General features: G+C 36.9%; 53 protein-coding genes (2 of these 53 cut by a window edge). 21 read left to right on the forward strand and 32 right to left on the reverse strand.

Annotated elements, in window-relative coordinates:
• From DZ858_RS08500 to DZ858_RS08620, 25 genes are all read right to left on the reverse strand, one after another.
• On the reverse strand, nucleotides 1-1,825 hold the 5' portion of the coding sequence (locus DZ858_RS08500; protein WP_117159132.1) for a GAF domain-containing sensor histidine kinase. The gene continues 1,124 nt to the left of window position 1, outside the view; 1,825 of the gene's 2,949 nt are visible here — the first part of the coding sequence; the start codon lies at nucleotides 1,823-1,825; its stop codon lies beyond the left edge, outside the window.
• Nucleotides 1,809-5,501, reverse strand: coding sequence for a sensor histidine kinase (locus DZ858_RS08505; protein ID WP_117159133.1), 3,693 nt, complete (start codon nucleotides 5,499-5,501; stop codon nucleotides 1,809-1,811). The genes DZ858_RS08500 and DZ858_RS08505 overlap by 17 nt, the downstream gene beginning before the upstream one ends.
• A gap of 2 nt (nucleotides 5,502-5,503) precedes the next feature.
• Nucleotides 5,504-7,045: a sensor histidine kinase gene (locus tag DZ858_RS15315; protein ID WP_239990745.1), complete on the reverse strand. Its 1,542-nt coding sequence runs from the start codon at nucleotides 7,043-7,045 to the stop codon at nucleotides 5,504-5,506.
• A gap of 301 nt (nucleotides 7,046-7,346) precedes the next feature.
• Nucleotides 7,347-8,648 carry an APC family permease gene (locus DZ858_RS08515; RefSeq protein ID WP_117159134.1) on the reverse strand — a complete coding sequence of 434 codons (1,302 nt, stop codon included), beginning with the start codon at nucleotides 8,646-8,648 and terminating at the stop codon, nucleotides 7,347-7,349.
• A gap of 114 nt (nucleotides 8,649-8,762) precedes the next feature.
• Nucleotides 8,763-9,944 (reverse strand): dipeptidase, encoded by a 1,182-nt coding sequence (locus tag DZ858_RS08520; RefSeq protein ID WP_117159135.1) that lies wholly within the window; start codon nucleotides 9,942-9,944, stop codon nucleotides 8,763-8,765.
• A 24-nt stretch (nucleotides 9,945-9,968) separates the two neighbouring features.
• The gene (locus tag DZ858_RS08525) at nucleotides 9,969-10,745 is read right to left on the reverse strand and encodes a hypothetical protein (protein WP_147309580.1); all 777 of its coding nucleotides are present in this window, start codon (nucleotides 10,743-10,745) and stop codon (nucleotides 9,969-9,971) included.
• A gap of 12 nt (nucleotides 10,746-10,757) precedes the next feature.
• On the reverse strand, nucleotides 10,758-11,507 hold the full coding sequence (locus DZ858_RS08530) for a DUF6090 family protein (RefSeq protein WP_117159137.1): 750 nt from the start codon (nucleotides 11,505-11,507) through the stop codon (nucleotides 10,758-10,760).
• Entirely contained in the window at nucleotides 11,500-12,312 is an 813-nt protein-coding gene (locus DZ858_RS08535) for a DUF6090 family protein (protein WP_117159138.1), read from the reverse strand. Before DZ858_RS08535 ends, DZ858_RS08530 begins: the two co-directional genes overlap by 8 nt.
• 135 nt (nucleotides 12,313-12,447) lie before the next feature.
• Entirely contained in the window at nucleotides 12,448-12,573 is a 126-nt protein-coding gene (locus DZ858_RS15240; RefSeq protein WP_205120350.1) for an SDR family NAD(P)-dependent oxidoreductase, read from the reverse strand.
• 37 nt (nucleotides 12,574-12,610) lie between these two features.
• Entirely contained in the window at nucleotides 12,611-12,916 is a 306-nt protein-coding gene (locus tag DZ858_RS08545) for an EthD family reductase (protein ID WP_117159566.1), read from the reverse strand.
• Between the two features lie 98 nt (nucleotides 12,917-13,014).
• On the reverse strand, nucleotides 13,015-14,568 hold the full coding sequence (locus DZ858_RS08550) for a M20/M25/M40 family metallo-hydrolase (RefSeq protein WP_117159139.1): 1,554 nt from the start codon (nucleotides 14,566-14,568) through the stop codon (nucleotides 13,015-13,017).
• A 71-nt stretch (nucleotides 14,569-14,639) separates the two neighbouring features.
• Complete coding sequence (locus tag DZ858_RS08555; protein WP_117159140.1) at nucleotides 14,640-15,164, reverse strand: RidA family protein; 525 nt, start codon at nucleotides 15,162-15,164, stop codon at nucleotides 14,640-14,642.
• Nucleotides 15,165-15,193: 29 nt separating this feature from the next.
• The gene (locus DZ858_RS08560; RefSeq protein WP_117159141.1) at nucleotides 15,194-15,709 is read right to left on the reverse strand and encodes a hypothetical protein; all 516 of its coding nucleotides are present in this window, start codon (nucleotides 15,707-15,709) and stop codon (nucleotides 15,194-15,196) included.
• 72 nt (nucleotides 15,710-15,781) lie between these two features.
• Nucleotides 15,782-16,117, reverse strand: coding sequence for a hypothetical protein (locus DZ858_RS08565; RefSeq protein WP_117159142.1), 336 nt, complete (start codon nucleotides 16,115-16,117; stop codon nucleotides 15,782-15,784).
• Nucleotides 16,118-16,212: 95 nt separating this feature from the next.
• Nucleotides 16,213-16,983 (reverse strand): hypothetical protein, encoded by a 771-nt coding sequence (locus tag DZ858_RS08570; RefSeq protein WP_117159143.1) that lies wholly within the window; start codon nucleotides 16,981-16,983, stop codon nucleotides 16,213-16,215.
• Nucleotides 16,984-17,045: 62 nt separating this feature from the next.
• Nucleotides 17,046-17,990, reverse strand: coding sequence for an NAD-dependent epimerase/dehydratase family protein (locus tag DZ858_RS08575; protein ID WP_117159144.1), 945 nt, complete (start codon nucleotides 17,988-17,990; stop codon nucleotides 17,046-17,048).
• A 54-nt stretch (nucleotides 17,991-18,044) separates the two neighbouring features.
• A complete protein-coding gene (locus DZ858_RS08580) occupies nucleotides 18,045-18,587 on the reverse strand; it encodes a nuclear transport factor 2 family protein (RefSeq protein ID WP_117159145.1) in 543 nt (180 codons plus the stop codon).
• Nucleotides 18,588-18,655: 68 nt separating this feature from the next.
• Entirely contained in the window at nucleotides 18,656-19,090 is a 435-nt protein-coding gene (locus DZ858_RS08585) for a hypothetical protein (RefSeq protein ID WP_117159146.1), read from the reverse strand.
• 197 nt (nucleotides 19,091-19,287) lie between these two features.
• On the reverse strand, nucleotides 19,288-20,037 hold the full coding sequence (locus DZ858_RS08590) for a LytR/AlgR family response regulator transcription factor (RefSeq protein WP_117159147.1): 750 nt from the start codon (nucleotides 20,035-20,037) through the stop codon (nucleotides 19,288-19,290).
• Nucleotides 20,037-21,923: a tetratricopeptide repeat protein gene (locus DZ858_RS08595; protein WP_117159148.1), complete on the reverse strand. Its 1,887-nt coding sequence runs from the start codon at nucleotides 21,921-21,923 to the stop codon at nucleotides 20,037-20,039. Before DZ858_RS08595 ends, DZ858_RS08590 begins: the two co-directional genes overlap by 1 nt.
• 105 nt (nucleotides 21,924-22,028) lie before the next feature.
• Nucleotides 22,029-22,706 (reverse strand): tRNA (guanosine(37)-N1)-methyltransferase TrmD, encoded by a 678-nt coding sequence (trmD, locus tag DZ858_RS08600; protein ID WP_117159149.1) that lies wholly within the window; start codon nucleotides 22,704-22,706, stop codon nucleotides 22,029-22,031.
• Nucleotides 22,707-22,758: 52 nt separating this feature from the next.
• Complete coding sequence (locus tag DZ858_RS08605; protein ID WP_117159150.1) at nucleotides 22,759-23,199, reverse strand: GNAT family N-acetyltransferase; 441 nt, start codon at nucleotides 23,197-23,199, stop codon at nucleotides 22,759-22,761.
• A 9-nt stretch (nucleotides 23,200-23,208) separates the two neighbouring features.
• Complete coding sequence (locus DZ858_RS08610) at nucleotides 23,209-24,432, reverse strand: DUF748 domain-containing protein (RefSeq protein WP_117159567.1); 1,224 nt, start codon at nucleotides 24,430-24,432, stop codon at nucleotides 23,209-23,211.
• Nucleotides 24,433-24,546: 114 nt separating this feature from the next.
• The gene (locus tag DZ858_RS08615; RefSeq protein ID WP_117159151.1) at nucleotides 24,547-25,995 is read right to left on the reverse strand and encodes a glyceraldehyde-3-phosphate dehydrogenase; all 1,449 of its coding nucleotides are present in this window, start codon (nucleotides 25,993-25,995) and stop codon (nucleotides 24,547-24,549) included.
• Nucleotides 25,996-26,137: 142 nt separating this feature from the next.
• Nucleotides 26,138-27,538: a trypsin-like peptidase domain-containing protein gene (locus DZ858_RS08620; RefSeq protein ID WP_117159152.1), complete on the reverse strand. Its 1,401-nt coding sequence runs from the start codon at nucleotides 27,536-27,538 to the stop codon at nucleotides 26,138-26,140.
• 131 nt (nucleotides 27,539-27,669) lie between these two features.
• Between DZ858_RS08620 and dapF the strand changes: the two genes are divergently transcribed.
• From dapF to DZ858_RS08645, 5 genes are all read left to right on the forward strand, one after another.
• Entirely contained in the window at nucleotides 27,670-28,443 is a 774-nt protein-coding gene (gene dapF / locus DZ858_RS08625) for a diaminopimelate epimerase (RefSeq protein WP_117159153.1), read from the forward strand.
• Nucleotides 28,440-28,973, forward strand: a complete 534-nt coding sequence (locus DZ858_RS08630) for a GNAT family N-acetyltransferase (RefSeq protein ID WP_117159568.1) — start codon at nucleotides 28,440-28,442, stop codon at nucleotides 28,971-28,973. Before dapF ends, DZ858_RS08630 begins: the two co-directional genes overlap by 4 nt.
• Complete coding sequence (gene mltG / locus DZ858_RS08635; RefSeq protein WP_117159154.1) at nucleotides 28,963-30,006, forward strand: endolytic transglycosylase MltG; 1,044 nt, start codon at nucleotides 28,963-28,965, stop codon at nucleotides 30,004-30,006. Before DZ858_RS08630 ends, mltG begins: the two co-directional genes overlap by 11 nt.
• Nucleotides 30,007-30,310: 304 nt before the next feature.
• On the forward strand, nucleotides 30,311-30,955 hold the full coding sequence (locus DZ858_RS08640) for a hypothetical protein (protein WP_147309581.1): 645 nt from the start codon (nucleotides 30,311-30,313) through the stop codon (nucleotides 30,953-30,955).
• Nucleotides 30,956-31,094: 139 nt separating this feature from the next.
• Nucleotides 31,095-31,745 carry a peptidoglycan-binding protein LysM gene (locus tag DZ858_RS08645; protein ID WP_117159156.1) on the forward strand — a complete coding sequence of 217 codons (651 nt, stop codon included), beginning with the start codon at nucleotides 31,095-31,097 and terminating at the stop codon, nucleotides 31,743-31,745.
• Between the two features lie 8 nt (nucleotides 31,746-31,753).
• Here the strand turns inward: DZ858_RS08645 and DZ858_RS08650 are convergent, their stop codons facing one another.
• From DZ858_RS08650 to dnaA, 4 genes are all read right to left on the reverse strand, one after another.
• Entirely contained in the window at nucleotides 31,754-32,467 is a 714-nt protein-coding gene (locus DZ858_RS08650; RefSeq protein ID WP_117159157.1) for an SAM-dependent methyltransferase, read from the reverse strand.
• 7 nt (nucleotides 32,468-32,474) lie between these two features.
• Nucleotides 32,475-33,860, reverse strand: a complete 1,386-nt coding sequence (locus tag DZ858_RS08655) for a PQQ-dependent sugar dehydrogenase (RefSeq protein ID WP_239990746.1) — start codon at nucleotides 33,858-33,860, stop codon at nucleotides 32,475-32,477.
• Nucleotides 33,861-33,907: 47 nt separating this feature from the next.
• On the reverse strand, nucleotides 33,908-34,360 hold the full coding sequence (locus DZ858_RS08660) for a low molecular weight protein-tyrosine-phosphatase (protein WP_117159159.1): 453 nt from the start codon (nucleotides 34,358-34,360) through the stop codon (nucleotides 33,908-33,910).
• A 113-nt stretch (nucleotides 34,361-34,473) separates the two neighbouring features.
• Nucleotides 34,474-35,901, reverse strand: coding sequence for a chromosomal replication initiator protein DnaA (dnaA, locus tag DZ858_RS08665; protein ID WP_117159160.1), 1,428 nt, complete (start codon nucleotides 35,899-35,901; stop codon nucleotides 34,474-34,476).
• 211 nt (nucleotides 35,902-36,112) lie between these two features.
• Here dnaA and DZ858_RS08670 point away from each other — a divergent pair, with 211 nt between their 5' ends.
• Entirely contained in the window at nucleotides 36,113-36,517 is a 405-nt protein-coding gene (locus DZ858_RS08670) for an acyl-CoA thioesterase (protein WP_117159161.1), read from the forward strand.
• Here DZ858_RS08670 and DZ858_RS08675 read toward each other — a convergent pair.
• The 3 genes from DZ858_RS08675 to ribD form a co-directional block, all read right to left on the reverse strand.
• Nucleotides 36,514-37,077, reverse strand: coding sequence for an IMPACT family protein (locus DZ858_RS08675; RefSeq protein WP_394340447.1), 564 nt, complete (start codon nucleotides 37,075-37,077; stop codon nucleotides 36,514-36,516). The genes DZ858_RS08670 and DZ858_RS08675 overlap by 4 nt on opposite strands.
• A 103-nt stretch (nucleotides 37,078-37,180) precedes the next feature.
• Nucleotides 37,181-38,053: a DMT family transporter gene (locus tag DZ858_RS08680; RefSeq protein WP_117159163.1), complete on the reverse strand. Its 873-nt coding sequence runs from the start codon at nucleotides 38,051-38,053 to the stop codon at nucleotides 37,181-37,183.
• On the reverse strand, nucleotides 38,050-39,132 hold the full coding sequence (ribD, locus tag DZ858_RS08685) for a bifunctional diaminohydroxyphosphoribosylaminopyrimidine deaminase/5-amino-6-(5-phosphoribosylamino)uracil reductase RibD (RefSeq protein ID WP_117159164.1): 1,083 nt from the start codon (nucleotides 39,130-39,132) through the stop codon (nucleotides 38,050-38,052). Before ribD ends, DZ858_RS08680 begins: the two co-directional genes overlap by 4 nt.
• 27 nt (nucleotides 39,133-39,159) lie before the next feature.
• On the opposite strand from ribD, the gene DZ858_RS08690 reads away from it, so the two are divergent.
• From DZ858_RS08690 to DZ858_RS08760, 15 genes are all read left to right on the forward strand, one after another.
• On the forward strand, nucleotides 39,160-39,645 hold the full coding sequence (locus DZ858_RS08690) for a GNAT family N-acetyltransferase (protein ID WP_117159569.1): 486 nt from the start codon (nucleotides 39,160-39,162) through the stop codon (nucleotides 39,643-39,645).
• 10 nt (nucleotides 39,646-39,655) lie between these two features.
• Nucleotides 39,656-40,513 carry a peptide chain release factor N(5)-glutamine methyltransferase gene (gene prmC / locus DZ858_RS08695; RefSeq protein ID WP_117159165.1) on the forward strand — a complete coding sequence of 286 codons (858 nt, stop codon included), beginning with the start codon at nucleotides 39,656-39,658 and terminating at the stop codon, nucleotides 40,511-40,513.
• 26 nt (nucleotides 40,514-40,539) lie between these two features.
• Nucleotides 40,540-41,130 carry an LOG family protein gene (locus tag DZ858_RS08700; protein WP_117159166.1) on the forward strand — a complete coding sequence of 197 codons (591 nt, stop codon included), beginning with the start codon at nucleotides 40,540-40,542 and terminating at the stop codon, nucleotides 41,128-41,130.
• Between the two features lie 77 nt (nucleotides 41,131-41,207).
• Nucleotides 41,208-41,909: an aquaporin Z gene (aqpZ, locus tag DZ858_RS08705; protein WP_117159167.1), complete on the forward strand. Its 702-nt coding sequence runs from the start codon at nucleotides 41,208-41,210 to the stop codon at nucleotides 41,907-41,909.
• A gap of 55 nt (nucleotides 41,910-41,964) precedes the next feature.
• Nucleotides 41,965-43,959 (forward strand): NAD-dependent DNA ligase LigA, encoded by a 1,995-nt coding sequence (gene ligA, locus DZ858_RS08710; protein ID WP_117159168.1) that lies wholly within the window; start codon nucleotides 41,965-41,967, stop codon nucleotides 43,957-43,959.
• 59 nt (nucleotides 43,960-44,018) lie between these two features.
• Complete coding sequence (locus DZ858_RS08715; protein ID WP_117159169.1) at nucleotides 44,019-44,537, forward strand: DUF6913 domain-containing protein; 519 nt, start codon at nucleotides 44,019-44,021, stop codon at nucleotides 44,535-44,537.
• Complete coding sequence (gene dapA, locus DZ858_RS08720) at nucleotides 44,534-45,409, forward strand: 4-hydroxy-tetrahydrodipicolinate synthase (RefSeq protein ID WP_117159170.1); 876 nt, start codon at nucleotides 44,534-44,536, stop codon at nucleotides 45,407-45,409. Before DZ858_RS08715 ends, dapA begins: the two co-directional genes overlap by 4 nt.
• A 136-nt stretch (nucleotides 45,410-45,545) precedes the next feature.
• Nucleotides 45,546-46,358: an outer membrane protein assembly factor BamD gene (locus tag DZ858_RS08725; protein WP_239990748.1), complete on the forward strand. Its 813-nt coding sequence runs from the start codon at nucleotides 45,546-45,548 to the stop codon at nucleotides 46,356-46,358.
• 10 nt (nucleotides 46,359-46,368) lie between these two features.
• Complete coding sequence (locus tag DZ858_RS08730; RefSeq protein WP_117159570.1) at nucleotides 46,369-46,704, forward strand: DNA-directed RNA polymerase subunit omega; 336 nt, start codon at nucleotides 46,369-46,371, stop codon at nucleotides 46,702-46,704.
• Between the two features lie 4 nt (nucleotides 46,705-46,708).
• Nucleotides 46,709-47,920, forward strand: a complete 1,212-nt coding sequence (coaBC, locus tag DZ858_RS08735) for a bifunctional phosphopantothenoylcysteine decarboxylase/phosphopantothenate--cysteine ligase CoaBC (protein ID WP_117159172.1) — start codon at nucleotides 46,709-46,711, stop codon at nucleotides 47,918-47,920.
• On the forward strand, nucleotides 47,913-48,803 hold the full coding sequence (porD, locus tag DZ858_RS08740) for a type IX secretion system protein PorD (protein WP_117159173.1): 891 nt from the start codon (nucleotides 47,913-47,915) through the stop codon (nucleotides 48,801-48,803). The genes coaBC and porD overlap by 8 nt, the downstream gene beginning before the upstream one ends.
• Nucleotides 48,804-48,904: 101 nt before the next feature.
• Nucleotides 48,905-50,557 carry a DNA repair protein RecN gene (gene recN / locus DZ858_RS08745; protein WP_117159174.1) on the forward strand — a complete coding sequence of 551 codons (1,653 nt, stop codon included), beginning with the start codon at nucleotides 48,905-48,907 and terminating at the stop codon, nucleotides 50,555-50,557.
• 117 nt (nucleotides 50,558-50,674) lie between these two features.
• On the forward strand, nucleotides 50,675-51,490 hold the full coding sequence (locus DZ858_RS08750) for an enoyl-ACP reductase FabI (protein ID WP_117159175.1): 816 nt from the start codon (nucleotides 50,675-50,677) through the stop codon (nucleotides 51,488-51,490).
• 172 nt (nucleotides 51,491-51,662) lie between these two features.
• On the forward strand, nucleotides 51,663-55,883 hold the full coding sequence (locus tag DZ858_RS08755; protein ID WP_147309582.1) for a T9SS type A sorting domain-containing protein: 4,221 nt from the start codon (nucleotides 51,663-51,665) through the stop codon (nucleotides 55,881-55,883).
• Between the two features lie 195 nt (nucleotides 55,884-56,078).
• Nucleotides 56,079-57,671: the 5' portion of a T9SS-dependent choice-of-anchor J family protein gene (locus DZ858_RS08760; protein ID WP_117159177.1), read on the forward strand. The gene runs 1,869 nt beyond the window's last position; 1,593 of the gene's 3,462 nt are visible here — the first part of the coding sequence; its start codon is at nucleotides 56,079-56,081; its stop codon lies beyond the right edge, outside the window.

Below are 57,671 nucleotides of genomic sequence, written 5' to 3' on the forward strand. Positions count from 1 at the left end.
CATCTTCGCCATACATATATGGAAAGTGAAGCATATTGGCCTTTCGGTCGTGGATTGCCAAATACACAATATCTGCATTAAACGTTTGAAGCATCTGATCACCAATCAGTTTTATAAGCGATTTAAGGTCGAGTTGGGAAACCAAGGCATGACTTATCTTGTTAACGGTGTGTAATTCGGTGGCACGCTGTTTTGTTTCTTCTAGAAGGCGAGCCGTTTCGTTAAAGAGTCGAGCGTTTTCTAAGGCTACCGTCATACTATTTGCAAGCGTACTTAATAGTCTTATATCAGATTCAGAAAAGGCATTTTCACTTTCCACATTCTGTAAACTAACGTAACCCCTTACTTCCTTTCCTGTAATCATAGGGACGTAGAGTGCAGATTTAGTAAATTGGGTGCCAGGAAGAACTGTTGGGACTTCACCCGTAATCGCTGTCCACATTTCATCTACATTTTCATTTAAATAGAGCAGCTTTTTCGATATGATAATTTTTTTTCGAAGCGTGTCAATGGGGCGTGGCTCTAGCGTAAACCTCTGGCCGTCTTCAAAAATATAGTTGAATTCTTCTAGACCTTCTTTGTGATTAAAGGTTGAAACGGCAACTACTTGAGCATTAAATAAAGATCGTATTCGTTCGCCCACCAATTCATAAATACCCTGCATATCCATCTCAGCAACCAAACCTTGCTGTACGCCGTTAATTACTGCTAGTTCTGCATTTCGTTGCTCCGCTTCATTAAAAAGTCTTGCGTTTTCTAAGGCGACGCTCATACTGTTTGCTAGTGTACTCAATAACCGAACATCTGAAGAGTTAAAAGCCTGTTCTTTATCAAGGTTTTGAAGACTAACACACCCCTTAACAACTTCTCCTACCATTAATGGAACAAAAAGCATGGATTGTGGCAATCGTGTGCCGGGAACAGCTACATTCTTTTTACCGGTAATTTTAAAGATTTGCTGATCCACATTTTCATTTACCAGAAGCAAGGAACGGTTTGTTATAATCCAGTTTCGTAAATGATTCAACGGCCTGGGCTCAGGGTAGATTCGTTCGCCATCCTCAAACAAATAATGAAAGTGTTCCATATTTGTATCATGGTCAAAAGAATAAATGCCGGTTACTTGTGCATCAAACAGATTTCGGATTCGCTCACCGACCAAATCGTAAATTCCCTGCATATTCATTTCGGCAACCAAACCTTGCTGCACACTATTGATTACAGACAATTCGGCATTTCGTTGTTCTGCTTCATTGAAAAGTCTAGCATTTTCCAGTCCAACACTCATACTATTGGCTATGGTCTCCAGTAATTTCACATCATTAGTTGAAAAAGCAAGTTCCCGATCCAAATTCTGAATGCTCACATAGCCAGACACATTGTTTCTAACTACCATTGGGACTAATAAAATTGATTTTGGCAACTTCGTGCCTGGAACAGCTGTTGCTGGCATTCCAGAAATTTTTGCAACCTTTTTAGGAAGATCTTTATCTATTAAAATAAGTTCTTTTTTATCGATCAAGAGTTTTCTTACGGCATCTAACTTTCGAGGTTTGGGGCTAATAAGTTCGCCATCTTCATATAAGAAATTAAAAATTTCCATTTGCTTGTCGTGATCTATGGTGTAAATACCTACAACCTGGGCATCAAACAAATCCCTAATTTTATCTCCAACCATATTATAAATTCCTTGCATACCAATCTCTTTGTTGATGGCTTCCTGTATGCTGTTCAACAAGGATAGTTCGGCCTCACGCTGTTTTAATTGATGCGTTAGGGAGTTCAAGTTGGTCTCCTCTGCTATATTCTTATTTGGTCGATTCATATAGAACTTTTAAAGGTTTGGATGCTTTTTTTGGGTCGGGTAATAAGACGGAAAATATAGTTCCTTCATGCTCTTCAGTTTCAACAGTAATCTCACCTCCATGCGCTTTTACAATATCGTAACTCATACTTAAACCCAACCCAGTTCCTTGCCCCGTAGGCTTGGTGGTAAAAAAGGGCTGATATATTTTATCTAAAACATATTTTGGGATTCCGTTGCCGTTGTCTTTTACTGAAATTTCAATTTTATTTTTCAATTTTTTTGTTGAAACCGAAACAGTTGGTCGATACTCTTTTATGTCTGAATTTTTTCCTCTTTCATCTTCAGTACTTCTGTTCAATCCTACTTTATTCTCTACAAGCCGCTCAGCACATGCATAAAAGGCATTGGTCAATAAATTTAGGACTACACGGCCCAGGTCTTGCGGAATTATTTCAATTTTTCCGATGGAATCGTCATAATTGGTTTCTAAAGTAGCATTGAAATTTTTATCCTTGGCTCGAAGTCCATGATATGCCAATCTTAAATACTCATCAACTAGTTTGTTAATGTCTGTTGGTTCTTGGATACCGCTACTAGTACGACTGTGTTGGAGCATTCCCTTTACTATTTCTTCGGCTCGCTTGCCGTGATGGGTGACTTTTTCAATGGTTTTTTTAATTTCTGAAGAAATGCTTTTAGCTTCTTCTATATTCCCTTTGTTGACTTCTTCGTTCATTTCGGCTAAAAGCTCATTACTCACTTCAGAAAAATTGTTAACGAAATTCAATGGATTTTGTATTTCGTGTGCAATTCCGGCGGTGAGCTCGCCCAATGATGCCATTTTTTCTGAATGAATAAGCTGTACCTGTGTGGACTTAAGCTCGGTATACGCTTTTTCAATTTCCTTCGCATGTTTAAGTTCACGTTGTATTCCTTTTTGATGCTCATTGAATAAAACACGCTTTCGCTGAAACCTATCCAAATAGAACAAACCGATAAAAAATAATAAAGCATAAAACAGATAAGCATACCAAGTGCGGTACCAAGGCGGGAGTATTGTAAAGTGGTACTCCAGTGGTTCGCTCCAGAGCCCATTTGGACTTTTGGCTTTTACCAAAAACGTGTACTTGCCTTCGTGAATATTACCAAAGCTGGCCGAACTGTTTTCGGTTATAGGATTCCAGTGTTCATCGTACCCTCGTAATATATATTGGTAGCGCAACAATTGCGGTCGTGTGGTTTCCACTCCTAAAAAATCAAAACTAATGTTGTTATTGGAGTAGGGGAGTTCCAAATTTTTGGGAATTGCGTAAAACGATTGAATGCTATCAAAACGGACGTTCCGGTATCTATGTACCATACTATCCAGAGTGCTTGTGGAGAGTTTTCTTTTAAAAGTGAGCAGCTCATCGGTAATATACGAAGGAGTAGTGTTGTTTTTTTCTGTTAAAAGCGAATTATTTTTTCGGCCCCATTCAAGACTGTGCCAGCTTATAAGCTCGTTGTTTATTTTAATGTTTTCAAGGAAAACTTTTGGAGGGGTGGAGCTTCTTTGGACGCTTCCGTAATCAAAACGCACCAATTTATCCCCGGTTCCTGCCCAGATTATGCCTTTTTCTTCTTCAAGCATACTCTCGTTGTTGCTAATGTCTTTAATGGAATACCCTGTGTTTTCATTATAATTTTCTATTCCATCTTTAGCTATTTTTCCCTTTTCTGAAGCAATACCTCCTTTAAATACAGTAAAACCTACATTGGTACCTATTACTATGTTGCCGTTGTAATCTTCTATAATGTGGTACACCACATCATTGGCCAAGCCTTGTGTCGTGCTAAAGTTTTCGAAAATGTTTTCGGTTTGATTGGCATCTATATTTTCCAATTTTTCAAGCCGTTCTTTTTTAATGACGGAAATACCGCCACCCCAACTGCCTATGATTATGTTCCCGTTTTTATCTTGTATTACCGATGAAAGTTTATTGTCTGGCAAACCTTGATCTTTAGTAAAGTTCATAAAGTTTTTACCATCATATCGGCTCAAACCACCTCTTGTGGCAATCCATAGATTGTCTTGGTTGTCTTCCCAAAACCCCCAAATCGTTTTGTGTACAAGGCCCTGTTCTGTATTGAAATTTCGAGACGATTTACCGTCAAATACGCCTATTCCGTTATTATAGGTTCCAATCCAGAGGCGGTTTTTAGTATCGTTATAAAGAGTGGTAATTTCATTAGCTGGCAAACCATTATTTACGGTGTAATTTATAAACGAGTTCCCAGTAAATTTACTTAGACCTGCATACCCTCCAAAATACAAGTTGCCCTCTTGGTCTTTTGCTGCAGCATATTGGGTATGCCCCAAAAGTCCATGAGTAGGAGTATAGTTTATGTAGGTACCTTCATAAGGGGTCTCATTTTTTTTCGTGTATTTTACAATACCTGCATTGGATGGAGCAAACCACATATTCCCGTCATCGTCCTGTGTGGTGGCATAAATGGCTTCGCCTGGAAGGCCTTGCTTATTTGTGTATTCCAAAACGGTCTGCCCATCGTACCTATCCAGTCCGCCACCATAGGTTCCAAACCAAAGGCTACCTGCTTCATCTTCTGTAATGCTATTTACTCTGTTAAATGCGAGAGCTTGTTCCTTGGTAAAGTTTATAAAGTTGTTGTTTTGTTTTTCATATTTTGAAACGCCTTCCATTGTGCCCACCCAAACGCTACCTTGGCTGTCTATAGTAACGCACGTAATATCGTTGTCCACCAAACCATCTGCAAGGGTGAGGGGTTTGAAGCTTTCTTCAAGTGAACCAGATTTTGCGGGTTTATATCTGCAAAGAGCCTGTTGGGTGCCTAGCCATATTGTTCCATTAGTATCTTCGGCGATGGCTATTGCCGTTTTGTTTTTTAAATTAAATTTTTCTGAAAAATTTAGCAGTTTACCGTTAGTAGCAAGTTTCCAAATCCCTTCGCTACCTGCAAACCATAATTGGCTTTGGCTGTCTTCCATAATATCATTTACGGGACTTTTCAAAACTTCATATCTTTTAAAAGGCTTTTGATTAATAATTTTATGGTTTGGATTGAAGCTACAAATACCTTTGTCGGTTCCTGCCCAAATAACCCCTTTGCTATCTTCTATTATTTTAAAAACATCATTGTCTGGAAGACCATCTTCAACTGTAAAATTTTCAAATGTTTTGCCGTTATACTTGCTTACACCGCCGTATGTGCCAAACCAAATGTTTCCTTTACTATCCTCAGTTATAGAGTTGATGAGATTATGAATAAGACCGTGTGCGGATGTGAAGTTGATAAATGCCTTCCCGTTATATTTGCTCACCCCGTTGCCAGAAGTACCAAACCATAGGTTACCTACACTATCTTTATAACCACAAAGAATACTGCTCATTGCCAGCCCTTGCTGGGTGTTGAAGTTTTGCATATCCACATAGAATCCTGCGGAAGTCTTTATGGGTTCGGGCCTTTGGGATAATAGAATAGTTTTGGGAGCTTGTAAATCGGAAAGTTTATTCACAACGGGTTTTCCAGCAGGAATAACTACTGGTGGTAAAATGGTATCGTGTTTTTCAAAAATGCTTTGTCCCTTTTGTGGTTGGTTTGAATTACAAGAAACGATTAACAATACCGCAAGGCTGAAGAAAATAATCTGAAATATGTATTTATTTGTTTTCATCGTTACTTTGGTGTATCGCTCTTTTGGTTTTGGTCTTTTTTTTGATGCAAGGGGAGCTCGATAATAAATGTAGTGCCTTTCTCTTTTTTAGTTTGTACTTTCAACTCTCCACTTTGCGCTTTTACAATATCATAACTCAGGCTCAAGCCCAACCCTGTTCCCTCTCCTGTAGGTTTAGTTGTAAAAAAGGGTTGAAATATTTTATCCAAAATATTTTGTGGAATGCCATTCCCATTGTCCGAAATTTTTATTTCAATTTTCTCTTTGTTTTTTTTGGTGCTGATGGAAACGGTAGGTTGATAGTATTTAAGATTTTGTTGTTTTTTATCATTTACCGCATAGAATGCATTGTTTAATAAATTCAAAATCACACGTCCCATATCCTGCGGAATTAAATATACTTTCCCAATAGATTCATCAAAATCTGTTTCTAATGTTGCGTTGAATGATTTATCCTTCGCTCGTAAACCATGATACGCTAGCCTTAAATATTCATCGGCCAATGCATTTATATCTGCATATTTTTTTTCATCCGTATTTTTCCGGCTGTGTTGTAACATTCCTTTCACAATACCATCGGCGCGTTTACCGTGGTACAGTGTTTTTTCTAAATTCTGAATAACATCTTTTGTTATAAATTTGACCTCTTCGATATTGCCACTGTTTAATTCTTCGAGCATTTCCTCGAGCAGTTCCATACTTATTTCAGAAAAATTATTGACAAAGTTGAGTGGGTTTTGGATTTCGTGGGCAATACCAGCGGTCAGTTCCCCAAGGCTTGCCATTTTTTCAGAATGGATGAGTTGCGATTGTGTAGCTTTAAGTTCAATAAGGGTTTTTTCCAATGTCTCTTTTTCCAGTTTAAGATTCTCAGCTTGCTCTTCTGCTTTAGCAACATCCATAAACCGCCGATAGGCTAGTTCAAAAACATTTCTAAATCTTTTTAGTATTTCAAGCTGTTGTTTTGTGATGGAATTGTAAGTGGAAATACCCAAATGTCCTTCTCCAATAGAATATAGATAGAAACAAACCGAACGGGCTTCAAGTAATTTTTTATCGAATGTTGAGGTTGTATTTTTTCTCCATGTAAGCCAGTCTTCAAATTCCTTATCCTTAATTTCTTTTTGGTATAAGGCATTGTGCGAGGTGTCCAGCTCATCGTATAGGTTTTGTATTATGGGCGAGGTTTCATACCGAGATTCCTTAAATATTTCGGCGGTGCCTTCTGTGTAAATGCAAACCAGGTAATTTTGATTGTCACCAAGGTTAATGACCACTTGGGCGTTGCGGATGTTAGTAAAATCTAAAAGACGTAGTTCGTTATATAAAGACTCTGCAACCTTGATAAGGTCATTCGATTTTTGAATGGTCAATGCCACCGCTCTCATTCGTTCCAGCGATGCTTCAATGTCTAGTTCAAATTCTGATTTAGTTAATGCCCGAGCTGTATCTTGAGCCGCTTTGGTGAGAACGTTTTTTTCTTCAGTAGAAACGTGTTCTATTGATTCAAAAAAATCTACTATTTTTTGAAGATTATCGTTCATTACTATACTATTTATTTACCAAAGTGACCTTTGGGTATTTTTTGTTAAGTATAATGAGGGACTTATGTTGTGGGGGATAGTGTTAAAGTTACTAAAAATATCCCTATAAATACTCCTTGATATACGTGACATTTTTAGTGAAGCTAACCAATAGTAACATAAAAAGGAAGTGGTTTTGGACAAAGACGTTTTAAAACTTTCCGAAGGGGTAGAAATGGTTACCGAAACAATAGAATATGGGGTATTTAAGAGGTTAAACCTAGGTGTAGACCTGACAATGTCATTTTTATAAAGAGCTTTATTATACGGGTTTCTTTTTCAAGAATTTAATAAACCCAAAAATCAAAGTTAGAATTCCGATGAAAGCAACTGTTCCAATCATTTCATGTGCCGAAAGACTTGATAAAAAGTATAGGATTATAGCAATAGCTAAAACGGGTACAGCCCAACCTCCTGGAATTTTAAATCCGCCAGTGTAATCTTTTTGAGATTTGCGCAGTTTCATTACTGATAGTGCGACGCCTAAATAAAGAATTAGCATCGAACTACTAGCGATGACTGCTAATTGTTCAAAACTGCCGGAAACAGCTAGAATAAAACCGATAGTTGCATATATAATGATGGCTATATGTGGCGTAGCAAATGATTTGTGAATTTTGGAAAGTGCCTTTATAGGGATTACCTTATCCCTTGAAAGTGCATAAACTATTCTTGGACTATTAAGAATAGTACCACTCATATATCCAAACATAGAGACGACAGCGCCAACAATTAAAAGCATATATCCAAAATGACCAAAAACCACTTTGGCAGTTTCAGCAAGTGGCGCCGCTTTAAAATTGGGTAAACTATCCCCTAATACACCTTGAGAAACGGTTTGAATTAACACGTAAACAACTACAACTGCTGTAATACTTATTAAAATAGCTCTCGGAATTGTGCGTTTTGGGTTAACAACCTCCCCACCAACAATAATTCCCGTTTCACAACCCTGAAAAGCAAAAAATAAAATAAGTGATGTTTCGCCTAATGTTTTGAGACTTGGCATATTTTGAAAATACAAATTACTTACGGAAACATCTTTAAAGCCAATAGTAATTAATAAAAGCAATGGTATTAGCTTAACAATTGTATTGAACTTTACCAAACCCATCCCTTGTTTTAAGCCAATCACATTGATGTAAACCAAGCCATAAAAAAGAATAAATAAAAATAAAAAGCGAGGCCATCCGTTTTCAAATATGGGGTATGCCGAAGCAATAACATTTACCAAAGCGTTAGAAACTGCGGCATCTGCAAACAGATTACTTCCAACAGCAAAAAAGCCCGCTACAAAGCCAGCATAATCTCCAAAAGCTGTTTCAATATAGGTATAGGGTCCGCCGGTGTTTGTTACTTTACTTCCCGCTTCGGCAAAGCAAAGCATAACCATTGCCATTAACAAGCCACAAAAAAGATAAGCAATGATGCTGGATGCTCCCAAATAGCTGGCTACAATGGCAGGTAATACAAAAATACCTGAGCCAATAATGATGTTGATAATGTTGGCCGAAAGGCCGAATACTCCAACCCTTCTTTTTAAACCTTCGTCTTTTTTAATCATAATTTCTCTTTATTTAAAAGAACCATTATCCACATCTTTTATAAACTTAATTAATCTTGCGAAATAAGTTTTTTAAAAGAGTAATGTTAAGTATGGTTTTCATACTGATTGATATTATTTAGTTTCATTCGCTTTTAAAACCCGCAACAGATTTCCGCCAAGAATTTTATCAATAGCTTTTTCGCTATAGCCTTTTTCAATCAAAGCTTTTGTAATCAATGGGTAATCGGTAACGTCATCCAATTGTTTTGGTGGTAGAAAAATTCCATCAAAATCTGAACCGATGCCCACATAATCCACGCCTACCAAATTGATGACGTATTCTATATGTTGAATTACCATATCAAAAGGTGCACGAAGAGCTTCTGACTCGTCAGTATATTTTTTGTATATACTTTCTTGAGCGATAAATGGATTCATCCCAGCTTGCATTAGGGAATCTATTTCAGCTTTGTGTTTTTCAAGAAAGGCGCTTTCCCTTTTATCAACAGTTGGATCAATAAACCCTGAATTAAAGTTTATTTGAATTACGCCGCCATTTTTTGCAATCGCTTTTATTTGGTCGTCTTTCAGATTTCGAGGATGTGGACAAAGTGTATAAACCGAACTGTGGGAAGCAATAATGGGTTTTTTGGTGGTAGCGATAACATCGTAAAACGTTTGTTCACCAACGTGCGAAATATCTACTAGCATCCCCAAACTGTTCATCTTTTGGACTACTTGTTTGCCAAAAGCTGTAAGCCCATTTTTACCTTCGGAATTTTTAGCACCTTCTGGATTGGTTTCATCGGTAGCACTTGTTGCCCAATCGGTGGAGTTGTTCCACGTCAGCGTGATATAGCGTGTGCCACGATTGTAAAGAGCCTCCAATTTTGATAAATCGTTTTCAAATTGATGACCGCCTTCCAAGCCAACTAAGGCCGCGATTTTACCTTTTTTCACCGCTTTTAAAAGCTCTTTGGAATTGGTGACTTTTACAATTTTATCAGGATTCCGTTTGATGACGGCATCCAAACTATCTATTTGTCGGTTGGCAAAGGCATACGGATTTACCTGTTCACCATCGCTAAAAACAGAAAAAAACTGAACATCTAAGCCGCCTTCTTTCATCCTATTGAGGTCGCTGTGGGTTCTACCTTTTAAATCGGTGTCAAAAATCAGATTCCGCTCCATTGTTTGGCTTAGAAAATCATTGTGAGTGTCAACCAAAATGGCTTTGTTATGAATTTTTTGATACTTCTGGGCGCTTAGTTGAAACGTTGCGAGTAAACAGAAGAGAAGTAATTTGGCTTTCATGTTTTGGTTTTTTGTATTGTTGTTTTATTTTTCACCTTTCAATGCTTGGTTTATCAACTTGATAAGTGATTGCATTTCCTTTTCAAATTTAGGATATGCGTCTAATTGTAGCGGATTACCACCAGCAACAAATCGAAACATATAATTTTCAAATTCTTTTGACCGCAACAAGTTTTTATTGCCTTGTTTACACTTAGCTAGATCTATTCCAATCGCTTTTGAAAATCCCATATCATCAATGAAGCTTCTAAAATCGCCGTATTGAATTAAGTAATTCTTGAGGTAATCAGTAGCTTCAGCTACCTGTTCTTCCTGTGACCGTACTCGATTAACTTTTCCCTCCCAAGAAGCAAGTAAACCGCTAATGCTGTCATTCCTTATTTCTTTTAATCCTCCAGAATAGATAATTTGGTTCAAGGCCCCATTTTCATTAAAGAAAATAATATCCTCACTAAGAACGGCATAAATTAATCGTGATAAATCAGGTTCTGTAAGATTATCTATCAGGCTATCATTATTCATTATATTAATAATTTTATAAGCATTGTCCAATGTGCCGGACAACTCCTCTTTTTCTGCCGAGAGTGATTTGAGGTTATTTGCCATCTCTCCTTTAATCTGTATCAAATAGTTTTCTTGTTGCTTTTGAATGGTGTGATCTTGCTGTTTTTTATTCAAATAAAGGGCAATTAAAATACCGATAACAACAAGGATTATTTCGCCAAAAGCGTAAAGCATATATTTCGAAAAACGATTCTCTTTTATCATGCGTTGTCTTATATGTCTGAAAAATTTAATCATGTAACAGCCATTTTATTGAGCTAAATAACCTTTAATGTTTCTTCTTAATCCTTGAGCTATTTCAAGGTACTTCCTATGATTTTTAATCACAATCTCATGTGAATTGCACTCTAACCGGATATGATTTCTTCCGCGTGGGCTCATAATGCCAGCTATTGCATTGTTTCTTCTTTCAACAGAGTCCTGCAAGTAGGGGATTGGAAAAGATATGTTGAACTCGAACTCAAGTCCTTCCAACTCTTTCACCCAATAAGCATTCAACGATGTCATCTCGTCATATTGAACTTTGTACAAGAGCGTACTCCAATCCAAGGTATGGGTGTAGTACTTATTAATCCGAAATGCCAATGAATCATTCGAACACAATTCGGAGATACCTAGATTCTTAGCTTTCTCATAACTAAGAACGGTCATGGTAAATGGACGTGCTGTACCATCGAATAGCTTGAACAAGGTGTCTGTGGCAGTGGTAGAGAAGTCTGATTTCCGCATATGACGTTCTAAAAAGTCCAACCTTGACACCGTAAAATCGATGGATCGGTTGAGGCCCGCAATATCTTGATCAAGATCTTTGACAATGCCTCTCAACAGCTCATTGCTTTGAGCCCTATTGACCCGTTCTTGATTCCAGTTGTTGATGCTCAAGGCAATTAAAATTCCAATAACAACAAGGATAATCTCGCCGATTGCGTATTTGAGATAGCGACTGGTTTTGCCTTCTTTTAGCATGTTTTTACGGATGTTTCTAAATAATTTAATCATCTTCTTTAAGTTTGGTCAACAATTCTTGGGTCTTTATTTTCTGTTTGTTCAGTAATCTATAATGAATAATTGCCAATTGGTATCTGTAATTTATCGCATTGATCATAAAAAGCTGTTTCTCGGGAATTTGCAAATTCGACCTTGTAATGGCTTCTAAATTAGCTTCATTTAGGCTCACAATATCAGTTGATATTTCGGCAGGAATATCTGATAAAATACCTTGAAACATGTTTCTTTCATAAAGGTCGGTCGATTGAATCTCAGTCAATTTGAGCATTTCGGGAACAAATACAGCATCGGTAAAAAGATTGTTATTTTTATTGATGACTTTTTCAATACGTTCCATTTCTTGGTAATACTTTATCAACTCGTTTTTTAAGCCATCATTACTGATAATATCGATATTTCCCGACGACAGCAATTCAATGTAAGTTGGATTGTTTTTCACAAAAGTCATCCGTGCCATTAGTTTGCCAATGGTGGCTGTAAAGGTACTGTCCACCTTAAATTCGTGATTTGCTTTGTAATAAATGATAATCGGTTTCGCAGCTTTTAGAATTTCAAATTCGAAAGCCATTTGTTGCTCTATGGATATGAGCTGCTCTTCCAAATCTCTTTGAATATTAGATAAATACACAGATTCCTTATGATGCTTAATCCGATTGGAATTCCAGTTATTGATACTCAAGGCAATTAAAATTCCAATAACCACAAGTATTATTTCGCCAATAGCGTATTTTAAATACTTTGAAGTCTTTCCTTCATTGAGAAGGTTTCGGCGGACATTTCGGAAGAGTTTTATCATAACTTGTTTCCTTTTGTACTAATAGCTTTTAGCATATTCCTTTTATGATTTACTTAATAGCCCGATACCGAAGCATCAAAATCGACATCCATTTTAGATATCGTGATGTCCAAAGATTCATTTTTGATTTTTTGCTTAAAAATCCGAAGCTGTTTCGGGATTATGCATGGTTGCAAATACTTTGTGTCCTGCACGACCAAATGTTAATGCTGTTTCAAGGCCAATGCCTTTGCTTGTTCCTGTAATGAGTACTGTTTTCATATTATTTTATTTTAATATTTTGGTTAGAATTAGTTTATTATTTCTCCACAGTTCCAACCAACAGCGTTGTACCCCCAGTTGCAAAATTGGTCAGGTCTGCAGCCATGGCCTGTCCTTCAGGAGAACCCATGGTCGTTTGCATAGCTTCTGGACTGGAGAACCAAAATTCCGCCATTCTGTAATAGGCAGCTTTTGAACCATCTGGAGCACTTAAAAATTTAGTGAGTTCAAGCTTTGTATGCCCTTTCATTTTTGCTGCTTTGGGCAAGTGGGTGTTGGCATAATAATCTTCAAATGCTGTAATGTCTGTTGGGGGTCCATACAAGACTGTTAGTTTAATCATGATTTTTTTTGCTTTAATTAATCTTTTATTTCGATTTAGTTTTTTAGTATTTATACTTCCATTTGTGTGACTCATTTAAATGAAACGAGTATTATTCTTTACTCTTCTCTCGGCAAACGTAAATCCTCTTGTGCAATTTGATAAACCAGTGCTGCAATTACAGTAGCATTGACCATTATATCACGCTCTGGAACATATTCTAAAACATCTAAATTGGTATGATGTGTTATTGTATTATAGTTTAGCGGATCTTGAATGATTTGAAATCCAGGTATTTTATAATAATCAAAAACATCGTGGTCGGTAAAATTTGTGTTTTCGATTGTAAGATTGTTGACGTCTAAATGTGCATACGGTGCCAACATTTGTTGAAAGATGGGTCTTGCCGCTTCATTGCCTTGTAAAAAGATTCCCCGCATTTGGCCAGCACCGTTATCCATATTTATGTAAGCCGAAATTTTTTCAACCTCTTTTTTTCGTGTCGTTTGCTTTACTTTTCCATAGTGGTTTTCGGCATAAGCTAAAGACCCTACATAACCTTGCTCTTCGCCACCCCAAAGTGCGATTCGTATTGTGCGTTTTGGCTTTATTCCTGATGCTTTTATAATTCGCATCACTTCCATCATAACGGCAGAACCTGCGCCATTATCGGTTGCGCCAGATGCTGAATGCCAAGAATCAAAATGGGCACCTATCATCACCACTTCGTTTTTTAATTTAGGATCTGAACCTGTGATTTCTGCTAAAATATTTACATTGTTTTCAGGTTTTAAATACAATTCAGAATCCAAATTAAATTTAATTTTTGGAGTAATTTGCCTATCGGTCAAGCGTTTTAATTTTCCGAAATTTTCAGGCGAAATAGCAAAATAGGGAAGTGGTTTCGCATCTTTTTCCCTAAAATTATAAGTACCACCTGGATGGATAACACCTGGGAAAAACGGTGTAGTTCCTAACATACCTATTGCACCTTCTGCTTTTAAGAATGCAAAAAAGGCATCATCCTTTCTCATAAAATTCGCAAAAAGAACTTCTAAATCTTCAATTAAATCTACATCTCCAATCGATGAACCTAACGGATTATTTGGAGCAGGTTTAATAGATTTTTCAGCTTCCTTAATTTGTTCTTCCGTAAAGCGAGTAGCAAGAGCTTCAAATAACATATTCTGTTTTGGTGCTGAACCAATTAAAACTGTTTTTCCTTTTAATTTTCCGCTCCATTGCTTTTTTACTTTTTCTAAATCATCATGATTTTCAATCCAAATTAAATCGCCGGTTTGCACTCCATTGGAGCTTTCCGTCCAAGCATACGGATAGGCTTGTATTTTCATATAAGCAGGTGAGGTCATTTCTACGTTAAATGATTTTACTTCCCAACCCATACAATCGTCACAATATTTTTCGAAATACACCTTGTCCATTCCCCAATTTTCGAGGGTTTTTTTAGCCCATTCTGCAGCAGTATAATATTGATCTGTTCCCGTTAATCTTGGTCCGTAAACATCAGATAAATCTGTGATAAGATTCATAACCTGTGATTTCTGAAAACCCTCGGTATTAATTTTTGAAAGTGCTTGTGGTAGGTATTGGCTGGCTGCAGCGAATCCTAAAAAAAGGAACGATACAATAAGAATTTTGGATAATATTTTCATGTGGTTGTTTATTTCTGATTAAATTATTAAATAATGTGAATGCTAAATTTTGTTGTTTTAATTTTTGTTGATCACTCTGTTTTATATACTTCCAATTCTATTTCAATCAGAAATTCAGGTAAAGCCAATTCTTTAACACCCAGCCAAGATCCAGTTGGAAATTGCTTTTTGTAGATTTCTGCTCGATAACCAGCAAATTCAAGAAATTTAGGCATATCTGTAGTGAACACATTTTCCACAACAACATCATCGAAGGTGCAGCCATAATGTTTTAGGATTTTATCTAAATCAGCATAACAGTTTTTCATTTGTTGCTCAAAATCGCCAACAGCGGTTGGGTTGCCTTCATCGTTCATACTCACGGCACCAGATATTTTTATGTTATTACCATTTTTTACCGCGTGCGAATAGCCATAGGTTTTTTCTATTTCTGGGCGTAAAAGAAAGTAGTCTGGGGTTTCATCTACAATAACAGTTTCAGTGGGTTCCGATTTTTCTACTGTTGTTGTTTCTGCTTTGGTTTTTTCGTTGCAGCTGGAGATTGAAATTGCTGCTACTAAAGCAATTCCTAATGTTAAAAACTTAGTTGTCTTCATTTTTTTTTGAATTATTTGGTTTCTATTTTTTACTGCTTCATTTCAACGCGAATAAGCCTTATAGTTTTGGTATCGCTTAAGTTTACAACCGAATGTGGTGCTTCAGGCTCTTTGTACATGGTTAGTGGAAAAGTTAAAGGTCCCGGCAGTTTCCGTGAATCAAAAATGATGTTACCTTCTCTATCAGAATCTGTAAAATAACCGGCTTCCTGAATATAGAGTACGCTTGGCCAACGATGGTGGTGCAAGGGCTCTATTTCATTTGGCTTAAGTGTAACTTCTAAGACTCTTACCTTATCATTTTCCAATACTACTTTGTGGTTGCTGGGCGCGGCAAGAACGGCATCCAGTTCGGCAGGCCAATCGGCTGGATTTCCTGTTTTATAAATAATGTTATTGGGGACTAATTTTTCTTGACTCAATTGCAAAGAAACCATTCCCGTAATAGCAGATTCATCTGTTCCGTGTGGATCTGGGTTTTGGGCTGTTGCCGAAACAATGCCAATCCATAGAAAGAAAAGGAGAGTATGTATATTTGTTTTCATGATTTTGTTTGGCTATGTGAGCTATGAGCTATGAGCTATGAGTGTGATACTTGATTTTCTTCAACTTCAACTTTAGTAAAGAATATTATCCAAAATCCAGCCCATGTTACGTTCTTTTATTACCACTTTGTTGTCTGTGGAAAAAACCTGTTGGATTTCCATTTTTAGTGCTGCCAGTTCTTGGTTTGAATAATCTTGGTGTGCAATAGCATCTTGTATTTTCTCTAAACTTTTATCTTCGTCATCACGGCAGAATTCTTCATATATTATTTCAAAAGTAGTTTTTGCCGTTTTTGATTTTATAAAGTTTAGTTCCTCTTCATCCTCCACTTGGTCCGCTTTAGCACAGAGCAGTAGGATATAAGTTTTAAGTTCTGTTTTAGTCCAGTGTGTTTGTTCGGGTTTCATCGCTTTGTTTTTTGGTATTAAAGAATATTTTGAGACTTTTTAAAGAAAAAGTGTATGGCATAGCACTGCCAAACCATACACTTATCTTCTTTGGATTAATTCCTTTCAGCAACTTTTACATTACCACTAATACCACTTAATTCCGGAACATAAATCCAAATCTCGGTTTCGCCACCGTTGGTAACTTCCATCCAATCGTTTAAAAACTGGTCCCAACTTCCGGCTCCGTACATTTCATCATATTTATTTGAAATGTCGTGATCTTCGCCCAACCATGCCGATTTTTCAAAAAATGAAATAACCGCCAGGTCTCGTCCTTCTTTGGTGCTGGAAAATTCATTGGTGTAAATACCATAGGTGTCTTCAGGCGATTTTGAGGTGTACACGTCGTGGATTTTTTTTACTAAGGCCATAGCTTCTTTGTATTTGCCTCGCTTTATGTCCCAAGTGTCCACCTCCATATTTTTTATAGTGAAATTCTTCGAAAATCTAGACAATTCTGCGTTAAAACGCCAGTAGCTTTGCGCGCCGCTATCTGCTGTTGTATATGGGGCAACGTTTGTATTCCAGTCAGCATCATGGCCTTCTTTTTGAGCGGGCCTGTTGTCTAAAGAACTCCAAGGGAATGGTCCCATGACCCATACATAACTTCCCGTGTTCGGCCCATTGGAAACCCAATACACACGTGCGCCATAGGTGCCTTCTCCGTGATATTCCTTGTTATGTGCTGCCAATCCTTTTTCAAACTGGCTTACTTGCGCAGGGTTGGGGGTTAATAGTGCATTTTCAAATACACCGTATTCGTTGCTGTTTTGCGACAGTGCCAAAAAGGGCACTAAAAGCGCTAATAAAAATATTTTTTTCATAATGTTAGTGTTGTGCCAACATATGGTTGGCTGGTTAAAATTGATTTACTTGGTATTGTCTTCTATAGTTGTTCGGAATAACTATTCAATGTTTCTTGTACTGGTCTAAACTGAATTCCCAAATCGTTTCTTGCCATTGTGTTTTCATATACTACGCTTGCTTTGTTTTTTGGGGTTTGGTGGTTCAACATCAAGTTCAAATCACTAATGGGATAGGTTTCGCTGCTCAACAAATAGTTTTTGCCGTGCAATCCAGAAATTGTTGCAGCTTTAAAAATGGCTTCTGCAACATCGATAACATCTACTATGGCAAATTCTGCATTGGTGTCATAGAGCATTTGTACAAATGGATTGGGGGCAATGTTGTTTTTAAACAGAAATTGCAATCCAGTTGAAGTGGAATCCTCTCTATTTGATAAAGATTTACCCATAACACCCACAGGCGAAACCGAAGTGATTTCAAAATGCAAAGTAGGATGGTCTTTTGTAAATTTTTCAACCGTTTGGTTGGCCATAAACTTGGCCTGCGCATAGGGATGGCTTTCGGTGTTAATGTATTTTTTATCGTTTTCATTAAAAGTGTCTGTTGGGTTTTTTCCGTGGGATGGTAACGGGAAATTGGTGTTCCACGCTGCTACCGATGCGATAAAAACCACTTTTTCAATACTCGGGGTTTCGCTTATGGCTTCAAGAAAATTTTCGGTCCCTTTGATGGTGGGATTAAAAAGTTCTGTTTGTGGATCTTTAACGTCTAATTGAAAAGGGGTACCGCCATGGATAACAAGTTCACAATCGCTGATAAAATCTTTTAGAACTTCCAAGTTTTCCACTCGTAGTGAGCTTATGTTGAGGTTATCCGAATTTTCAAGATTAAAAAGGTGTTTGTACTTTTCACTCTTTTTAATATCGGTTACCGAAACCTTTACATTGAAACCTTTTTTCAAAAATTTCTTAGTAATGTAGCTTCCTATAAAGCCCGCCCCACCTATGATACCTACTGTTTTCATAATTTTTAAATTAAATGGTTTTACAAGTTTCTAAAACCAGTGAGACTTGAAATATTATTCATTTTCAGGATTGGACTCTTCATTGTTTGCCGTTTCTTCCATCTCCTTCATTTGAATTTCCTGCATATCCAACATGATTTTAGATGGGTCCCAATAGCCAAATTCTTTCACAATTTTACCATCCACAAAACGGGCGGTTATGTGGACGGGAATAGAATAGGTTCTATTGTTCGCTTTTAGGTTTCCTTCCCAAAGGCCCCAAAAATTCACCCATGTTTGGTTTTTGTCTGTTATTACCATTTCGTATTCAGATTCTTTGTCCACAAAATTCCAACTTGCGAAAAGTGAGGCGTCTTCTTTATTACTAGCAACCAATTCTGACAGTGTTTGGCCTTCCGTTTCAACCACATTGTTCATTATTTTTACTGTATCTGCATAATGACTGGCCAAGGCTTTCCAGTCTTTTTTTTCGTAAGCATCGATCACTTTTTTGTAGGTGTCAATTTCTGGTGATTGTTGGGTGTAGCGTTGTTTTACATTACTTTCGCAGTTACTGAAGAGGACTATTGCAAGTCCTAAAAGGAATAATTTTTTCATAATTTTATTGGTTTTAAACCTCCCCGTTTGTTGTTTGATAAAACAGAGAGGCTAATGGGTTTTGTTAATTAATTCTTATTCATTTCAGGCATTCCCGTATAGATTTCATCGGAATGCATCAAGAAATATTTATTGAACTTTTTAAAGAATTCCTTTTGGCTGGCTTCATCTGGCCATGCTTTTTCCATAAGCTCTCCCTGAATGGTTGCAGCTTCATCAATATCGTTCCAGTTGGCATATTCGGTAATGAATGTAAGATCTCGTGAATCTGTACCAGACAGATGACGTAGCACACGTTCGCTCACAACCTTATTGTTTGGAATCACAACTTTTTGCTGAAATTCTTTTAGCAATGTGTTGAGTTCTGCATTGCTGCCATTTTCGGGAATCGTTACCTTCCAAGTGGTCACTGTGTAAACCGGACTTTCTTGAGCATAATTGGTTTGCCATGCAAAACAAGCAATGAATAAAAAGATTGCTACATGTAGTTTAGTTGTTTTCATAATTTTTGATTTATATGGTTTGTATTAAATCGTTCCCCGAAGTAACGACACAAATGCATTGAAAACAAGTGAGTTAGGATGAAGGGGCTACTTTTCTTTCCGAAGGGAAGCTTTTAGTTGCCGAAGCTAAATGAGGATTGAAGTAGAAAATGTAAATATTGTAGATAGAACACTATACAATAATGGTATATCTCTGTTTACAGGGTCTGTAAACGCTTCAATAGTTCCGTTCGCATGGCCTTGCTCATTGGGATGGCTTTTTTTGAAATGACTACGTGGGTGCCGGCAATTTCATCTACGCAGGTAAGGTTGATGATGTAGGATCTGTGAATACGCAAAAAGTGTTTTGCAGGAAGTTTTTCATCCACATCCTTTAGAGGCATTACCAAAAGATATTCTCGGTCTTTAGAAAAAATACGGCAGTAATTACGATCAGCTTCAATATAGTAAATATTTTTGGTGTCTATTTTTACCATTCGTTCTTGATGGCGCACAAAAATACGGTCGCTTAAAATAAAAGGATCAGGTTGTTTTTTTTCTGAAATTTGACTATTTTTTGAGAGGTTCCTATAATTAATACGTTCCACTGTCAATTCAATCACACGTTGTAGATCCAATTTTTTAAAAGGCTTTGAAACGAAGCCGTAAGGATGGGTTTCTTTGGCACGATTAAAATGGGCTTCGTCGGCATTTGCAGTAAGATAAATGATGGGTATATTGTGTTCTACCTGCATTAAAAGCGCAGTTTCAACTCCGTCTAATTCACCTTTTAGCTGTATGTCCATTAAAACAATATCGGGGACTGCTTCTTGGATGTGGTGCAGTGCTTCTTCTCCTCTGGGTAAAATACCTGTTACGTCATAGCCCAAATCACTCAATTGTAGCGAGATATTAGCGGCGATGACCATTTCATCTTCAACAATCAATATTTTAACAGGATCTGGCATTAGGCTATTTTATAATTTTTGAAGTTAAAAAAAACAGTAGTACCTTTTTTATGGTCTTCAGAGAGCGTTCCATTGAGCTGTTGTGTTAGTAATTGTATTAACTGGGTTCCAAATCCTGTTCCTTTAGGTGTGGAGCTTTCAGTTTTACCAATTCCATTGTCTGACACCTTTAACTGCAAATCGTTGTTTTCCTTTTTAAGACTAATGTTTATTTTTCCTTGGGTTCCTTCTGGGAAAGCATATTTTAATGCATTGGTTAATAATTCATTTACAATTAACCCAATAGGTACTGCGGTATCTACATCTAAGTTCAACTCCTCCATAGCACATTCTATTTTTACTTTATCATCTGCATTGAAAGTGTCTAAAACCCCTTCACTCAAATTGATAAAATAGTCTTTCATTTCAATAGAACCTAAGTTGGTGCCTTGATACAGTTTTTGATGAATTATCCCCATACTTTGCACTCTGTTTTGACTGGCGAGCATAGCTTCTTTACTGGCCTTGTCGGTAAGTTGAGCCGATTGTAACGCAATAAGACTTTTCACCATTTCTAGATTATTTTTTACGCGATGGTGTATTTCTTTTAGTAAGAGTTCATTTTGCTTGTTTTTTGCATCTAATTCGGTGTTTAACAGAGAAAGAGCTTTTCGTTTTTTACGTATATTTTTCATGGTGAAAAACATTCCGAAGAGAATAATAGCAAGAAGAACTGCAAGACTTACATAAAGGATTTGTGTTCTTTTCTGATTTTCAATTTTATTTTTTTGATTTTCAATTTCAATCCTATTTTGGGCTGTTCCATATTTAACGTGAAGTTCGCTTTCAATTCTGGATGTGATTGAAGTTAAATAATCTGCATGGCCTCGCTCATAGAGCTCATGATACTCCAAAGCATTTTTATAATCACCCAACTGTCGATATATATTTGAGACGTGCATGTAGTTTTCCCAAAGGTTTTTAGTATTGCCAGTACGTTTCATTATCTCTATGGCCTTTAAGTTGTAGGGTAAAGCTTCGGTGTACTTTCCTTGAAGTAAAAACACATGGCCAATATTTGCTGTAGGAGGCATGGTATATTGCTCCAATCCCATTTTTTTTGCGCCTTCATAACAAAGGTTGTAGTTTGCAATCGCCTTATCATATTCTTCTAGATACTTATAAATGTTTCCGCGTCCGTTATAGCAAGCTAAAAGAGGAGCACCAGTTTCACCAACCTTTTTATAGGTCTGTATAGCTTTGTTCATATTTTTTAAACTTTCTTCTAAGCTAGAAAGGAACAATTGATTTTCAGCCAACCTTCTGTAGGATAGCGCTATATCTTTTTCATAGCCGTATTTTTCTTGTATTGAAATGGCCTTCTTGCAATATTCTGCTCCTTCTGTGTACCTGTTTGAATAATAAAACAGATCTCCAATAGAAGTATAGCACCTTGCAATACCTTGTTGATCGTCCATTTTCTCATAAAGATCTAAAGCTTTATATACAGCTTCTGAAGCTTTTTCGTAAGCAGCAGTACTGCCGTAATTCGCTTTTAGTAAAAGATAGGTTTCGGCTAGCTCTTTATCTAATCCCTGTTTTTTATAAACCGAAATGGCTTTTTTAAGGTAGACTATGGAAGAATCCAGTACCGTATGGTTTTCGTGCCAAGTTGCCAAATCGATATAAGCACTTGCCAATTTTTTAGGGTTGTTGTTCTTTTTTGAAACCGCTATGGATTTCTGAAAAGATTCATATTCCAAAATGGAATCGCTGATAATGGGAACTTGAATGTCGCCATTGCCAATATTTAAGTTAATTGTATCCCCTTGTGTTTTGGAAGAATCCTGGGGGAGACTTCTCCACGAAACGCAAGCTAATACCGCGAACAGTAGTAGTGGTTTCATTGTATGGTGATTGTTAGTTACTTATAAAGATAGTTTCTTTTTTAAAAACTACCCTAGGTATAATCACGTAAATTTCAGAATACTATAAAAAAACTATGATTTTAATTACTCATCCAAAAGGTCTGGACGTAATTTTTGTGTGCGCTGCAGCGCCTGTTCTTCCCGCCATTGTTCAATTTTTGGGGTATTCCCGCTAGTTAGAATATCGGGGACTTTCCATCCTTTATATTCTGCAGGTCGAGTGTAAACAGGGGGTGCTAAAAGATTATCTTGAAAAGAATCAGTTAATGCTGAAGTTTCGTTTCCTAATACACCGGGGATAAGACGTATAACGGCATCGGCAACTAAAGCTGCACCTAACTCACCACCACTTAATACAAAATCACCTACTGAAATTTCCCGCGTTATAAATTGATCACGAACCCGCTGATCGACACCTTTGTAATGACCGCAAAGAATAATGATGTTTCCTTTCAAAGATAATTCATTTGCGATGCTTTGATTAAAAGTAGTGCCATCGGGTGTCATGTAAATTACTTCATCGTATTCTCGTTCGGCTTTTAATTTGGCAATGCACTTGTCAATAGGTTCAATCATCATGACCATTCCGGCACCGCCTCCATATTGGTAGTCATCTATTTGCTTGTAATTATTATTGGAGTAGTCTCGCAGATTATGTAAGTGTACAGAAACGATGTTTTTATCAATGGCACGTTGTAATATGGAAGCTTCAAAAGGGCTTCGTAATAAATCTGGAACTGCTGTGAGGATATCGATGCGCATTTATGAAAGGTTAGCTATTTATGGCTTCAAAAATACGGTAAATTATGAAGAATTAAACCTTCAATGAATAATGAAACTTATGTTCATCTTTTACCCAACCCATTTTTTCATATAAATGTTGTGCAGGATTATCTATTTCGGTTTCAAGAGAAAGTCCAATGCAGTTTTCTTGTTTAGCAAAAGCTACGGCTTGTTTTAATAATGCTTCGCCTGTTCCCATTCCTCTGCTTTTTTCTGAAACGAAAAGATCATTCAAAATATAAGCACGTTTTCCTTGAACTGATGAAAATATAGGGTACAATTGTGTAAAACCGATAGCTTGATCGTCTGAAGAAAAGGCCATAAAGATAACCGAATCGTTTTGCCGAAAGCGTTCTTTTAAAAATGCCTTGGCTTTTTCGGGATTGTCGGGTTGTTTATAAAATATTCGGTATCCATTAAATAATGGTACTAACTGATCTAGTTGTTGTTCGGTGGCTTTTAGAATTTTCATTTTACGAAATTAATTATCATCCTCTTCTTTTTCTTTTCCATCGAAAAGACGTTTAAAAAAACCATCGGTCGTATCATTTTTACGTTCTTCCCGGCGCTTTTCTCTTCTTTTTTTTCGAAGTTCTTTTTTCTCTTCTTTGGTAAGGTTGGGGTCGTTAAAAGCGTCTTCAAAATCAATATCATCATCCACTTCGCCTTTAAAGGCTTGTATCCATGCATTTTCAAAAATATTGAATATGGTTGGCCAAACTCCAGACTCTACATTATTTAAGTCGCCTTCGAGAGGTACGCGTGTGGCGAGGGTATCGGTTCCTTGATTTTTCAGGATAAATTTAAAAATACCGACAAAGCCTTCCCATAAAACACCTAGAAAGCCATCGTCTTTTCCAATTAACTTAGTGTCTGTCAACAAAGGTTTTACATATCCTTTTAAATAACCATCGGCAATGGCGATTTCACTGTAAACACCAAATGTTCCTTTATCAAAATCTAGCCCGGCATAATGACGGGTAAAATCATTAAGCGCAGTAGCATCGGCATCTTCTAATGAAAATGCAATATCCATATCGGGAATTTCTTTGATGAGATTCATATTTCCGTCAAGAGATACCTTTCCTTGTCCTATCGAAACTCCTGTTGCGGTAATAGGTGAGGGGAGTACTCGGTTTTTTTCTACTACATTCCGAAGGTTTTTTGCCTTTAAATCTAGTTGGTTTATATACAAGTCTATATTTGGGTCTGCTTGTAACTGCACGAAGGCTAATTTTCCGTCATAAACTTCAAAATTATTTATTTCTAACGGAACGATATCGGTTAAGGCTTTGGTCCAATCGTCTACGTTTGGTTCGCCTTCTGCTGGGGTTTGCTTTTGGTCTTCAAATACATAAATAACCTCTGGATTGTACATGATAATCTCACTAACTATTTCCCCTTTAAAGAGTGACTTCCATTCTATGGAGATGTCATTCTTCGGAAATTTTAAAAAAGGAACTTGCGTATCGGCAGTTACTTTATCTAAATACATGCCATCAATAACATACGCACCACGATACAAGGCAAGGTCAATGTCTTCTACTTGGCCATAATATCCGGGAATATCTGCTAAAACATCGTTTATATAATTTTTTATTAAAGTAGGTAGGTATATCCTAAAGGCAACCAATAGGATTATAATGATAATAGGTATGGTGTATCGCTTCTTTTTAAAGCCGCGCCTTTTTTTCTTTTCAGTCATTTCTGAAGGTTTTGTATCAAATTTCAACGAAATGTGACTGATTTTCAGTTAATGAAGTCATAAAAAAATCCCGCACGTTGGCGGGATTTGATGTAATTGAAACTTTTTAATCAATTAATAATACGTATAGCGTCTTACTTCAGCAATATACTTAGCTAAGCGAATTACTTGATGACTATAACCATATTCGTTATCATACCAAACGTACAATACGGCATTTTTACCGTCTTCGGTTACGATAGTTGCATTACTATCATAAATTGAAGGAGCCGATGAACCTACAATATCACTTGATACAAGTTCGTTGCTCAATGAGTATTTAATTTGTTCAACTAAATCACCTTCTAGGGCATATTTCTTCATAATAGAATTGATGCCGTCAACCGATGTTTTAGATTCCAATTCCAAATTTAAGATCGCTAACGATCCATTAGGAACAGGCACACGAATGGCGTTTGATGTTAATTTCCCTTCAAAAGAAGGTAATGCTTTTGAAACGGCTTTTCCCGCACCGGTTTCAGTAATAACCATATTCAAGGCAGCAGCACGGCCTCTTCGGTATTTCTTGTGCATATTATCAACCAAATTCTGGTCGTTGGTATATGCGTGAATGGTTTCTAAATGTCCGTGAACCACACCTAATGAATCTTCAACTGCTTTTAATACAGGAGTGATGGCATTGGTAGTACATGAAGCTGCAGAGAAAATATCTACTTTTTCAGGATCGTGTTCCGTATGGTTAACACCGTGAACAATGTTAGGAACCCCTTTGCCTGGCGCTGTCAATAATACTTTTGCAGCACCTTTTGCTTTTAAGTGTCTAGACAACGCTTCGTGGTCTCTAAATGCTCCGGTATTATCAATTATTAAAGCATTTTCAATACCATATTCTGTGTAATCAATATCTTCTGGAGCGTTTGCTGAAATAATATGAACAGTCGTTCCATTAATCACCAACGCTTTGTTCTCTAAATCTACACGAACCGTACCAGGGAAATCTCCATGAACTGAATCGTTTTGCAATAAAGAAGCTCTTTTTTCAAGTATGGTTTGGTCTACATTTCCACGAACTACAATAGCACGCAAACGCAATTGGTTTCCTTGACCGGTACGTGTCATCAACTCTCGAGCTAATAAACGCCCAATACGACCAAAACCGTACAACACAACATCTTTAGGAGAGATGTCTTCTTTTTCCTTTGCGTTTTTAAGTTTATCACTTACAAAGGCAATAGCATTTTCATACTGGTTGTCTTCAAGGTGATATTCGTATGTAAGTTTTCCTATGTCCAATTTTGCCGGTGGTACATCAAGCGTTTTAATTGCCTGAGCTATTTCAACGGAATCAAAAATTGAAATTGGTTTTTGTACAAATTCGCCCGCGTATTCGTGAAGGTTTAATATTTCACTTACGTTGCGGTCTATTAACTGGTTGCGAAAAAGAACCAACTCAATAGATTTGTCGTACCAAAGGTCACTAATAATCTTAATAAATTCTACGGAAGCCTTACGGCGGTCGGTTTGAAAAGAAAGCTCTTTTTCATAAACTTCATCAAAGCTCATGGTTGTGTTGTTTAAGGGTTTAAAAATCGCTGCAAAAATAGGTATTTTCTTCGGTTTGGGGAAGTTAATATTAACCTAAAACAAACACCCCTTGGGTAACCGTGGTTTTACAAGGGGTGCTTCTTTAAAAATCACAAATGTATTATCTAAAGATAAATGAGTTTAATTCACCTCGCTGATTTACAAACGTCATTTTAATAGGTGCATTAAAATCACGGTTGTTTATTATGCGTTTGGCATCGTCTATATCTTCTACAACTTCGTCATTTATTTTAGTAATAATAATGCCTTCTAGATTATATCGAGCCATATCTTTACTCAATGCTTTTGAAACAATAACCCCATTATCAACACCTCGTTGTTTTAAAAGAGCTGAATTAGCATTTTTTACTTCTAACCCAAGGTTTTCAATTTCAAAAGTTTCTAATTTAACCAATGTGACTGGTATATGTTTTTCTCTTCCATTGCGAAGTATGGTTACATCTACTACATCATTTGGACGTTTAGAGCCTAGATAACCCGATAAATCTGAAAATTTACTTACTGAAAGACCGTCCATTTTCTTGATAACATCGCCTTGTTTCAGGCCGCTTTTATCGGCTCCGCTTCCTTTTTCAACGCTAGCTATATATACACCTTGTGTTTCATCTATGCCTAAATCCCTGGCAACATTTGTATTTAAAGTTCCACCATTTATTCCTAAAATGGCACGTTGTACATTACCAAACTCCATGATATCTTCAATTACTTTTCGGGCATTGTTGGATGGCACCGCAAAGGAATACCCAACATACGATCCAGTTTCAGAAGTAATAGCCGTATTAATACCCACTAATTCACCTCGAACATTCACTAAGGCACCGCCACTATTACCACGGTTTACAGCAGCATCGGTTTGTATAAACGATTGTGGATTGCTGTCAAACTGGTTTAAATCTCGTGCTTTGGCACTGATAATTCCAGCAGTTACGGTAGAATTTAAATTAAACGGATTCCCAACGGCTAAAACCCATTCTCCTAATTTTACATTGTTTGAATCTCCAAAAGGAATGAAAGGTAAATCTTCGTCAGCGACAACTTTAATTAAAGCGATATCGGTTTTAGGATCGGTGCCTATTAATTTAGCTTTATAAATTTTGTTGTTATTTAAAGTTACTTCCAGTTCAGAAGCATTTGCAATAACATGGTTATTTGTCACAATATAACCATCGGGCGAAATTATTACACCACTACCAGCACCAACGACAGCACGGGGCTTTCCGCCACCGTTAAAGTATTCCGTCATATTGGTGGGTTGTTTGCTTATTGTTGTATTTTTTACGTGTACAACAGCGTGCACCGTTTTTTCAGCAGCTTCGGTAAAATCTGCGTTAGTACTGCTAACCGGTGAATTTGAAAAGTTGGTAGGGATAAAGTTATTGACACCTTCTTGAGAAGTGGTCAGGGCAATTTCTTGGTCAGGTTCAACGAAGTACTTGTAGCCACCTAACGTAACAGCGCCGGCAAACAGCGCAACAGCTACTAATCTAATTGTCTGTTTCATTTTAAAACTATTTTTTATAATTAACTAACATGATTAAAGACGATTATATTTTTCTGAAATTTCATTTTTAACGTGTATTTAACAAGAATTAACTATACTCTAGCGAAAAAGCTTTTAGTACCTTTGTCGCCATGAAATTTCAGTTTTTTAAATATCAAGGAACCGGTAACGATTTTGTCTTGATTGATAACCGTCAATCAATTTTATCCAAAAATGATACCAAACTGATTGCTAGACTTTGTGACCGAAAATTTGGCATTGGGGCCGATGGATTGATCTTGTTAGAGAACCATGCTACTGTAGATTTTAAAATGGTGTATTTTAATGCCGATGGAAAAGAAAGTTCTATGTGCGGCAATGGAGGAAGATGTATTGTTCACTTTGCAAATTATTTAGGCATTATTGAAAGTAGTACAAAATTTGAAGCCATAGACGGTATGCACACCGCCAGCATTGAAAACGATACCGTTTCGCTGAAAATGAACGATGTTTCAGAAATTGAAATAAATGACAAGTACCTTTTTCTGAATACAGGTTCGCCGCACCATGTTGAATTGGTCGATAATATCTCAATTTTTGATGTGTTTTCAGAAGGAAGAAAACTTCGGAATGAAACATATGGGGAAGAAGGAGCCAACATTAACTTTGTAGAACAACTTTCAGAAAACACTTTTTCCGTTAGAACATATGAAAGAGGAGTGGAGGATGAAACACTGTCTTGCGGTACTGGAGTTACAGCTGTTGCTATTGCAATGCATAAAAAAGAGTTAACAAAAAGTGATAGTGTACAGTTAAAAACCCCGGGAGGGAAACTAATAGTAACATTTGAAAATAATAAAGATGGATATACCAATGTCCATTTACAAGGTCCTGCCATTAAGGTTTTTAAAGGAGAATGGGAATGACAACATTAAAAGGAGAAAAAATATACCTTCGGGCTCTTGAAACTTCTGACTTGGACTTTCTCTATCTTTTGGAGAATGACGAAAACGGCTGGGAAGTAAGCAATACCACAACACCTTTTTCTAAACATATTTTAGAACAGTATTTAGACAACGCACATCGGGATATTTACGATGTAAAACAACTACGTTTGGTTATTTGCACTATTATAAAAGAAGAAACTATTGGGTTTGTTGATTTGTTCGATTTTGACCCTAAACACAGTAGGGCAGGGGTTGGTATTATTATTTTTTCAGAAGAAAATAAAGGTAAAGGATACGCTTTTGAAGCCTTGCAATTAATTAACCAATATGCAGTAAAGCACCTGAACATTCACCAGTTGTATGCTAACATTACCGAAGACAACCAGCAGAGCATAAAACTTTTTGAAAAAGCTGGTTATACCGAAAGTGGTATAAAAAAAGACTGGATTAAGTCTGGGAAAAACTATAAAAATGAACTATTTTATCAATTAATTCACGATGTACATTAAAAAAATATTATTGGCCGTTGTGCTTTTGGGCTTAGTTGCTATGGGCGGATTTGCTTGGTATGTTTACAGCACCGTCTTTTCACCTAATACAGCATTTAATAATGAACAGGCCCATATCTATATTCCCACCGATGCTACCTATCAAGATGTGGTTTCGGAATTGGAACCCTTATTAAAAGATATGGACGACTTTACTGCTGTTGCTCAAAAAAAAGGATATGCAAGTAATATAAAGGCTGGTCATTTCATTATTAAAAAGGGGATGAATAACAATGATATAATTAATACCATTCGCAGTAAAAACATTCCTATTAAAGTAAAGTTTAATAATCAAGAGCGTATTGAAGACCTGGCCGGAAACATTGCCAGACAAATTGAAGCCGATAGTTTGTCTTTATTGAAGTCAATGAAAGATTCCGTTTTTTTAAAAGAAGCCGGACAAACCGAAGAAACAGCCTTGGTTTTATACATACCAAATACTTATGAATTTTACTGGAACAGCAGTGCAGAAACCTTTCGCGATCGAATGAAAACAGAATACAACCGCTTTTGGAACGAAAGTCGCACCCAAAAAGCAAATAAATTAAATTTAAACCCTGCTCAAGTAATGACTTTAGCGGCCATTGTTCAAAAAGAAACCGCTAAAGTTGAAGAGCGACCTCGTGTTGCGGGTGTTTACGTTAATAGACTGGAACGTGGTATGCCTTTACAAGCAGACCCAACAGTAATTTATGCTAAAAAACGAGCTGAAAATGATTTTGATCAAGTTATTAAACGTGTTTTATATAAAGATTTAGAACTGGACTCTCCATACAATACCTACAAATATGGAGGCGTGCCCCCAGGACCAATTGCAATGCCTGATATTTCTTCTATTGATGCCGTATTAAATTATGAAAAGCATGACTACTATTATTTTGTAGCGAATACGCAGCGTTTTGGCTATCATAAATTTGCAAAAACATTAGCACAGCACAACCGCAACAAAGCTGAATATGTTCGTTGGATTTCACAGCAAGGGGTGAATAGATAATATTATTTTAATTGTATTCAAGGTCCAGTTTTGTTTTACAGAACTGGATTTTTTTTGTTAAACCTTTTTAAAACAACAGGTTAAACAATGTTAATTCATCTATCACCTCTACAAATACCTTTATATTAAATATGGTTGAGTTTAATTTCAACACGTAAGAAGAAATAAACGCTCTTTGATATACAGATTTCATAGAACTTATGGCTGGCACATTATTTGTTAAATAGGTGTCTGAACTTAAGGCTATTACGCTTACGCACGAAGTGTAAGCGCAATAATTATAATTTTTAAAACTAAGTAAAACATGAGAAAACGTTTTATGAAATTGTCTGTGCTACTGCTTGTAACTATATTTTGTGTTACAGGTTTTTCTTCGAAAGAAGAAATGAAATACAGTAGTCCTATATTTACTACGGACGTCATAGGGGCATCATCTTATGTTCCTTATAACTTTGAAGTAAATATGAATCCCCAACAGAATATTCCCTTTGTTGGGAAGTCGTACCTTGGCTTTTGTGAAGACCTCGGCTTTAGTGAAAGCAGTGGTAATTACAAGGCTGTTAATAGATTAGGTTATTTGGGAAAATACCAGTTTGGCTGGTCTGCTCTTAATTGGGTCGGTATTCATAATAAACGAAAATTTTTAAATTCTCCATTATTACAGGAAAAAGCGTTTGAAGCGTTGATTTCTAAAAATAAATGGGTTCTTAAAGATTATATCAATGAATATAAGGGTCAAATTATAGATGGTATTAAAGTAACCGAGTCTGGTTTAGTAGCAGCAGCCCATTTGGGAGGGGCAGGAAATGTAATGAAGTTTCTCGATACTGATGGGAAAGTGGTTTTTAAAGATGCCAACAACATTCCCATTACAAAATACATGCAAACATTTGCAGCGTATGATGTATCATCAATCCTTCCAGATAACAACGCCACGGCGACATTATAATTATTGAAAAAACCAGGTAGACAAGCCTGGTTTTTTCATTTAACAAACTTTAACAGTTTAATTATCAGATTAATAAAAAAGGTGTATATTTGCGCGCTGAAAATAAGAGTGTGAAATTTCTCACTCGAACTTTTAAATAATGAAAAAAAACATAGCAGGATTATTAACCGTACTTACTGTAACAGCATTATTTTTTAGTGGATTTACCACAAAAAATAATGTGGATCTTTCCCACTACATTTTAGATGATGAAGTGATGGATTATAACGTTCCTAATAAAGAGGAAATGATAACCTATACCAAGCCTGTTCCTACCCCCAATTATTCCTTATTTTTAGGAAAATCGTATGTGGGCTTTAAAGAGGCTTTAGGTTTTAAAGAATCGCGGGGTGATTACACAATTATCAATCAATTTGGATATTTGGGTAAATATCAGTTTGCATCTGCAACTTTAAGGATGATTGGTGTTTATAATCCAAATTCCTTTATAAATGATTCCCGTTTACAAGAAGAAGCATTTACTGCCTACACAGCAAGAAACAAATGGATTTTGCGCAGGGACATCAAACGTTTTTCTGGAAAATACGTTAACGGAGTTAAAGTGACTGAATCTGGTATCTTAGCAGCAGCACATTTGGCTGGTGCCGGAAATGTGAAAAAATATTTACGAAGCGGCGGAACTATAGGATTCAGTGATGCTTTTGGAACTTCTATAGGGTATTACCTTAAAAAGTTCAGTGGGTACGACACTTCATTTATACTTCCTAATAGAAAAGCTAAAGTGCTTTAAACACACTTTTACTTTTGAATAATAAATAAAGTGGGTCTTTTATTAAGATCCACTTTTTTGTTTTTCCAGTTTTCGGCGGTGTCCGTTTTAATAAATTCTGAAGGAAGTGTAATATCACAGGCCACACATATTTTGGTTTGCGGGTGTAATGCAGTAGTTAAACTTTCCAGCATCTGGTTATTTCGGTAGGGCGTTTCAATGAACAATTGAGACTGTTCGTATTCCAAAGAAAGCTTCTCTAGCCGTTTTATTGCAGTCTTTCGTTCTTTTTTATCAATAGGAAGATACCCATTAAAGGCAAAATTCTGTCCATTAAAACCACTAGCCATCATCGCCATTAAAATAGAAGAGGGGCCTACTAACGGAACCACTTTTATGCCTTGTAAGTGAGCTTGCTCTACAACACCAGCACCAGGATCTGCAATACCAGGGCAACCAGCATCGCTTATAACTCCTACATCAAAACCTTCTAGACACGCGGATAGCATTTGAGGTATTTCACTTGCATCTGTAAATTTATTTATGAGTTGAAATTTTAAATCTGGTTGCGATTTTCGAGGAACAATACTTTTTATAAAACGTCTTGCGTTTTTTTCATGCTCAACAATATAATAGTCAATGTGTTCAACTGCTTTTTTTACTAATAATGGTAACACCTCTAAAGGCGGAGTATCGCCAAGCGTACAAGGTATTAAATATAGGTTTCCTTTTTGGGGTTGTATAAGCTTTTTATTGTATCACTAATTTTTTTATGATTTCGTTTCCACTTTCTGAAATAGCTTTCACAAAATACATGCCGTCATTGAAATTTGTAACGGAAATCGTTTTAGTTGCTGTGGGTTTATTTTTTTCAGAATAAATAATACTTCCTTTTACATCGATAATGGTTATTTCAGAAAATAAAATATTGCTCGCTTTTAATGACACTGTGTTTGATGCTGGGTTGGGTAATAAGAAAACATCTGAAACTTCATCAATATTTGAATTTGAAAGAATTTCTCCTCCTTCAATTTTATAGATATCACCACCAAGGGCGACAGCATACAGTTCACCATTGACATCTTCTCCAAATGAAACCCAGTTTTGCTGAATATCCAATTGTTCTACAATAGTCCCTGATTGATCAAGCGTGCTTATAGTTCCGTTACAATAATCGGCAAATATATAAACTCCTTGTATGTCGGCATATACATTCCCCCGGTAGACATATCCTCCTGTTATGGAACAATTTCCACTTCCTGATCCAGAAGAATATTCAGCTATTGGGAATGTAAGTTCGCTTTGTGGTGGGCAATTAGAGGTATTAAAAGGGGCTGAACCCTCATAACAGCGCCAGCCATAATTTAAACCAGCATCGGTAGCGGCAGCTTTGTCAATTTCCTCTACTTCATTTTGCCCTACATCGCCAATCCAAATATCACCGTTTAACGAATCAAATGAAAATTTCCACGGGTTTCTAAGTCCGTATGCCCATATTTCATCTCTAGCATCAGGATTTCCAATAAAAGGGTTGTCCGAAGGAATCGAATAATTTTCTGTCCCATCTGGATTATCTATATCGAGACGAAGCATTTTGCCTAATAGTAAAGTGAGGTTTTGTGCATTGTTACTCGTATCGCCACTACCTCCCCCATCGCCTGAAGAAATATACAAATATCCATCGGGCCCGAATGCTAAACAGCCACCATTATGGTTACCATTGGGTTGATTGTAGTCTATAATTGGTAACTCTGAATTTGCATCTGCTACATCGACATTTGAGGCGCTTACACTAAATCTAGACACTTGTGTGTCACCATTGATATCGGTATAATTCACGAAAAAATAACCATTATTTTGATAATCGGGATGAAAGGCAAGACCTAAAAGACCACGTTCACCACAACAAGAAACTTGACCAGAAATATCTAAAAAAGGTGTTGAATTGATTGTTCCGTCAGGGTTTATAATTTTAATAATTCCGTTTTGCTCTACCACAAATAGACGATCGTCACCTGCGTGCTGAAGATTTACAGGACTATTAAATCCATCCTTAAACAGTTCGATGGTAACTTCTTGAGCGGTAATTTGGGTAATAAATAGAAATGCGAGGAAGTAAGGGAAATATTTTTTCATGGTTTTCATTTTCTACTAAAATAACGAAAACCATTTAATAAATACTCTTAAATACGATTTGCTATTTTTTCACAAGCTTGATTGAGCATGTCATATACCTTGTCGAAACCACTGTTTCCACCATAGTAAGGATCCGGCACATCAACATTTTCACCTGGGAAAATTTCTTCAAGTATTAATTGTACTTTTTGTTTATCTTCTTCAGTTTTGGCAAGCTTCAAGACATTTTCTTTATTAGAATTGTCCATCACAAAAATATAATCAAACTCCTTAAAATCTTCTGTTTTAAATTGCCTTCCTTGCTGATTGGTAATGTCTAAATTATTTTTTTTAGCAACGGCAATGCTTCTTGGGTCAGGTTGTTCGCCTACGTGCCAATGTCCGGTTCCGGCAGAGGTTACATAAATATTGGAGGTGTTTATTTTAGATTTCAAAAGGCCTTCTGCCAAAGGGGAGCGGCAAATATTTCCTAAACAGACCATGATTACTTTTGTTTTCATTTTTTCAGCAATTATTCAGTTTACATTCACTTAGTAACGAAAATAAGTGATTGGTTATTGAAAGTAGGTTAGGGGGATGTTAAAAATCCAGCTATTAGGCTGGATTGATACGATTATAAAGTTAATTTTTTATTGAGATCTTCTACATACTTCCGGAACTGTTTATCAGTGCTCGAAAGATTATTGACTGTTTTACAAGCATGTAATACCGTTGCATGATCGCGTTGTCCTATTTGTGACCCTATAGAAGCCAAAGAAGCTTTGGTAAGTTTTTTAGCAAAGAACATAGCCAATTGACGTGCTTGAACAATATGTCGTTTTCGAGTTTTGCTTTGAAGCGTATCCACATCCATTTGGAAATAGTCGCTTACAATTTTCTGAATGTAATCGATAGAAACTTCTCGTTTGGTATGCTTCACATAGTTATCAACAATCTTTTTAGCAAGATCAATGGTAATATCCTTTTTGTTGAAAGATGAATGTGCAATCAACGAAATAATAGCACCTTCCAATTCACGAATGTTTGTTTTGATATTGTTTGCTAAAAACTCAATAATATCTTCTGGCATTTCTACACCATCACGATATAATTTATTTTTGATAATTGCCACACGAGTATCGTAATCTGGATGATTTAATTCAGCCGACAACCCCCACTTAAAACGAGAGAGTAAACGTTGTTCAATATCCATCATATCGACAGGCGCTTTGTCACTCGTTAAAATAACCTGCTTTCCGTTTTGGTGTAAATGGTTAAAAATATGGAAGAAAACATCTTGAGTTCCTGCTTTTCCGGATAATAACTGAATATCATCAACAATCAAAACATCGATTATTTGATAGAAATGAATAAAATCGTTTCGGTTGTTCTTTTTAACAGACTCAATATATTGTTGTGTAAACTTTTCCGCAGAAATATAGAGAACTGTTTTTTCAGGGTACTTATCTTTAATTTCAACTCCAATAGCGTGTGCAAGGTGTGTTTTTCCTAAACCGACACCACCAAAAATTAACAAAGGGTTAAACGAAGTTCCACCAGGTTTGTTAGCTACAGCCATTCCAGCCGAGCGGGCCAAACGGTTACTTTCTCCTTCCAGAAAGTTATCAAAATTATACGAAGGATTCAATTGTGATTCAATCTTTACATTTCGAATCCCTGGAATGATAAATGGATTTTTCAGTTCAGGGCTTTTGTTCTTTACTGGAACATCAATTTCCTGAGATTGTAAATGACTTCGGTTTGAACTTGGTATTTTTTCGGTAAAAGGTTGCTTGTTACCATAGGTGTTTTCCATTCTAATAACATACACCAGTTTGGCATCTTTACCCAATTCTTTGGTGAGAGCAACTTTCAGTAATTTTACATAATGTTCTTCTAACCATTCGTAAAAGAATTTACTGGGCACTTGAATGCTCAGTGAATTATCTGTGAGTTTCACTGCATTTATAGGTTCGAACCACGTTTTATAAGCCTGAGAAGTAATGTTATCTTCAATGAAGGACAAACAATTGTTCCAAACCGATTTTGCAGTTTTGCTCATAGTTACTGTTGAAGTAATTAGTTTATTTAATTTAGATTTGGCTAAGAAGTAAAAAACAAGAGTATGTTTTTTTCAGTATCTTAACGGTACAAATATGTGAACAAAAAAATGAATAAAAAAACACAAAGGCTATTGAATTATTAGTTTTTTTTGTGCATACTCTAATACGGATAAAACTACAAAAAAAGATTGGCACCTAAGGCATAAAACTATGAAAAAATCCCTTACAAAAATACGCGTGCGATATGGCGAAACCGACCAAATGGGCGTGGTATATTACGGCAACTATGCACAATACCTAGAACAAGGACGAACAGAATGGCTTCGTGAACTAGGCTTTTCCTATAAATGGATGGAAGAACATGATATACAGCTTCCGGTTGTTAACTTGAATGTGGATTATAAACGTCCAGCGAGATATGACGACTTATTAACAATAACGACTGTCTTAAAAAAGACACCAACAGTCAAAATAGAATTTCAGTATGAAATACACAATGAAGCTAATGAACTTTTAGTGACTGCGACTACGACTTTAGTTTTTATAGACACTCAAACCAATAAGTTGAGAAAAGCGCCAGATTATTTATTGAAAAGACTTGAGAAGGAGAACTAATCTTCTATTTTTTTAATGGTAATTTTATACGTGTTTTCAAATAGTTCGAAAATACGATTTGCTTCTTTTTGACGAACGGATATCTCTATTTCACAGGTTAACTCCATTTTTTGATTGATGATGTTCAGGTCTTCATCTTTTATAATGCGCATTACGGTATTCATCTCGGGGTATTCAAATTTCAGTAAAAAGGTTTCGTCAATCGTTCTTTTTACAATTTTTGAATTTTCCAAAGCCATTTGAGCCCCTGTTTTGTAAGCTTGAATTAAACCGCCGACACCCAATTTGGTTCCGCCAAAATAACGTACTACCACAACTAGAGTGTTTGTTACATCGAACGATTGTAGTTGTCCGTAAATGGGCATTCCGGCACTGTTTGAAGGTTCACCGTCATCGTTGGCTCGGTAGGCTTCGTATTCCTTACCCAGTTGCCATGCGTAGCACCAATGGCGTGCTTTGTGGTGCTTGTTTTTTAGCTCTTCTATGTGTTCTTCAATTTGTGCTTCATTTTTAACGGGAAAGGCATATCCGAAAAATTTACTGCCTCGATCTTTAAACAAGACTTCTTTTGAAGGTTTTGTAATGGTTTTATATGTGTCTTTTTCTGAAGAAATAGTTGTGTGTTTTTAATATTAAATTATAGTGTCTTAATTACTTTACGCTTTACCATTTTGCCAAAGCTACCAAAAAGATACTGATCACGGCAAGGATAATTCCAATCCAGTTTTTCCGTAGTAGTCTTTCTTTAAAAAAGGTAATTCCCAATAGTGTAGATACCATAACAATGGCTACATTATTAACCGTAAAGACCCCTGAACTTTCTAATATATCACTGCGTAAGGCTTGTATAATATAGTAGATTGAAAAATAATTAGCAAAACCCAAAGCGATACCGCCAATAATGGTTTTAAATTGAAATGAAAACGTCCCTCTTATCTTTTGACCGATTAGAATCAAAATTCCTATACACGCTGCTGCTGAAAAAATAATAGCTGAAAATAGTGCGACCTCATCTTCAGCCACCATCGTATCTTCCAAATATTTTATACTCGTATCAATAAAACCACTACCTAAGAAAACCAATAATGGATAGATTAAATTCTTTTTTTGAATGGCGATGCCGTCCTTGGTTTTTATAGAGGCCAAATACACGGCAACCAATGCTAAAATTATTCCTAAAATCTTTAAAATCCCTAAGCTTTCTTTGTAATAAACTAAGCCGAAAGCAATAGGAATAACCACACTCATTTTTGTAGCTACTGAAACTACCGACAATCCACTCTTTTGGGTTGTAATGGCCATTAAATTGAAAATAATGATAAACAAAGCGCCAAGTCCTAAGGTGTAGTAAAACCAAGGTTGTTCTGGTACGTGAGCCAATGTCAGGTCCCCTTTATAAAAAAATAACCCACATGAAAAGGCAACAATATAATTGACTACAATAGCGTGCAGCGTATTGATTTTAAAACGATCAAAAAGTTTAAATACCACAAAAATTAAAGTGGAAGAGAGAATGCTAAAGAGTAGAGCTGTCAAGTAGCGTTGTTTTTAAATAGTTGTAGTGTATCGTTTTGAAGGTTTTCTTCAGAAAGTAAAGAGATATTCGTTTTTTGCTCTTCTGAAAAACTAGGGACTTTTACACCGCTTCCAAAAATAGAACTTCCAGTAAATATATAAGCTTCATCCCAAAGGTTGTCCTTAATAAAAGTATTTATGGTTATACTTCCGCCTTCAATAATCACTGATTGTAGGTTGTATTTATACAACACGCTACAGATTTGTTGGGCTATGTTTTTTTGAAAATCAACAATTTCAAAGTTAATGTTTTCTAATGCTTCTCTCTGTTCCTCGGTAATTATAATGGTAAGAACCTTTCCGTCCATAACGGAAGCTTCTGGCGGAATTTTCAAATTTCTGTCAATTATAACTCGAGTAGGAGACGTGCCTTTCCAGTCACGTGTTGTTAAGCTAGGGTTGTCTTTTAAAACAGTATTGGTTCCTACTAAAATAGCCTCTTCTTCTGCTCGTAATTTATGTGTTCGTTGGCGAGAATAGGTGTTGGTAATCCAAACAGGTTTTTGACCTGTAATATTTTTTGAACTAGTTGAAGGTTCAGCAGGTGCAATAAAGCCGTCTTTTGTCTGTGCCCATTTTAAAATAATATACGGTCGTTTTTTATTATGAAACGTGAAAAAGCGTTTGTTTAAATTAATACAATCATCTTCCAAAATTCCGACAGTTACATCGCAACCAGCCTCTATTAATTTTTTTATACCGTTTCCAGAAACTTTAGGGTTGGGGTCGGTACTGCCAATTACTACGCTCTTTATTCCGTTCGCTATAATTAAGTCGGCACAAGGAGGTGTTTTTCCAAAATGGCTGCAAGGTTCTAAGCTTACATATATGGTAGCTTCTTTTAAAAGGTCTTTGTCAGCAACACTATTTATGGCATTCACTTCGGCATGCGGTTGTCCGGCTTTGTAATGCCAACCTTCGCCAATAATTGACTGATTGTAAACAATAACGCTTCCTACCAGCGGATTTGGGTAGGTAGTCCCCAGTCCGTTTTTGGCCAAATCGATGCAGCGTTGCATATATTTTTCATGTACCTTCACGCAGTAAAAATACAAGGAATTGCTTACATGGACACACCAATTATTCGTCTTATTGAAAAGAATGATAATCCTCAAATTGCCAGTGTAATACGTTCGGTTTTTGAAGATATGAATATTCCAAAAAAAGGAACGGCTTACGAAGATAAAGCCTTAGATTGTATGTATGAAACCTATGATAAAGACAAAGCTTGCTATTTTGTGGTGGAAGTAAACGGTACTGTAATTGGAGGTGCCGGCATTTCAAAACTCGATAATTATGAGGGTAATGTGTGCGAACTACAGAAAATGTACTTTTTGCCTGAAGCAAGAGGAAAAGGCTTAGGCGCAACTATGATAAAAATGTGTTTGGTAAAAGCGCGCGAATTCAATTTTGAAAAATGTTATATTGAAACCATGCCAGATATGACAGCTGCTCAAAAACTTTATAAAAGTGTTGGTTTTGAGTTTTTAGACAGTCCTTTGGGAGATACTGGTCACCATTCTTGTCCGGTTCATATGTTGATGAAACTTTAGTGTTGAAGAGATGAAATTAAAAGAGCTAAAACTTAAATTTACTGAAACGCTTTCAGAAGTTTACCCTTCAGAAGAAATACAATCTTTCTTTTTTATTCTTTCTGAAAAATACCTGAATCTTGCTCGCGTACAAATAACGCTTGAAGCAGATAAAGAAATTGGTTCGACTACCCTGAAAAAGTTTGAAACAGCTTTAGAGAGGCTAAAAAAACAGGAACCTATACAATATATTGTAGGTGATACGGAATTTTATGGGCTCACTTTTAAAGTAAATAAAGACACTTTAATACCTCGACCAGAAACAGAAGAACTGGTAGAGTGGATTATAGAAGATTCTGTTTCAGAAAAAAGTAACGATTACAGTATTTTAGATATAGGGACTGGTTCGGGTTGTATTGCTATTTCATTAGCAAAAAAACTTTCGGGAGCTGCTATTTCGGCATTAGACTATTCATATGAAGCATTGAAAACTGCTGAAGAAAATGCAAAGCTAAACAATGTTACAGTTCAATTTTTTCAAGAAGATATTTTAAAAACGGGAACTCTTCCACAGCAATACGATGTAATTGTTTCAAACCCGCCCTATGTTCGTGAATTAGAGAAATTAAAGATGCAGAGCAATGTTTTAGACCATGAACCTGCATCGGCATTATTTGTAAGTAATTCAGATCCATTATTGTTTTACCGAACTATAGCAAGGCTTTCCTTACGTTATTTAAAGCCAAACGGAAAATTGTACTTCGAGATAAATGAGTACCTTAGTAAAGAATTAATCGAATCTTTAAAAGATGAAGGCTACCCAATTATTAAATTAAAAAAAGACTTTAGAGGAAAAGACCGAATGCTTCAATGTAGAAAAAGTAAGTAATCTTTTCTGCTTTAAAAAATAATCAAATGAAAGAGTTAACTAAAATATGTGTTTTCTGCGGAAGTAGTGACGGAAACGATACTGCCATAGTAGAAGCTGCAGAGAAAACAGGGAAACTGTTTGCCGAGAAGAAGATTACATTGGTTTATGGTGCAGCTAAAATTGGAATTATGGGTGTTTTAGCTAAAACTACGTTAGATAACAAAGGACAAGTAATAGGTATAATTCCTGAATTTTTAAAGAAAAAAGAGGTCGTACACCTTGGCCTAACCAAACTGCACACCACGAAAAACATGCACGAGCGAAAGCTAAAAATGCACGAGTTAAGTGATGGCTTTATTGCTTTACCTGGTGGGATGGGAACCCTCGAAGAGCTTTTTGAAATCATGACATGGTTGCAACTGGGATTACATCAAAAACCCATTGGCTTGTTAAATGTAAATGGTTTTTATAACGATTTGCTCAAGCTACTTGAAACCATGGTGCGAAAAGGTTTTTTGTCAATGGATAATTATGAGCTGCTTTTAGTAGATACCACAATTGAAAATTTGTTGGAAAAAATGCATAACTTTAAAGCACCGGATATTCCGCATTGGTTAAATAAAGACCGAACGTAAGAAACTCCTTTCAGATTAAAATTTCCTTTCTATAAATATTAGGTATATCTTTAATAGCTGCTAATCAGCGGTTTATTATGGGGTCTACTAAAAAGTATTTTGCAGAAGCATTAGGGACGTTTGCCTTGGTGCTATTTGGATGCGGTGCAGCTACAATTGCCAGCGTTTCAGAATCAGGTCCCGAAGGAATAGGCTTGTTAGGTATTTCCTTGGCTTTTGGCTTTTCGCTTGTGGTTATGGTGTATGCCATTGGTCCAATTTCCGGATGCCATATTAATCCAGCTGTCTCTATAGCGATGATGGCTGCTAAAAAATTGTCAGTCAAGGATACCATTGGGTATGTAATTTCACAATGTATTGGGGCAACCCTTGCAGCAGCAATCTTGTATATTATTGTTATTGGTAGTGAAGGTTTTGACATGCCAGAATGGGGGTTGGCTAGTAATGGTTGGGGTGATGGGTATTTGGGCGAGTACAATATTATTTCAGCGTTGGTAACCGAGTTTATTCTTACTTTTTTATTCCTTTTAGTCATTTTTGGCACTACTGCTAAAAAAGCATCTCCATTAATGGCTGGATTGGCCATTGGTATTTCACTAGCATTAATACATATGGTAGCTATTCCTATTACGGGAACATCGGTAAATCCAGCGCGTAGTTTAGCACCAGCTTTATTTGCCGGGGGAAAGGCCTTAGAGCAACTCTGGTTGTTTATTCTAATTCCAATTGCTGGGGGTTTATTTGCTGCTATTGTGCGAAACCTTTTTTTAGAAGACTAAATTTTTCTAAAATATTCTGTAAGGCAAGAAGTGTCTATTCTATATATTTGTTGGTATGAATACGGAACAGCAAATCAACCAGCTTCGTGAGGAGCTTCGCAAACATAATTACAATTATTACGTAATGGATAATCCAACCATTTCAGATTTTGAATTTGATCAAAAACTGAAACAATTACAAGGATTGGAAGAGGCTAACCCAGAATTTTATGATGCAAACTCCCCTACATTACGAGTAGGAGGGCAGATAACCAAAAATTTTGAAACCGTTGCGCACGAGTATCGCATGTATTCGTTAGCTAACTCCTATTCAAAAGAAGATTTAGAAGATTGGGAAACACGTATAAAAAAATTAGTTGATGGTCCAGTTGAGTATGTTTGCGAACTTAAATACGATGGTGCATCTATTAATTTAACTTATGAAAATGGAATGTTGCAAAAAGCTGTAACACGAGGTGATGGGTTTCAAGGGGATGATGTTACCACCAACGTAAAAACCATTAATTCCGTTCCGTTAAAATTACACGGCGATTTTCCACTAAAGTTCGAAATACGCGGCGAAATTGTCTTACCATTTGAAGGTTTTGCACAAATGAATGCCGAGCGCGTAGAAGCCGGAGAGGAACCGTATCGAAATCCACGGAACACGGCTTCCGGGAGTTTAAAGCTTCAGGATAGCAGTGAAGTAGCTAAGCGCCCGTTGGAGTGTTTGTTATACAGTATTAAAGCAGAGCGATTACCTATTTTTACACAATTTGAAAGTCTTGAAAAAGCACGAGAATGGGGTTTTAAAGTCCCTAATGTTGCAAAGCTGACCAAAAGCATTGATGAGGTGTTGAAATTTGTAAATTATTGGGATATCCATCGTCATGATTTGCCATATGAGACTGATGGAGTGGTGATAAAAGTAAATAGTCTTTACCAACAAGAAGAGTTAGGTTACACAGCCAAAGCTCCACGTTGGGCTATTGCCTATAAATTTAAAGCCGAACAGGTTTCCACAAAACTCAATACCATCACCTATCAAGTAGGGCGAACGGGAGCCATTACCCCAGTTGCTAATTTAGAACCTGTTGAGTTAGCGGGAACTATTGTAAAACGGGCTTCGTTGCACAATGCTGATCAAATTGAAAAACTGGATATTCGGGAAGGTGACACTGTGTTCGTAGAAAAAGGAGGCGAAATTATCCCAAAGATTATAGGAGTTGATTTTACCCAACGCGATCCAAAATCTGAGTCAACAATCTATAGAACTACCTGCCCAGAGTGTGACACTGAATTGAGAAGAAAAGAAGGTGAAGCGCAGCATTATTGTCCCAATACAGAAGGTTGTCCGCCACAGATTATCGGTCGTATTCAGCACTTTATTTCCCGAAAAGCGATGGATATTGAGAGATTGGGAGGCGAGACCGTTGCTTTATTGGTTAATAATGGTTTAATTAATAATTACGCCGATTTATACGATTTAAGTAAAGAAGATGTGCTTCCGTTAGAAAGAATGGCAGATAAAAGCGCTGATAACTTGGTAAATGGAATTGAAGCTTCTAAACAGATTCCTTTTGAGCGGGTTTTATTTGCTTTAGGTATTCGCTATGTGGGTGAAACAGTCGCTAAAAAACTGGCAAAACATTACAAAACAATTGATGCACTTTCAACTGCAACTGAAGAGCAATTGATTTCAGTAGATGAAATTGGCGATCGCATTGCAGAAAGTGTGGTTTCTTTTTTTGCTTCCGAAGAAAATAAATTAGTCATTGAGCGCTTAAAAAGCTATGGAGTTCAATTGGAAATTTCAGCAGAGAAATTAGCTAACCAAACCGATAAGCTAAACGGTGAAACCTTTGTAGTTTCTGGGGTGTTTCATAAAGTATCTAGAACTGAATTGAAAAAACTGATTGAAGATAACGGCGGGAAAGTATCAGGATCTATTTCAGGCAAAACAAATTATGTGGTTGCTGGTGATAATATGGGGCCGAGCAAAAAAATAAAAGCAGAAAACCTTGGGGTGTCTATTATATCAGAAGACGATTTCTTAGAAATGATTTCCTGAAAACCATTTTAAAAATGTAGCTGAAACCCGTACTTTTGTGAGAGAAGCTAATAAGGCTCATGTTTGAAAAATTAAAACATAGATCATTACGTAAAAAGATTGAGCAAAACTTGATTACCAGGGATGTTTCAGAAATAAATTCTGAATTAAAAACATTGGGTTTTTTGGTGGACGAAGCTACATTTCAAGATTTTGAACAATTGTATGAGTTTTCAGATTATTTCAATTTGCAGCCGAAAAATGTTAAGGTTTTTTCTTTTTTAGAAGTAAAACGAAAACTTCCTTCTTTGCGGCATAATCAATTGCATAACAAAGACTTTGATTGGAAAGGACATTTACATAACCAGAATGCAAAGGAGTTTATAGATAAACGGTTTGATGTTTTAGTGGGATATTACACCACGAAAAATGATTTTTTAGATAGTATGGTTTCAGCAAGTAACGCTAACTTTAAAGTTGGGTTAGCTGGTGCTGATCCTCGTTTATTTGATCTTTTAATTGATTTGGACCTTAACAACATAGAAGCTTTTAAAACGGAATTAAAAAAATATTTAACTGTATTAAATAAATTAAAATGAAAGAATTGATAGGAACCGGAGTAGCGTTAATTACCCCTTTTAAGGAAGACTTTTCGGTAGATGTAGAAGGATTGAAAAAAGTGGTTAATTATAATATTGATAACGGTACAAATTATTTGGTTGTTTTAGGAACAACAGCTGAAAATGCTACTTTAACCGAAGCAGAAAAACAAGTAGTGATCGATACGATTGTAGAGACTAACAACGGTAAACTACCATTGGTTTTAGGAATTGGTGGAAACAATACCGCAGCCGTACTAGAAGAAATGAAAACTAGAGATGTATCGGCTTTTACAGCAATCCTTTCGGTTTCTCCGGCCTATAATAAACCCACACAAGAAGGGATTTACAATCACTTTGCTGCTATTGCTAAAGAAGCTCCATTGCCAATTGTACTATATAATGTTCCAGGTAGAACAGCGTCAAATATGCTACCAGAAACTGTTATTCAATTAGCTAAAGACTTTAAAAACATCATTGGTATTAAAGAAGCGGCCGGCGATTTAGTCCAAGCGATGCGAATGATTGACGGAACACCAGATGGATTTTTAGTTATTAGTGGCGATGATATGATTGCTTTACCAATGACATTGGCTGGCGGTGCAGGAGTAATTTCAGTAATTGGCGAAGGATTCCCAAAAGAGTTTTCTACGATGATTCGTTTAGGATTGGATAGAAAAGTAAATGAAGCCTACAAAATCCATTACAAGATAGCTCCGGCAATCGATTATATATTTGCCGAAGGAAACCCGGCAGGCATTAAAGCCGTTTTTAAAAAACTGGGAATTTGTAATGATACGGTTCGCTTGCCATTGGTAAAAGCCAGCGGGTATTTACAAAATAAAATAGCTTCTTTTATCGACGAGCTATAGGCACGTTTTTTCAGGGGCAACGTTAATTTTTTCTGAAATCCTCTTTTTTATAGGGTTTAACACAATAATTTAGCCCGATATTTAGTTTTTGTAATCCCATTTAATTCACTAATTTTGCACGATGTTTTTTAACACTATGAAGAATATTATTTTATTGCTTTTTGCCGTGATTATGTTAAGTTCCTGTAGCCAGTACCAGAAGGTATTGTCCTCTGACGATACAGGGAAAAAATATGCATTGGCAGATTCTCTTTATGCGCAGGGGAAATATAAAAAAGCGTTAAAACTTTTTGAACAAATTGTACCAGTATACCGTGGAAAGCCGCAGGCGGAACGCCTTATGTTTTTATACGCTAATACCTTTTACGAGCTAGAAGATTATTATTTGTCAGGATATCAGTTTGAGCGTTTTGAAACGTCTTATCCGCAAAGTGACAGTGTGGAAGTTGCCGCGTACAAATCGGCTAAAAGTTACTCTGAGTTGTCCCCGCGTTATTCGCTGGATCAAGAGGATACGTACAAAGCTTTAGAAAAGCTACAGAGCTACATCAACAAATATCCTAATTCAGAAAAACGTACGGAGGCCAACGAACTGGTTTCTGAATTAAGTGGGAAAATAGAGAAAAAAGATATAGAGATTGCCAATCAAAATCTTAAAATAGCTGAATACATTGGTGATTATAGACCAGCGATTGAATCGTATGATAATTTCATTTCAGACCATCCTGGTTCAGTATACAGAAAAGATGCTTTCTTCGGAAGGTTGCAAGCAGCCTACGAATTAGCAGTACGAAGTGTACCTTCCTTAGTTGAAGAACGACTGATAACTGCACAAGATTATTACAATAAATTTAATAAGTATTATAGTGATACTGATTTAAAGGCCGAAGCCGATTTGATTGCTCAAAATATAGCGGAGCGCTTAGGTGAAAGAGAACAAAAAAGTTAAAACAAGGATTATGATCGATATTAAAAATTCTGAAGCTCCTATCAATACAACGACGATTGATAAGAACAAAATTGACGCGCCAACTGAGAATATTTACGAGGCTATTTCAATTATTTCGAAACGAGCTACGCAAATCAACGGTGACATCAAGAAAGAATTGCTTGAAAAATTGGACGAATTTGCTACGTATAACGACAGTTTAGAAGAAATTTTTGAAAACAAAGAACAAATTGAAGTTTCTAAGTTTTACGAACGTCTTCCTAAACCGCACGCTCTTGCAGTAGAGGAGTGGTTAAACGACAAAATTTACTACCGTAACACAAAGGAAGAAGAATTAGATAAGTAAAAAAATGTCTGTTTTAAGCGGTAAAAATGTGTTGCTTGGTGTTACAGCCGGTATTGCTGCTTATAAAGCTGCTTTTTTGGTCAGGTTATTAGTGAAAAAAGGCGCTAATGTTAAGGTTGTAATGACGCCTTCAGCGAAAGACTTTGTTACGCCACTAACCCTTTCCACACTTTCTAAAAACGAAGTTTTTTCCTCTTTTACCAATGAAGAAGATGAAAATGCCCAATGGAATAACCACGTAGCGTTAGGTCTTTGGGCAAATTTATTTATAATAGCTCCAGCCACAGCCAACACCTTATCTAAAATGGCAAACGGTACTAGTGATAATCTATTATTAGCTACATATCTTTCGGCTAAATGCCCTGTGTATTATGCTCCAGCAATGGACCTAGATATGCACAAACATCCAAGTACTTCGGAAACATTCAAGAAATTAAATAGCTTCGGAAATATACAAATCCCGGCTGAAAAAGGCGAATTGGCAAGCGGTTTATCAGGGAAAGGGAGAATGGCTGAGCCCGAACATATTGTTTCTTTTCTTGAAAACGATATTCAAAAAAAATTACCCCTTCGGAATAGAAAAATGATTATTACTGCAGGTCCTACCCACGAAGCAATAGACCCTGTTCGTTTCATTGGAAACCATAGTAGTGGTAAAATGGGATACGCTATTGCAGAAACAGCAGCTAATTTAGGTGCTCAGGTAGTTTTGGTTTCAGGGCCGGTTAGTTTATCCTTAGAACATAGTAATATTAAGGTAGTGTCGGTAACTTCAGCTGAAGAAATGTACCAAGCTGTTCACAATCATTTTTCTAACTGTGACATAGCTATACTAAGTGCTGCGGTAGCCGATTATAGACCAAAAGATGTTGCTTCAGAGAAAATAAAAAAGAACGACAGTACTTTGACTATTCAACTTGAAAAGACAAAAGATATTTTAAAATCGTTGGGTGAAATAAAGGAACATCAATTTTTAACTGGTTTTGCGTTAGAAACTCAAAATGAGTTGGAAAATGCAAAAAGCAAACTCAAAAAAAAGAATTTAGATTTAATTGTATTAAATTCGCTCAAAGACAAAGGGGCAGGCTTTAAAGCAGACACAAACAAAGTGACTTTAATTGATAAGCACAATAAAGTACAAGCTTTTTCTGTTAAACCAAAGACCGAAGTCGCAAACGATATTTTACAATACATTATACAACAAATAGATGCGTAGATTTTTACTTATACTTTCCGTTTTTATACTTTCATTTACTACACAAGCGCAGGAACTTAATTGTAGCGTAACGGTAGATGCAGAGCAGACAGGACAGCCTAACCTACAAGTGTTCAGAACGCTTCAACAGGAAATGACCGATTTTGTTAATAATACCAAATGGACCAATAAAGTATTTAAAAACCAAGAACGTATAGACTGTAATATGTCAATTATCGTTTCAAGTTTTGAATCAAATTCATTTACAGCAACCATTCAAATACAAGCTTCTAGACCTGTTTATGGTTCAAGCTATAATTCGCCTATCTATAATTACAATGACCGTCAATTCAGTTTTGATTATACGGAGTTTCAGCCCTTGAATTTCAACTTAAACACATTTAGTTCTAATTTAATATCGGTTATTGCATATCACGTGTATACCATCATTGGTTTAGATGCCGATACGTTTGAGTTAAATGGCGGAGATGAATACTTTGAAACGGCTAAACAAATTGTAAACACAGCTGCATCGAGTAATTTTCAAGGCTGGAAACCAACCGATGGTACTCAAACACGTTACCGGTACAACGAAGCTGTAATTTCAAACGTTTATCAAGAATTCCATACCGCTATGTACGAATACCATAGAAAAGGATTGGATGAGATGGCCCAGAGTCCGAAGGATGCAAAAAGTGCTATTACTGATGCGATTGAAACCTTGGCGCAGATTAATAATCGACGTCCGAACTCGTACCTACTCCGTACTTTCTTTGATGCTAAAAGCGATGAAATACAGAGCATTTTTAGTGGAGGCCCCAATGTAGATATTGTAAAATTGGTTGAGAACCTCAATAAATTGGCGCCGACCAAAAGAAGCAATTGGAGCGAAATTAAATATTGATCAATAACCTTATTTCTCTTGTTGTTGTAAAAACTTCATTTTACATTTAAAATCGTTTTCAAAACCGTATTTTTAATACCGGAAAAACTTATTTTATATTTGTGATTACGACTCTAGCCATTAAAAACTATGCTCTAATTGATGATATCCGTATGGATTTCAAAGATGGATTGACCATTATTACTGGGGAAACCGGTGCGGGAAAATCCATACTTTTAGGGGCACTTTCATTAGTATTAGGTAAACGTGCCGATTTAAATAGTATGAAAGATGCTTCAAAAAAATGTATTATAGAAGCCGAATTTGCTATCAAAAAATTTAATTTACAGACTCTTTTTGAAGAAAACGACCTAGATTATGATGCGCATACAATAATAAGGAGGGAGATTTTGCCGAGTGGTAAATCAAGGGCCTTTATTAACGATACGCCGGTAACTTTGTCACAATTGCAAGCGGTAGGACCGTATTTGGTCGATATTCACAGTCAACATGAAACGCTTTCCTTAGCTGAAGAAAATTATCAGATGCAGGTAATCGATGCGTTGGCAGAAAATACGTCGCTTAAAAACACCTATTCTGAACAATTAAAGGCGTACAGAATTACTACTAAAGGATTGGAAGAAGCTAAACTTAAAAAAAGCGAAGCTTCCAAAGAAATAGACTACAATACCTTTTTGTTTACCGAATTGGAAGAAGCCAACCTAGAAGGAATAGATCAAGTAAAGTTAGAGGAAACATATGAAACGCTTAGTAATGCTGAGGAAATACAAGAAACGCTATCAAAAGTAGTTCAATTGTTTTCTGAAGAACAAATCGGTACAATGGAAACCGCCAAGGAAGCACGGGCAGCATTAAGTCAATTGAAAAATTATGGCTCGGTGTATCATGCTCTTTGGGAACGGTTAAACAGCGTGATTATCGAATTGGATGATTTAAGCGAAGAAACCGAACAAATAGCTACATCGGTTGAGGCTAATCCGCAAGAATTACTTGCTATTAATGAAAAGCTGCAAACACTACATAAACTTCAACACAAACACAATGTAGCGACCGTTTCAGAATTAATAGAAATTAAAAATACACTTGACGCAAATATAACCGATACTAACAATCTCGATTCGCATATAGAGAAATTAGAAAAAGAAATTGTTAATTTAAATAAAGAAGTACGGAAAACGGGGAAAGCCATTCACGAGTCGCGTGAGGGGGTCATTCCTAAGTTACAAGAAAAACTAGAAGCTATTTTAGCAAAACTTGGTTTGCTTAACGCTCGTTTTGATTTTAAACTTACATTGACAGAAAGTCTTCGTGAAAACGGAACAGATACACTCGATCTGTTATTTACCGCTAACAAAGGCACAACAATGGGGTCCATAAAAAAAGTGGCTTCTGGAGGCGAAATGAGCCGTATTATGCTGGCTGTAAAAGCTGTTTTGGCAGAATATCAAACGTTACCAACCCTCATTTTCGATGAAATAGACACGGGGGTTTCGGGTGAGATTGCCAATAAAATGGCTGCTATTATGGATGGTATGAGCCATGGTATGCAATTAGTGAGCATCACGCACTTACCGCAAATAGCTTCAAAAGGAGCGCAACATATTAAGGTGTATAAGGAGGATGTAAATAATGTTACGGAAACGCATTTAAAAACACTGTCGCAAGAAGATCGTATTGTGGAGATAGCACAAATGATAGGAGGAAAGAATGTAACCGATTCTGCCTTAGCACACGCAAAGGAATTACTGAATTAAAACCGTATATTTACTGCTTAGTATTTAATGTTATAGATTTCAAATTTTAAAAATATAAATCACTTGATTATAATTGATAATCACTCAATAAATCAGTAATCAAAAACTCAATAGAACATGTCATATAATTTATTAAAAGGAAAACGAGGAATTATTTTTGGCGCCTTGGATGAAAACTCCATTGCATGGAAAACCGCGGAACGCGTTCACGAAGAAGGTGGGGAATTTGTCTTGACCAATGCACCTATAGCATTACGAATGGGGCAGATAAACGAATTGGCAAAGAAAACAAATTCTGAAATCATCCCGGCAGATGCGACCAATATGGAGGACTTAGAAAACCTAGTTGAGAAAGCAACCGAAATTTTAGGGGGTAAACTTGATTTTGTATTGCACTCTATCGGGATGTCAGTAAATGTTCGTAAGGGTAAACACTACACCGACCAAAACTACGATTGGACCCACAAAGGTTGGGACATATCTGCTGTTTCTTTTCATAAAACAATGAACGTTTTATATAATAAGGACGCCATGAACGAATGGGGAAGTATTGTAGCTCTTACTTATATGGCAGCCCAGCGTGTATTCCCTGATTATAATGATATGGCCGACAATAAAGCCTATTTAGAGTCTATAGCAAGAAGTTTTGGGTATTTCTTTGGAAGAGATAAAAAAGTACGCGTGAATACCATTTCGCAATCACCTACACCTACCACTGCTGGAAAAGGAGTAAAAGGGTTTGATGGGTTTATATCGTACGCCGATAAAATGTCACCATTAGGAAACGCAACGGCAATAGACTGTGCTAATTACACAATTTCTTTATTTAGTGATTTAACCAAAAGGGTAACCCTTCAGAATTTATACAATGACGGAGGCTTTTCAAATGTAGGGGTTAGCGATGCGGTTATAGAAGCCTTTGAGGAGGAATAAAAGGAGTTTAAATACTATAGTTTAATTAAAAGATCCGTTGATGCGGATCTTTTTTGTGTTAAGAAATTAACGTCATATCTTTTATTTTATTGTTTTTACTGCTAATTCTTTTGTCTTTAAGGTTTTTTTTAGATATTTTTAAACTAATATTAACTAAAATGTAATTCTAATTATGAAAAAATTTACTTTTCTATGGTGTTTATTGCTCTGTCTCACGACGGCAATGAATGCTCAAACAGACAAATCGTCCATTAACGATTTGTTGAATAGGTATTCTCAATTGGAGACTCAAAGTGGATCAATTTCCGAACACTTTACAAAAGAGGAACAGCGAATGCTGCGTACCTATTTCATGAATCAGCAACCGGCAAGAGCTGCTAATGGTGTTGAAGGCGTTAGTCTAGATAATTCTGAAGAAGCAAGACAGCTTATTACTTCTGAGGCACAACAGATTGCTCATAAGTACCAGTCTATTCCTCTATTTGAACCTTCGGCTAATAAGGATAGTTCTGAGGAAGCAAGAAAAATCAGTGTTTCTTTAGAAAACAGAGCAAATGCTAAGCAACAAAACCCTTTGTTTGTAACTTCGAGAGCTCTTACTATTAATTATGAAATGCCACCTGGAACAAGGAATTTTAGTGATTTTGTGGCCACAGAAAGTACACAAACCATTAATTTGCCTGAAGGAACTGCATCTGTAGTGACCGGACAAAGAAACCCATCGGCTGTTATTGCCTATTCTGATAGAACTGTCTTTGAAGGAGACTATTCAGGTACATTGGTGAATGAAGATTTTGCAGGTGGTCCTGGCGCAACTGCTATTCAATTATGCGGAGATATTGTAAGTAGTGATGGTGGTGGATGTTTCCCCGCTGGTGAACTGGAAGACGGTTTTAATATTACAGCGAGTAACGATGGTCCTGACAATGGAGTTATCTATATTGGCGCTGGAGCCATAGGAAATACCTCAACACTTATGGGGGCAAATAGCTTTGCAGATTTTACGTTGCTTAATTTTGCACCCGATGGTGCTTATGCAATTGGAGCTGATCTTTTTGTGGATTCTGTATCCAATGCCGAAATTAGAGTCTATGACACAGCAGGTGTTTTAGTGGAAACTTTTACCATTACAAATACCCCAAATACTGAAAATTTCGTTGGCATAATTTCCGACGACCCTATTGGGCATGTTGAATATGAAGCCGAAGCAGATGCTGGAGAGCTTTTCGGCAATTTTGTATTTGGAACTGACGCTAATGGCGGCGGAGGCGGCGGAACAGCCTGTTCTCAAGAACATCCTTATGCAGCAGGTACGTATGCAGGTGTAGGGTCGTCAATTGACTCTGATTTTAAAACTGCTGTGGATATTCAGGTAGCTATGGGAGAAGATTTTACTTTGGAAAGCATTGAGGTTCCCTTCCTTACTTTTGCACCAGAAGACGCACCGGTAGCCGCAAATGTTGTGTATTATGAAGATGATGGTGGATTACCAGGCGCTATGATAGGAAGCGAGACAGTTGTTCCAACCGTATTGAGTTCAGCTCCTTGGATAAACCCGATTGCATTTGAATTTTTTACTAGTTTACCAATAACTCCATTCACTTTTGAAGGAGATGCTTCATCTGATACTACCTATTGGGTAGAAATTAGTATGGGTACTGCAACTAACCAACCTACGGTTTTTTGGGAAGGTACTCTAGATACTCCTGTAGAAGGTGAACCAGCAGCACAATTTGATGGTACTCTTGGAACTTGGAGTGTGCCAGATCCGCTTCAAGAAACAATTTATACTTTTGATGGAAACTGTGAGCCTATGGGCGGTGGTGGTGTTGCTTGTTCAGAAGAACATCCGTACGCAGCAGGCACTTATGCAGGTGTAGGTTCGTCAGTTGATTCTGATTTTAAAACCGCCGTTGATATCGACGTGGCTATGGGAGAAGATTTTACTTTGGAAGCCATTGAGGTTCCCTTTCTTACTTTCGCACCAGAAGATCCACCGACAACTGCAAACGTAGTTTATTATGAAGATGCTGGCGGATTACCAGGCGCTATGATTGGGAGCGAGACAGTTGTTCCAACTGTATTGAGTTCAGCTCCTTGGATAAACCCGATTGCATTTGAATTTTTTACTAGTTTACCAATAACTCCATTCACTTTTGAAGGAGATGCTTCATCTGATACTACCTATTGGGTAGAAATTAGTATGGGTACTGCAACTAACCAACCTACGGTTTTTTGGGAAGGTACTCTAGATACTCCTGTAGAAGGTGAACCAGCAGCACAATTTGATGGTACTCTTGGAACTTGGAGTGTGCCAGATCCGCTTCAAGAAACAATTTATACTTTTGACGGAACTTGTACTCCTATGGGAGGAGGTGGTCCAGGACCACTCACTACAGTTTATGGTGTTAATAATGCTAACCAAGACCTAATTGGTTTTGGAACTGCAACTCCAGGAGATACTGAAGTTTTTGGAACATCACTGGTAACAGCAAATTTTGAAAATGCAGGAGCTATTGATCCAGCAAACCCTACAACAGGATATGTATTGGACAATGGAGGAGATTTCTACTCTTTTGATGTAACCACTGGAATATATACCTCGTTAGGAAATATTCCTGGTGATTGGGTAGGTATGGAATATAACCTTGCTACTGGTGATCTTTATGCAATAGCAGGTACAGATTTATATACAATTGACCCAGCAGGTCTTTCAGCTACTTTAGTAGGTTCTTTAGGGCTTGCTACGGGTGCTCTTCCTGTTGCGTTAGCTATCGATGGTGCTGGAGTAGGATATACCTATGATATTGTTGATGATAGTTTATATAGTGTAGATCTTGCTACAGGAACTGCCACGCTGGTTGGTCCTATTGGTTTTGATGCTAACTTCGGTCAAGGTATGGCGTATGATCCAACAACCGATGTAGTTTATATGGCCGCTTTTAATGGTGGTGCTTTTGCAGCCGAATGGCGCTCTGTGGATACAACTACAGGAAGTACTACTTTAATTGGTGCAATTGTTACTGACGATCCTGATCCACAAGTCGCTTGGGCATCAGTTGGAGAAACATTACCTCCTCCAGCCTGTCCTGAACCATTGAACCTTGCGGTTACAGTTGTTGGGCCAACTTCTGCTGATCTTTCTTGGGATGCAGAGCCTAATGCTAGTAGTGGCTATATTTGGTACGTGTTTGATCAAGGTGCAAATCCAGCAACGGATACACCTGTAGAAACAGGAACAACTCCAAGTGGTACAACTACGGCAACGGCAACAGCCTTGAGCGGTGGTTTAAGTTATGACTTCTATGTAGTTGCAGATTGTAGTGGAGATGGATTAAGTAAATTTGCAGGACCTATTACATTTGCAACTCCACCTGCGTGTGGCGGTAAGTTTTATGACAATGGTGGTCTAGACGGGGATTATGCAAACGATTCAGATGATACAGTTACTATTAACCCTGAAAATTCGGGAGAGCTTGTAACAGTAACTTTTACTTCGTTTGACGTGGAAGAAGCTTGGGATGCATTATATGTTTATGATGGACCTGATACTACTTTCCCATTAATTGATAGTGGAAACCCCGCAACCAATAGTGGTTTCCCAGCTGGTGGATATTATGGAACAACACCTCCTGGACCTTTTACGTCTAGCGATGCTAGTGGTGCTCTTACATTTGTGTTCTTGAGTGACGGCTCTGTGCCACGCCCAGGATGGGAGGCAGATGTAGTATGTGCTATACCACCACCACCAAATGATATGATCGCCAACTCTATTGATGTTGATGAAATAGGATTCCCTTATACAGATCCTGCCGTACAGATGCAAGTTGCAACTACGGAAGACGGTAATCCTACTGGATGTAACATTGATGGTGCTAACGGTGTTTGGTATAACTTTGTACCTAATGGAGACGGAGACGTTACAGCAAGTATTACATCTCCTGCAGGAGCTAGTGTGGTAACATTCTTTGAAGCGTCAGACGAAAATGCTTCAGAAACAGATCTTACATTGGTGAACCAAGGAACAAATCAATGTTTGCCAGGTACATCAACAACTATCAATACAACTGCAGGACAAGCCTATTACGTGTTTGTTGTAAACACAGGAGGTCCTACAGATATAACTATCGATGGAACAAACTTAGGAACTGAAGATAACGCTATTGAAGGGTTTTCTTACTATCCAAACCCAGCAGATAGTTCGCTTACATTAAGAGCGATTGATACTATTGAAAATGTAGCTATTTACAGTATTTTAGGTCAAAAAGTAATAGATCAAACTATTGGAAATGTATCTACAGAATTGAATATTTCTGCTTTGAGTACAGGAACATACATAATGAAAGTTTCTGTAAATGGAGAAATAGGAACTTATAAAGTGATTAAAAGGTAACAACCTTTTTCCTTTAAGTTTTAAAAGCCATCCCGGCATACGGGATGGCTTTTTTTATATAGCTCTATAGTCCTAGTAATGTATTGTGTTTATATGGTATAAGTTCTTAACTCTAGGTTATACATGGGCAAACTATTAAAACAGTTTTATTTTCATTACATTTAAGCCAATATTAACTAAACTCTAATTTTAATTATGAAAAAAACTACTTTATTATTCTTTGTCTTCTGTAGCATAGTTGCTACAATGGAGGCACAGTTTATTCAACCTAACTCTTCCTTACATGGATCAAAGAGTGTTGGGGTTGAAAATGAAAAACAACAAACTGCACCAATTAAGGAGTTATTGGCAAGACTTCACAGCTCTGAAAATCAAGCTGGACTGGATCAACAACAATTCAATTCAGCTGAAAGACAGGTTTTGAGTGCTTACCTTAGAGGACAAAACACTAGTAATAGAGCGCCACAAGCAACTCTTCTTGAAGAAGGGTTTGATGATATTACTACCTTACCAGGGGCTGGCTTTACTTTTGCAAATGCTAGTGATAGTCCTGGGACATCAGAATGGTTCCAAGGGAATGATTTGGTTTTTCCATCACAAACAGGTGGGCCGACGGCCTATATTGGAGCCAATTTTAACAGTACAGCAGGTTCTGTGATAAACAACTTTATGATAACACCTGTATTAAATTTGGAGAATGGAGATGAAATCACTTTTTGGACTAGAACTACTGATGTTGGACCAGATTTATTTCCAGACCGTTTAGAAGTTAGAATTAGCCCTGATGGCGCTAATGTGGATCCGGCTGGACCTTCTGATGTTGGTTCCTATACCGAATTGTTACTTGAAATTAACCCAGCTTTAGGAGATGATTATCCTCATGGTTGGACTGAATTTACAGCAACCGTATCAGGACTTACTGGAGCAATAGACACTAGGGTTGCCTTTAGATATTGGGTTACAGACGGAGGTCCTGTTGGAAGCAATTCAGATTATATAGGTATTGATACCTTAACTATTGAAGAAGCCGGCGGTGGAAGCGGTGGTGTTTCTACAGTTTATGCTAAAGATGCAACAGCAATATGTACTGGAGGTGATTTTGGATCATTCCCTTTAGATGGTCCTTATAATTTAAACACAGTTAATAATGACCCTGTAGCTAACTTTGCTGGAGATTTTGATGGTTCAGGGACATTATATACAATGGATAATGATAATTTAACTTTATTAACTATCGATCCAGCTACTGGTATTTCAACAACAGTGGGGCCTCTTACAAATATTGTAGCAGGTCATGGTACAAGAGGTTTAGCCTGGAATGAAGCCAATAGTACTATGTATCTACTTAGTGGTTTAGGTGATGATGTTACCTTATATACTGTAGATTTATCCAGTGGAACTTTAACTGAAATAGGTACTACTACTATAGCAGGGTTTGTAGGAATATGGTTAGCTATTGATAACGATGGAAACGCTTATATGGCAGATATAGGGTTGGATAATTTATATTCTATGGATCTTGCTACAGGAGCAGCAACTGAAATAGGACCCCTTGGAATCGATATAAGCTTCGCACAAGATGCTGATTTTGATCCTGAAACTGGTATCTTATATATGGGAGCATATATTGGAGGCGGTGTAAATCAATGGGCATCTGTAGATACTGCTACTGGAGCAGCAACTGGCTTAGGTCCTGTAAATGCAGATTGTGCTGAGTTGACTATTGTTGCTATTGAAGGAGCTGGAACACCTCCTCCACCACCAAACTGTACTAGTACAGCATATGAC

Origin of the sequence: Marixanthomonas ophiurae (genome assembly GCF_003413745.1) — a bacterium.
Taxonomy (GTDB): Bacteria; Bacteroidota; Bacteroidia; order Flavobacteriales; family Flavobacteriaceae; genus Marixanthomonas; species Marixanthomonas ophiurae.

What these genes read in the sequence shown, in the direction of transcription:
- DZ858_RS08505 (WP_117159133.1), bottom strand. Translation starts at nt 5,501, where the DNA reads ATGAAAACAAATAAATACATATTTCAGATTATTTTCTTCAGCCTTGCG.
- DZ858_RS15315 (WP_239990745.1), bottom strand. Translation starts at nt 7,045, where the DNA reads ATGAACGATAATCTTCAAAAAATAGTAGATTTTTTTGAATCAATAGAA.
- DZ858_RS08515 (WP_117159134.1), bottom strand. Translation starts at nt 8,648, where the DNA reads ATGATTAAAAAAGACGAAGGTTTAAAAAGAAGGGTTGGAGTATTCGGC.
- DZ858_RS08520 (WP_117159135.1), bottom strand. Translation starts at nt 9,944, where the DNA reads ATGAAAGCCAAATTACTTCTCTTCTGTTTACTCGCAACGTTTCAACTA.
- DZ858_RS08525 (WP_147309580.1), bottom strand. Translation starts at nt 10,745, where the DNA reads ATGATTAAATTTTTCAGACATATAAGACAACGCATGATAAAAGAGAAT.
- DZ858_RS08530 (WP_117159137.1), bottom strand. Translation starts at nt 11,507, where the DNA reads ATGATTAAATTATTTAGAAACATCCGTAAAAACATGCTAAAAGAAGGC.
- DZ858_RS08535 (WP_117159138.1), bottom strand. Translation starts at nt 12,312, where the DNA reads ATGATAAAACTCTTCCGAAATGTCCGCCGAAACCTTCTCAATGAAGGA.
- DZ858_RS15240 (WP_205120350.1), bottom strand. Translation starts at nt 12,573, where the DNA reads ATGAAAACAGTACTCATTACAGGAACAAGCAAAGGCATTGGCCTTGAA.
- DZ858_RS08545 (WP_117159566.1), bottom strand. Translation starts at nt 12,916, where the DNA reads ATGATTAAACTAACAGTCTTGTATGGACCCCCAACAGACATTACAGCA.
- DZ858_RS08550 (WP_117159139.1), bottom strand. Translation starts at nt 14,568, where the DNA reads ATGAAAATATTATCCAAAATTCTTATTGTATCGTTCCTTTTTTTAGGA.
- DZ858_RS08555 (WP_117159140.1), bottom strand. Translation starts at nt 15,164, where the DNA reads ATGAAGACAACTAAGTTTTTAACATTAGGAATTGCTTTAGTAGCAGCA.
- DZ858_RS08560 (WP_117159141.1), bottom strand. Translation starts at nt 15,709, where the DNA reads ATGAAAACAAATATACATACTCTCCTTTTCTTTCTATGGATTGGCATT.
- DZ858_RS08565 (WP_117159142.1), bottom strand. Translation starts at nt 16,117, where the DNA reads ATGAAACCCGAACAAACACACTGGACTAAAACAGAACTTAAAACTTAT.
- DZ858_RS08570 (WP_117159143.1), bottom strand. Translation starts at nt 16,983, where the DNA reads ATGAAAAAAATATTTTTATTAGCGCTTTTAGTGCCCTTTTTGGCACTG.
- DZ858_RS08575 (WP_117159144.1), bottom strand. Translation starts at nt 17,990, where the DNA reads ATGAAAACAGTAGGTATCATAGGTGGGGCGGGCTTTATAGGAAGCTAC.
- DZ858_RS08580 (WP_117159145.1), bottom strand. Translation starts at nt 18,587, where the DNA reads ATGAAAAAATTATTCCTTTTAGGACTTGCAATAGTCCTCTTCAGTAAC.
- DZ858_RS08585 (WP_117159146.1), bottom strand. Translation starts at nt 19,090, where the DNA reads ATGAAAACAACTAAACTACATGTAGCAATCTTTTTATTCATTGCTTGT.
- DZ858_RS08590 (WP_117159147.1), bottom strand. Translation starts at nt 20,037, where the DNA reads ATGCCAGATCCTGTTAAAATATTGATTGTTGAAGATGAAATGGTCATC.
- DZ858_RS08595 (WP_117159148.1), bottom strand. Translation starts at nt 21,923, where the DNA reads ATGAAACCACTACTACTGTTCGCGGTATTAGCTTGCGTTTCGTGGAGA.
- trmD (WP_117159149.1), bottom strand. Translation starts at nt 22,706, where the DNA reads ATGCGCATCGATATCCTCACAGCAGTTCCAGATTTATTACGAAGCCCT.
- DZ858_RS08605 (WP_117159150.1), bottom strand. Translation starts at nt 23,199, where the DNA reads ATGAAAATTCTAAAAGCCACCGAACAACAACTAGATCAGTTAGTACCA.
- DZ858_RS08610 (WP_117159567.1), bottom strand. Translation starts at nt 24,432, where the DNA reads ATGACTGAAAAGAAAAAAAGGCGCGGCTTTAAAAAGAAGCGATACACC.
- DZ858_RS08615 (WP_117159151.1), bottom strand. Translation starts at nt 25,995, where the DNA reads ATGAGCTTTGATGAAGTTTATGAAAAAGAGCTTTCTTTTCAAACCGAC.
- DZ858_RS08620 (WP_117159152.1), bottom strand. Translation starts at nt 27,538, where the DNA reads ATGAAACAGACAATTAGATTAGTAGCTGTTGCGCTGTTTGCCGGCGCT.
- dapF (WP_117159153.1), top strand. Translation starts at nt 27,670, where the DNA reads ATGAAATTTCAGTTTTTTAAATATCAAGGAACCGGTAACGATTTTGTC.
- DZ858_RS08630 (WP_117159568.1), top strand. Translation starts at nt 28,440, where the DNA reads ATGACAACATTAAAAGGAGAAAAAATATACCTTCGGGCTCTTGAAACT.
- mltG (WP_117159154.1), top strand. Translation starts at nt 28,963, where the DNA reads ATGTACATTAAAAAAATATTATTGGCCGTTGTGCTTTTGGGCTTAGTT.
- DZ858_RS08640 (WP_147309581.1), top strand. Translation starts at nt 30,311, where the DNA reads ATGAGAAAACGTTTTATGAAATTGTCTGTGCTACTGCTTGTAACTATA.
- DZ858_RS08645 (WP_117159156.1), top strand. Translation starts at nt 31,095, where the DNA reads ATGAAAAAAAACATAGCAGGATTATTAACCGTACTTACTGTAACAGCA.
- DZ858_RS08655 (WP_239990746.1), bottom strand. Translation starts at nt 33,860, where the DNA reads ATGAAAAAATATTTCCCTTACTTCCTCGCATTTCTATTTATTACCCAA.
- DZ858_RS08660 (WP_117159159.1), bottom strand. Translation starts at nt 34,360, where the DNA reads ATGAAAACAAAAGTAATCATGGTCTGTTTAGGAAATATTTGCCGCTCC.
- dnaA (WP_117159160.1), bottom strand. Translation starts at nt 35,901, where the DNA reads ATGAGCAAAACTGCAAAATCGGTTTGGAACAATTGTTTGTCCTTCATT.
- DZ858_RS08670 (WP_117159161.1), top strand. Translation starts at nt 36,113, where the DNA reads ATGAAAAAATCCCTTACAAAAATACGCGTGCGATATGGCGAAACCGAC.
- DZ858_RS08690 (WP_117159569.1), top strand. Translation starts at nt 39,160, where the DNA reads ATGGACACACCAATTATTCGTCTTATTGAAAAGAATGATAATCCTCAA.
- prmC (WP_117159165.1), top strand. Translation starts at nt 39,656, where the DNA reads ATGAAATTAAAAGAGCTAAAACTTAAATTTACTGAAACGCTTTCAGAA.
- DZ858_RS08700 (WP_117159166.1), top strand. Translation starts at nt 40,540, where the DNA reads ATGAAAGAGTTAACTAAAATATGTGTTTTCTGCGGAAGTAGTGACGGA.
- aqpZ (WP_117159167.1), top strand. Translation starts at nt 41,208, where the DNA reads ATGGGGTCTACTAAAAAGTATTTTGCAGAAGCATTAGGGACGTTTGCC.
- ligA (WP_117159168.1), top strand. Translation starts at nt 41,965, where the DNA reads ATGAATACGGAACAGCAAATCAACCAGCTTCGTGAGGAGCTTCGCAAA.
- DZ858_RS08715 (WP_117159169.1), top strand. Translation starts at nt 44,019, where the DNA reads ATGTTTGAAAAATTAAAACATAGATCATTACGTAAAAAGATTGAGCAA.
- dapA (WP_117159170.1), top strand. Translation starts at nt 44,534, where the DNA reads ATGAAAGAATTGATAGGAACCGGAGTAGCGTTAATTACCCCTTTTAAG.
- DZ858_RS08725 (WP_239990748.1), top strand. Translation starts at nt 45,546, where the DNA reads ATGAAGAATATTATTTTATTGCTTTTTGCCGTGATTATGTTAAGTTCC.
- DZ858_RS08730 (WP_117159570.1), top strand. Translation starts at nt 46,369, where the DNA reads ATGATCGATATTAAAAATTCTGAAGCTCCTATCAATACAACGACGATT.
- coaBC (WP_117159172.1), top strand. Translation starts at nt 46,709, where the DNA reads ATGTCTGTTTTAAGCGGTAAAAATGTGTTGCTTGGTGTTACAGCCGGT.
- porD (WP_117159173.1), top strand. Translation starts at nt 47,913, where the DNA reads ATGCGTAGATTTTTACTTATACTTTCCGTTTTTATACTTTCATTTACT.
- DZ858_RS08750 (WP_117159175.1), top strand. Translation starts at nt 50,675, where the DNA reads ATGTCATATAATTTATTAAAAGGAAAACGAGGAATTATTTTTGGCGCC.
- DZ858_RS08755 (WP_147309582.1), top strand. Translation starts at nt 51,663, where the DNA reads ATGAAAAAATTTACTTTTCTATGGTGTTTATTGCTCTGTCTCACGACG.